Source organism: Stenotrophomonas acidaminiphila (assembly GCF_001431595.1).
GTDB classification, from domain to species: Bacteria; Pseudomonadota; Gammaproteobacteria; order Xanthomonadales; family Xanthomonadaceae; genus Stenotrophomonas; species Stenotrophomonas acidaminiphila.
The window spans coordinates 1-47229 of the sequence record NZ_LDJO01000030.1 but is presented as its reverse complement, the minus strand read 5'-3'; the positions used below and the strand labels follow the sequence as shown (position 1 = coordinate 47229).

Annotated in this window: 50 protein-coding genes and 5 tRNA genes; 20 read left to right on the top strand and 35 right to left on the bottom strand. The window is 68.4% G+C overall.

Features of this window, described 5'->3' with window-relative positions; translation table 11 throughout:
* Positions 1-130: 130 nt before the first annotated feature.
* Complete coding sequence (locus tag ABB33_RS11095) at positions 131-901, top strand: class I SAM-dependent methyltransferase (protein ID WP_056932148.1); 771 nt, start codon at positions 131-133, stop codon at positions 899-901.
* A gap of 122 nt (positions 902-1023) precedes the next feature.
* On the opposite strand, the gene ABB33_RS11090 is transcribed toward ABB33_RS11095, so the two are convergent.
* From ABB33_RS11090 to ABB33_RS11075, 4 genes are all read right to left on the bottom strand, one after another.
* Positions 1024-1752: a cytochrome c biogenesis CcdA family protein gene (locus ABB33_RS11090; RefSeq protein ID WP_056932147.1), complete on the bottom strand. Its 729-nt coding sequence runs from the start codon at positions 1750-1752 to the stop codon at positions 1024-1026.
* Between the two features lie 12 nt (positions 1753-1764).
* Positions 1765-2217, bottom strand: a complete 453-nt coding sequence (locus ABB33_RS11085) for a thioredoxin family protein (protein WP_082595071.1) — start codon at positions 2215-2217, stop codon at positions 1765-1767.
* 253 nt (positions 2218-2470) lie between these two features.
* Complete coding sequence (locus ABB33_RS11080) at positions 2471-3112, bottom strand: DUF1109 domain-containing protein (protein ID WP_056932145.1); 642 nt, start codon at positions 3110-3112, stop codon at positions 2471-2473.
* Entirely contained in the window at positions 3109-3687 is a 579-nt protein-coding gene (locus ABB33_RS11075) for a sigma-70 family RNA polymerase sigma factor (RefSeq protein WP_056932151.1), read from the bottom strand. The genes ABB33_RS11080 and ABB33_RS11075 overlap by 4 nt, the downstream gene beginning before the upstream one ends.
* Before the next feature lie 503 nt (positions 3688-4190).
* Here ABB33_RS11075 and ABB33_RS11070 point away from each other — a divergent pair.
* Positions 4191-5474, top strand: coding sequence for an amidohydrolase (locus tag ABB33_RS11070; protein ID WP_056932144.1), 1284 nt, complete (start codon positions 4191-4193; stop codon positions 5472-5474).
* A 276-nt stretch (positions 5475-5750) separates the two neighbouring features.
* Here the strand turns inward: ABB33_RS11070 and ABB33_RS11065 are convergent, their stop codons facing one another.
* Positions 5751-6806: an NAD(P)-dependent alcohol dehydrogenase gene (locus ABB33_RS11065; RefSeq protein WP_056932143.1), complete on the bottom strand. Its 1056-nt coding sequence runs from the start codon at positions 6804-6806 to the stop codon at positions 5751-5753.
* 121 nt (positions 6807-6927) lie between these two features.
* Between ABB33_RS11065 and ABB33_RS11060 the strand changes: the two genes are divergently transcribed.
* A complete protein-coding gene (locus ABB33_RS11060; protein WP_054665437.1) occupies positions 6928-7821 on the top strand; it encodes a LysR family transcriptional regulator in 894 nt (297 codons plus the stop codon).
* Positions 7822-8076: 255 nt separating this feature from the next.
* Here the strand turns inward: ABB33_RS11060 and ABB33_RS11055 are convergent, their stop codons facing one another.
* Positions 8077-10449, bottom strand: coding sequence for a catalase (locus tag ABB33_RS11055; protein ID WP_056932142.1), 2373 nt, complete (start codon positions 10447-10449; stop codon positions 8077-8079).
* A 97-nt stretch (positions 10450-10546) separates the two neighbouring features.
* A complete protein-coding gene (locus ABB33_RS11050) occupies positions 10547-11206 on the bottom strand; it encodes a DUF6766 family protein (protein ID WP_054665433.1) in 660 nt (219 codons plus the stop codon).
* Between ABB33_RS11050 and ABB33_RS19060 the strand changes: the two genes are divergently transcribed.
* Positions 11181-11579 (top strand): hypothetical protein, encoded by a 399-nt coding sequence (locus ABB33_RS19060; protein WP_225546620.1) that lies wholly within the window; start codon positions 11181-11183, stop codon positions 11577-11579. The genes ABB33_RS11050 and ABB33_RS19060 overlap by 26 nt on opposite strands.
* Positions 11580-11653: 74 nt before the next feature.
* Here the strand turns inward: ABB33_RS19060 and ABB33_RS11040 are convergent, their stop codons facing one another.
* From ABB33_RS11040 to ABB33_RS11030, 3 genes are all read right to left on the bottom strand, one after another.
* Positions 11654-12670: a magnesium transporter CorA family protein gene (locus ABB33_RS11040; RefSeq protein ID WP_056932141.1), complete on the bottom strand. Its 1017-nt coding sequence runs from the start codon at positions 12668-12670 to the stop codon at positions 11654-11656.
* A 2-nt stretch (positions 12671-12672) separates the two neighbouring features.
* Complete coding sequence (locus ABB33_RS11035; protein WP_056932140.1) at positions 12673-13275, bottom strand: hypothetical protein; 603 nt, start codon at positions 13273-13275, stop codon at positions 12673-12675.
* Between the two features lie 149 nt (positions 13276-13424).
* Positions 13425-13676, bottom strand: a complete 252-nt coding sequence (locus ABB33_RS11030; protein WP_152985049.1) for a hypothetical protein — start codon at positions 13674-13676, stop codon at positions 13425-13427.
* 339 nt (positions 13677-14015) lie between these two features.
* Between ABB33_RS11030 and ABB33_RS11025 the strand changes: the two genes are divergently transcribed.
* Positions 14016-14330 carry a BON domain-containing protein gene (locus tag ABB33_RS11025; protein WP_380610396.1) on the top strand — a complete coding sequence of 105 codons (315 nt, stop codon included), beginning with the start codon at positions 14016-14018 and terminating at the stop codon, positions 14328-14330.
* A gap of 248 nt (positions 14331-14578) precedes the next feature.
* Here ABB33_RS11025 and ligD read toward each other — a convergent pair whose 3' ends face one another.
* From ligD to ABB33_RS10985, 8 genes are all read right to left on the bottom strand, one after another.
* Complete coding sequence (gene ligD, locus ABB33_RS11020; protein ID WP_056932138.1) at positions 14579-17089, bottom strand: DNA ligase D; 2511 nt, start codon at positions 17087-17089, stop codon at positions 14579-14581.
* Positions 17086-17751 carry a hypothetical protein gene (locus ABB33_RS11015; protein WP_056932137.1) on the bottom strand — a complete coding sequence of 222 codons (666 nt, stop codon included), beginning with the start codon at positions 17749-17751 and terminating at the stop codon, positions 17086-17088. Before ABB33_RS11015 ends, ligD begins: the two co-directional genes overlap by 4 nt.
* A gap of 2 nt (positions 17752-17753) precedes the next feature.
* Positions 17754-18653 (bottom strand): non-homologous end joining protein Ku, encoded by a 900-nt coding sequence (ku, locus tag ABB33_RS11010; RefSeq protein ID WP_056932136.1) that lies wholly within the window; start codon positions 18651-18653, stop codon positions 17754-17756.
* Between the two features lie 79 nt (positions 18654-18732).
* Complete coding sequence (locus ABB33_RS11005; RefSeq protein WP_056932135.1) at positions 18733-19308, bottom strand: cysteine hydrolase family protein; 576 nt, start codon at positions 19306-19308, stop codon at positions 18733-18735.
* 16 nt (positions 19309-19324) lie between these two features.
* Positions 19325-20368 (bottom strand): SDR family oxidoreductase, encoded by a 1044-nt coding sequence (locus ABB33_RS11000; RefSeq protein ID WP_056932134.1) that lies wholly within the window; start codon positions 20366-20368, stop codon positions 19325-19327.
* 41 nt (positions 20369-20409) lie between these two features.
* Positions 20410-20622: a hypothetical protein gene (locus ABB33_RS18225; protein WP_054668664.1), complete on the bottom strand. Its 213-nt coding sequence runs from the start codon at positions 20620-20622 to the stop codon at positions 20410-20412.
* 96 nt (positions 20623-20718) lie between these two features.
* The gene (locus ABB33_RS10990) at positions 20719-21720 is read right to left on the bottom strand and encodes a DNA topoisomerase IB (protein ID WP_056932132.1); all 1002 of its coding nucleotides are present in this window, start codon (positions 21718-21720) and stop codon (positions 20719-20721) included.
* A gap of 899 nt (positions 21721-22619) precedes the next feature.
* Positions 22620-22994, bottom strand: coding sequence for a hypothetical protein (locus tag ABB33_RS10985; RefSeq protein ID WP_056932131.1), 375 nt, complete (start codon positions 22992-22994; stop codon positions 22620-22622).
* A 207-nt stretch (positions 22995-23201) separates the two neighbouring features.
* Between ABB33_RS10985 and ABB33_RS10980 the strand changes: the two genes are divergently transcribed.
* The 4 genes from ABB33_RS10980 to ABB33_RS10965 all read left to right on the top strand — a co-directional run bounded on the left by ABB33_RS10980 (position 23202) and on the right by ABB33_RS10965 (position 23746).
* A tRNA-Ala gene (locus ABB33_RS10980) sits at positions 23202-23277 on the top strand.
* Between the two features lie 53 nt (positions 23278-23330).
* A tRNA-Glu gene (locus tag ABB33_RS10975) sits at positions 23331-23406 on the top strand.
* A 141-nt stretch (positions 23407-23547) separates the two neighbouring features.
* Positions 23548-23623, top strand: a tRNA-Ala gene (locus tag ABB33_RS10970).
* Between the two features lie 47 nt (positions 23624-23670).
* Positions 23671-23746, top strand: a tRNA-Glu gene (locus tag ABB33_RS10965).
* Between the two features lie 82 nt (positions 23747-23828).
* Here the strand turns inward: ABB33_RS10965 and ABB33_RS10960 are convergent.
* Positions 23829-24197, bottom strand: coding sequence for a response regulator (locus ABB33_RS10960; protein WP_056932149.1), 369 nt, complete (start codon positions 24195-24197; stop codon positions 23829-23831).
* Positions 24198-24317: 120 nt separating this feature from the next.
* Here ABB33_RS10960 and ABB33_RS10955 point away from each other — a divergent pair.
* A tRNA-Leu gene (locus ABB33_RS10955) sits at positions 24318-24404 on the top strand.
* Between the two features lie 132 nt (positions 24405-24536).
* Here ABB33_RS10955 and ABB33_RS10950 read toward each other — a convergent pair.
* The 7 genes from ABB33_RS10950 to ABB33_RS10920 all read right to left on the bottom strand — a co-directional run bounded on the left by ABB33_RS10950 (position 24537) and on the right by ABB33_RS10920 (position 31050).
* Positions 24537-26894, bottom strand: coding sequence for a Tex family protein (locus tag ABB33_RS10950; RefSeq protein WP_056932130.1), 2358 nt, complete (start codon positions 26892-26894; stop codon positions 24537-24539).
* A gap of 135 nt (positions 26895-27029) precedes the next feature.
* A complete protein-coding gene (locus tag ABB33_RS10945; protein ID WP_054665407.1) occupies positions 27030-27245 on the bottom strand; it encodes a hypothetical protein in 216 nt (71 codons plus the stop codon).
* A 129-nt stretch (positions 27246-27374) separates the two neighbouring features.
* Positions 27375-27860 carry a hypothetical protein gene (locus tag ABB33_RS10940; protein WP_056932129.1) on the bottom strand — a complete coding sequence of 162 codons (486 nt, stop codon included), beginning with the start codon at positions 27858-27860 and terminating at the stop codon, positions 27375-27377.
* Between the two features lie 8 nt (positions 27861-27868).
* Positions 27869-28237, bottom strand: coding sequence for a YfeK family protein (locus tag ABB33_RS10935; protein WP_054665403.1), 369 nt, complete (start codon positions 28235-28237; stop codon positions 27869-27871).
* The gene (locus ABB33_RS10930) at positions 28234-29298 is read right to left on the bottom strand and encodes a class III poly(R)-hydroxyalkanoic acid synthase subunit PhaC (protein ID WP_056932128.1); all 1065 of its coding nucleotides are present in this window, start codon (positions 29296-29298) and stop codon (positions 28234-28236) included. The genes ABB33_RS10935 and ABB33_RS10930 overlap by 4 nt, the downstream gene beginning before the upstream one ends.
* Positions 29295-30374, bottom strand: a complete 1080-nt coding sequence (phaE, locus tag ABB33_RS10925) for a class III poly(R)-hydroxyalkanoic acid synthase subunit PhaE (protein ID WP_056932127.1) — start codon at positions 30372-30374, stop codon at positions 29295-29297. The genes ABB33_RS10930 and phaE overlap by 4 nt, the downstream gene beginning before the upstream one ends.
* Before the next feature lie 61 nt (positions 30375-30435).
* On the bottom strand, positions 30436-31050 hold the full coding sequence (locus ABB33_RS10920; RefSeq protein ID WP_056932126.1) for a CDP-alcohol phosphatidyltransferase family protein: 615 nt from the start codon (positions 31048-31050) through the stop codon (positions 30436-30438).
* A 165-nt stretch (positions 31051-31215) separates the two neighbouring features.
* Between ABB33_RS10920 and ABB33_RS10915 the strand changes: the two genes are divergently transcribed.
* Positions 31216-31863: a class I SAM-dependent methyltransferase gene (locus ABB33_RS10915; RefSeq protein WP_056932125.1), complete on the top strand. Its 648-nt coding sequence runs from the start codon at positions 31216-31218 to the stop codon at positions 31861-31863.
* A 3-nt stretch (positions 31864-31866) separates the two neighbouring features.
* Here the strand turns inward: ABB33_RS10915 and ABB33_RS10910 are convergent, their stop codons facing one another.
* From ABB33_RS10910 to ppsR, 3 genes are all read right to left on the bottom strand, one after another.
* Positions 31867-32355, bottom strand: coding sequence for an NUDIX hydrolase (locus ABB33_RS10910; protein WP_054665390.1), 489 nt, complete (start codon positions 32353-32355; stop codon positions 31867-31869).
* A 113-nt stretch (positions 32356-32468) separates the two neighbouring features.
* Positions 32469-32951 carry a DUF1249 domain-containing protein gene (locus ABB33_RS10905; protein ID WP_054665388.1) on the bottom strand — a complete coding sequence of 161 codons (483 nt, stop codon included), beginning with the start codon at positions 32949-32951 and terminating at the stop codon, positions 32469-32471.
* Positions 32952-33000: 49 nt separating this feature from the next.
* Entirely contained in the window at positions 33001-33822 is an 822-nt protein-coding gene (gene ppsR, locus ABB33_RS10900) for a posphoenolpyruvate synthetase regulatory kinase/phosphorylase PpsR (RefSeq protein ID WP_054665384.1), read from the bottom strand.
* A gap of 194 nt (positions 33823-34016) precedes the next feature.
* Between ppsR and ppsA the strand changes: the two genes are divergently transcribed.
* Positions 34017-36395: a phosphoenolpyruvate synthase gene (ppsA, locus tag ABB33_RS10895; RefSeq protein ID WP_056932124.1), complete on the top strand. Its 2379-nt coding sequence runs from the start codon at positions 34017-34019 to the stop codon at positions 36393-36395.
* Positions 36396-36580: 185 nt separating this feature from the next.
* Here ppsA and ABB33_RS10890 read toward each other — a convergent pair whose 3' ends face one another.
* Positions 36581-37405, bottom strand: coding sequence for a glycine zipper 2TM domain-containing protein (locus ABB33_RS10890; protein ID WP_056932123.1), 825 nt, complete (start codon positions 37403-37405; stop codon positions 36581-36583).
* 155 nt (positions 37406-37560) lie between these two features.
* Between ABB33_RS10890 and ABB33_RS10885 the strand changes: the two genes are divergently transcribed.
* Together ABB33_RS10885 and ABB33_RS10880 are read left to right on the top strand one after the other, a co-directional pair.
* Positions 37561-37791, top strand: a complete 231-nt coding sequence (locus ABB33_RS10885; protein WP_054665377.1) for a DUF6116 family protein — start codon at positions 37561-37563, stop codon at positions 37789-37791.
* A 3-nt stretch (positions 37792-37794) separates the two neighbouring features.
* Entirely contained in the window at positions 37795-38565 is a 771-nt protein-coding gene (locus ABB33_RS10880) for a TatD family hydrolase (protein WP_056932122.1), read from the top strand.
* A gap of 42 nt (positions 38566-38607) precedes the next feature.
* Here ABB33_RS10880 and ABB33_RS10875 read toward each other — a convergent pair whose 3' ends face one another.
* The gene (locus ABB33_RS10875; RefSeq protein ID WP_056932121.1) at positions 38608-39402 is read right to left on the bottom strand and encodes a tRNA threonylcarbamoyladenosine dehydratase; all 795 of its coding nucleotides are present in this window, start codon (positions 39400-39402) and stop codon (positions 38608-38610) included.
* A gap of 71 nt (positions 39403-39473) precedes the next feature.
* Between ABB33_RS10875 and ABB33_RS10870 the strand changes: the two genes are divergently transcribed.
* On the top strand, positions 39474-39905 hold the full coding sequence (locus tag ABB33_RS10870; protein ID WP_056932120.1) for a cytochrome c: 432 nt from the start codon (positions 39474-39476) through the stop codon (positions 39903-39905).
* A 109-nt stretch (positions 39906-40014) separates the two neighbouring features.
* On the top strand, positions 40015-40506 hold the full coding sequence (locus ABB33_RS10865; protein ID WP_054665366.1) for a glycine zipper 2TM domain-containing protein: 492 nt from the start codon (positions 40015-40017) through the stop codon (positions 40504-40506).
* Positions 40507-40588: 82 nt separating this feature from the next.
* On the opposite strand, the gene ABB33_RS10860 is transcribed toward ABB33_RS10865, so the two are convergent.
* Positions 40589-40798, bottom strand: a complete 210-nt coding sequence (locus ABB33_RS10860; RefSeq protein ID WP_054665365.1) for a cold-shock protein — start codon at positions 40796-40798, stop codon at positions 40589-40591.
* Positions 40799-41030: 232 nt separating this feature from the next.
* Here ABB33_RS10860 and ABB33_RS10855 point away from each other — a divergent pair, with 232 nt between their 5' ends.
* The 4 genes from ABB33_RS10855 (at position 41031) to ABB33_RS10840 (ending at position 44404) form a co-directional block, all read left to right on the top strand.
* The gene (locus ABB33_RS10855) at positions 41031-41516 is read left to right on the top strand and encodes a DUF456 domain-containing protein (protein WP_056932119.1); all 486 of its coding nucleotides are present in this window, start codon (positions 41031-41033) and stop codon (positions 41514-41516) included.
* Positions 41517-41633: 117 nt separating this feature from the next.
* On the top strand, positions 41634-42773 hold the full coding sequence (locus tag ABB33_RS10850; protein WP_054668662.1) for a phospholipase A: 1140 nt from the start codon (positions 41634-41636) through the stop codon (positions 42771-42773).
* Between the two features lie 5 nt (positions 42774-42778).
* Entirely contained in the window at positions 42779-43126 is a 348-nt protein-coding gene (arsC, locus tag ABB33_RS10845; RefSeq protein ID WP_056932118.1) for an arsenate reductase (glutaredoxin), read from the top strand.
* Positions 43127-43294: 168 nt separating this feature from the next.
* On the top strand, positions 43295-44404 hold the full coding sequence (locus ABB33_RS10840) for a sterol desaturase family protein (protein WP_054665358.1): 1110 nt from the start codon (positions 43295-43297) through the stop codon (positions 44402-44404).
* 67 nt (positions 44405-44471) lie between these two features.
* Here ABB33_RS10840 and ABB33_RS10835 read toward each other — a convergent pair whose 3' ends face one another.
* From ABB33_RS10835 to ABB33_RS10825, 3 genes are all read right to left on the bottom strand, one after another.
* A complete protein-coding gene (locus ABB33_RS10835) occupies positions 44472-45107 on the bottom strand; it encodes a glutathione S-transferase family protein (protein WP_054665355.1) in 636 nt (211 codons plus the stop codon).
* A gap of 94 nt (positions 45108-45201) precedes the next feature.
* Complete coding sequence (locus ABB33_RS10830; protein WP_152985048.1) at positions 45202-45522, bottom strand: hypothetical protein; 321 nt, start codon at positions 45520-45522, stop codon at positions 45202-45204.
* A gap of 76 nt (positions 45523-45598) precedes the next feature.
* The gene (locus ABB33_RS10825; RefSeq protein WP_056932117.1) at positions 45599-47116 is read right to left on the bottom strand and encodes a fumarate hydratase; all 1518 of its coding nucleotides are present in this window, start codon (positions 47114-47116) and stop codon (positions 45599-45601) included.
* Positions 47117-47229 lie beyond the last annotated feature (113 nt).

The following is a 47229-nucleotide window of genomic DNA, read 5'->3' as shown; positions in this document are numbered from 1 at the left end:
GCGGACTGTCACCGGTAGAGTTTGAGAGGCGCTACGCGCAGAGCGGCGACTGAGTGTCTACGGAACTCTGGCCGGTCCAGCTGCGCAGCCAGATGCGGATGGGATCGCAGCTCGGCTGCACGGGAGAGGAATGGAAAATCGTTACGGAAGGCTCGCGTCATGGGTCTACAATCTGGACAAGCCGGTCGGCCGGTCGTTCGGTGATGTGGAGTACTACCGGCAGCTGCTCGGGGAGTGCGCAGGCCCGGTTCTGGAACCTGCGGTTGGCAACGGGCGCATTCTGGTACCGTTGCTCAAGGCTGGATTCGCGGTCGAAGGGTTCGACACCTCCGAGGAAATGCTGGGCTACTGCCGCGAGGCATGCTGGACGCATGACGTAGCCGCGAACCTGACGCGCCGCCGTTTCGAAGACTTCGCCTATGACAGGAAGTTCGCCGCGATCATCATTCCGGCCGGATCCCTGCAGCTGATCACGGACGCTGCGGCGGCCTCCGCCGTGCTCAGGCGGTTCCATCAGCATCTGCTGCCGGGTGGCAAGCTGGTCCTCGACCTCGATGCGATCGACGGTTTCCTGGGCCCGTCCGGCGCATTGCGTAGCTGGACCACCGAGGAAGGTGAACTGTTGACGCTGATGGATCATCGGGTCGAAACAGACTACATCGCGCAGACGACCCTGTCCCACCTGCGCTATGAACACTGGCGAAGCGGCAACCTGGCAGCGACGGAGCTCGACCTGTTCAAGCTGCGCTGGTGGGGAGTTGAGGAGTTCGCTCTCGCCTTGTACGCAGCCGGCTTCACGGACGTGGTCGTTTCAGGCAATTACCAGCGCGGTCGCCGCCCCCGGAAGGGCGACCAGGTCGTCACCTTTGAAGCGACACGCCCGGCGAGCGGAACGGCCTGAGCCCGGCCTCCGTGATGGCCCGCATGCAGGGCATGGCCCCTCCGCCATGACCGCAGCAGCACGGTGCGCAACCGGGATGCGGCCATGCGGGCGGCATCCCGGGCACAGCGCGCCACCGGTCCTCAGAACGCGGTGGACAGGCGCGTCATCCAGTCCGGCAGGTGATCCAGGGCAAAGGCCTCGATCCGGCGGTCCCAGCCGCTGAGGATCAGGCCGCCGACGAGCAGCAGCAGGACGCCCAGCAGCTGTTTGCCGCGGCTGCCGGCGCCCATCAACCGGCCACGCCAGCGGTCCAGGGCGCCGCGTGCGGCGAAGGCGATGACCAGCAGCACGCTGGCGATGCCCAGGCCGAAGGCCAGCATCACCAGCAAGGCCGCGCCCAGGCTCTGCCCTGCCGCCGCCAGTGCGATGGCCGCACCCAGCGTCGGGCCGACGCACGGTGCCCATACCACGCCCAGCAGCATCCCGACCAGGGCCTGGCCCCACAGCCCTCCGCGCGCATCGAATGCAAGCTGGGTGCGGCCCGCCCAGTTCGCCAACGGCGTGGCGGCGCGGGTCAACAGGTGCTGCAGCGATGGCAGCAGCAACACCAGTCCGGCCAGGCACAACACCACCGCGCCCGCGGCGCGTACCGCCAGGGTATCGATCCCCAGCGACTGCCCGAAGGCCGCCACCACGAAGCCGGTGGCGGTGAACGCCAGCACCAGGCCGGCCGACAGCGCCAGCGGTGCCAGGCGGTGCCGCTGCGCCGCCGACGACAGCACGATCGGCACCAGCGGCAACACGCAGGGAGAAAGGATGGTCAAGGCACCGGCCACGTAGGCCAGTGCCGGGTTCACGCCCAGGCTCATGCAGTGGCGGCCTCAGCTGCCGGACAGGGTCGAGCGCAGCACCGGCGCGACCCGGGCCACGTCGCTCTCGTGCGCCACGCGGCCGGTTTCACGCTTGCCATGGAATCCGATCAGCGTGGACTGCATGGTGGCCCCGAACTTCTGCCACAGTGGCTTCTGGGTATCGAAATCGATGCGCAGCACCACCAGGTCGCGGTACGCCGGATCGGCGGTGATCTCTTTGATCGCCTTCTCCTGCTCGCGGCACACCGGGCACCACGGTGCGTGCACCCAGACCAGGATGGGCTTGTTGGCTGCCTGTGCCTGGTCGAAGGCCATCTGGTCGTACGCCCGGATCGCGACGCCGGGCGCCATGGCCATGGTCATCGCCGGGGACGGCGTGGGCGTGGCAGCGGCCATCGCGTCGGTGGCGGGCACGGTGGCGGCCAGCGCAGCGGTGGCAAGCAGGGCATGGATATGACGCATTGGAATCTCCAGTGGGTAGGTGGATATCCATTCGCGCGAGGCGCACCGCCGGTTACACCGACGCGAGCATGCCGGTGGCCACGCTCACCTGAGATGCACCGGAGCTCCCGCCTGGAGGCCACATTCCGGCCTGCCCGCGTCGCTGGCGACGATGACCGCTGCATGGCGCGGCATCCGGCCAGCCCTGGCCCGATGGCGACGCATGGCTTGCATGCAGCCGGCAGTTGCCGTGGATCACCGCGCCGGCTGCGCATCACCACCGCAACAGGCGCGGCCCCGCCATTGCCCCTGCGGCGGTCGGCAGCGACAGTCCCAGCACGTACCACAAGGCCCAGAACGGGGCGTCCATCTCCGGGCAATGCAGGCAGTAGACGAGGGTTGCCGCGGCCCCCGCCAGCAGCCCTGCTGAAGCGCCGGCAAGTCGCAGCCGCGTCGGCGCCAGGCCACGCACCGCCCAGAACGTCGTGCCCATCAGCGGCAGCGAGAGAAGGGCGATGCTGAAGGCGCAGCTGCGCCAACTGCGCCCCATGAGCATCGCCAGGCGTTCGTCGCCCGATGCCAGCCACAGCACCGCCGCCGCCCCGCCCCACAGCAGCAGCAGCGGAATCCCCAGCCCCGACCATGCCGCCGCGACCGCCTGCCCCGGGCGTGACAGCCGCAGCGTCACCCACAGCGCACCGCAGAACATCGCCAGCGCAAATCCCGCCTTGGCCCAGAACATGGGCTGGATGGATGCCTCCGCCAGGTCCGGGCGCAGCCCAAAGCCGGCCAGCAGCAGTCCCAGCGACATCAACAGGCCCAGTGGCAGGGCCAGGCCGAACCGGCGCGCAGCCGCATGCCGTTGCACCGGCATGGGATCACTGGCCAGCAGATCGATCAGCTCATGGGTTTTCATGCTGCACTCCGTATCTTCAATGCCAGCGCCTTCAGGCCGCGGTGGATGCCTACTTTCACCGCCGACTCGGACATGCCGGTCAGGCGTGCGGTTTCGCTGACCGACAGGCCGCCGAGCTTGACGTGCAGGATCGGCAGGCGATGACGGTCCGGCAGCGCCTCCAGCAACTGGCCGATATCGTGCCGGGCCTGGGCCGATTCGGTGTCGGTGGCCGCGAACACGTCCTGCGCCGCTTCCAGCGGCAGGTTCAGCGCTTCGCGCCGGTGATGGCTGCGATGGAAGTCCATGAGCTTGTAGCGGGCGATGGCATAGACCCATGCGGTCAGCGGTTCGCCGCTGCGGTAGGTATGGCGGCTGTTGTGGATGGCCAGCAAGGTCTCCTGCAGGATGTCCTCGACGTCATCCGGCGCCCCGCCCAGCCGACGACGCAGGAACGCTCGCAGGCGTGCGCTCAACGCGTCCAGGAAGCACCGGTAGGCCGCGGGATCGCCGTCCAGCCCGGCCTCGAACAACGCACGCAGCACGGCCTCGACCGGATCAGCGGGCGATGGCGATGTGGGGGCCGGCGCGGACATGGTGCGGCTCACCTGCCCCCCTTCGCTGCGCCTGGATCGGGACGGACGCATGGCCAACCCACCCTGCCCGCACCCCGCCGGGGGCGCGGGCACGGGAAGGGTGGACAGGCACTTGTCTGGCAAGGAATCGGTCATCCAGGGGAGTTCGTTGCAGGGCGCCTTCCGGTTACACCGTCATTGCAATGCCATTGGACGCGATTCATCCACGCATCCCGCGGCATGCACGGACGTCAATCGGCACCTGCGGCACCCGTTGCCCTGTGCCCGTACGGTGTCCTGGCATGGAATCATGCCCCCCCGGTTGCCTGCGACTGCCGTGGGGGCCGCGATTCACCGGAAGGCTGCAGGCGACCGTACCACCGCGGCGGCCGGCGATCATGCCGGCGCAGGCAGCCGGGGGCACTCGGCGCGGGAGAACAACCGCCCCCGGTCCCGCTTTCGCCTTTTTCGCCCCGGTAACGGGTGCAGGCGCAGCGTGGTGCCGGCTTTCCGGAGGATCGACCATGAACCCGCTGACCGCCGCGCTGGAACCGTTGTTCGCGCACCTGCAGCCACGCCTCGTGGATATCTACCAGGACCTGCACCGACATCCGGAGTTGTCGATGCAGGAGCATCGCACCGCCGGCATCGCCGCCGACCACCTCGAACGGCTCGGCTATGCCGTCACCCGCGGCGTGGGCGTCACCGGCGTGGTGGGCGTGCTGCGCAATGGCGACGGCCCGACGGTGATGCTGCGTGCCGACATGGACGCGCTGCCCATGGCCGAGCAGACCGGCCTGCCCTACGCCAGCACCGCCACGGCTACCGATGGCGACGGGCAGACCGTCAGCGTGGCCCATTCCTGCGGCCATGACCTGCATGTGACCTGGTTGATGGGGGCCGCACAGGTGCTTGCCGGGGTGCGTGATGCATGGCGCGGCACGGTGATGGCCGTATTCCAGCCTGGCGAGGAGACCGCACAGGGTGCCAGTGCGATGGTCGGCGACTGGGATCACCTCGGCCTGCCGCATGCCGACGTGGTGCTGGGCCAGCATGTGATGGTGGGCATGGCCGGTACGGTGCGCTATCGGCCCGGGGTGATCCTGTCTGCGGCCGACAGCCTGAAGGTGAAGCTGTTCGGGCGCGGTTCGCATGGCTCGCAGCCGCAGACCGCGGTGGACCCGGTGGTGATGGCCGCGGCCACGGTGATGCGCCTGCAGACCGTCGTCTCGCGCGAGGTGTCGCCACTGGACAGCGCGGTGCTCACCATCGGTTCGCTGCAGGCCGGCACCAAGGAGAACATCATTCCCGACGATGCCACCCTCAAGCTCAACATGCGTACCTATGACGAGGCGGTGCGCACGCACCTGCTGCAGGCGGTCAGGCGCATCTGCTGCGCCGAGTGCGATGCCTCCGGCGCACGACGGCCGCCGGAGTTCACCACGCTCAGCAGCTACCCGATGACCGACAACGACCGCGAGGCCACCGCACGCGTGGCCGCGGCATTCCATGCCCAGTTCGGCGAGGACGCGCGCGAAGGAAAGCCGATGTCCGCCAGCGAGGACTTCAGCGTGTTCGGCCGTACCTGGGGCGTGCCGTATGTGTTCTGGTTCGTTGGCGGCACCGACCCTTCAGCCTATGCCAGGGCGCAGGCCGAAGGCGCCCTCAACACGCTGCCAGGCAACCATTCGCCGCGCTTCGCGCCGGTGCTCGAACCGACCCTGAAGGTCGGGCTGCAGGCCATGCTCAGCGCGGCGGCGGCATGGCTGTGCGTGGCCGCCGACACCCCACGCAATGTGGCCCCCTGACAGACGACAGTACCAGGACCGGCGTCATCGGTGATGACGCCGGGTGAGCGGATGATCGTGCTGGACATCAGGCACCATTGGATGCGGCTGCGCCGGGCGATCCAACACTTAGTGGCGCTGGCACCTGCCGGCCCGGCATGGCGTCGCACCATGCATCCGCGCCGGGTCGAGAGAGACCGCGCGGGCGCGCAACGCGCCCGGCGGCATGCGTATCCGCCCGGCAAGGGGGCACGGCTGTCGTGCCCCGGCCCGTCCCGGCTGACGGGCCAGGCGGTATCAACCGGCCAGGGTGGCGTTGTCGATCACGAAACGGTACTTCACGTCACCGGCGAGCATCCGCTCGTAGGCGGCGTTGATGCCATCGGCGGCGATCAGTTCGATGTCGGCGACAATGTTGTGCTCGGCGCAGAAATCGAGCATCTCCTGGGTCTCGGGGATGCCACCGATCATCGACCCGGCCAGGGTGCGGCGCTGGGTGATCAGGTTGAACACGTTCGGCGAAGGGTGCGGGGTGGCCGGCGCGCCGACCAGCACCATGGCGCCGTCACGACGCAGCAGCGCCAGGAAGGCGTCCAGGTCGTGCGGTGCGGCCACGGTGTTGACGATCAGGTCGAAACTGCCGGCGTGCGCCGCCATCGCATCGCGGTCGCGCGAAACCACCACCTCGTCGGCGCCCAGCGCCAGCGCCGCCTCGCGCTTGGACTCGGACGTGGTGAAGGCGACCACGCGCGCACCCAGCGCATGGGCCAGCTTGATGCCCATGTGGCCGAGGCCGCCGATGCCGACGACGCCGACCTTGCGCCCGGGGCCGGCGTGCCAGTGGCGCAGCGGCGACCAGGTGGTGATGCCGGCGCACAGCAGCGGTGCCACCGCGGCCAGTTTGGCCTCCGGGTGGCGGATGCGCAGCACGTAGCGCTGGTGGACGACGATGCGCTGCGAGTAGCCGCCCAGCGTCCAGCCCGGTGTGTCGGCGGTCTTGCCGTTGTAGGTGCCGACCATGCCGTGGCAGTAGTTCTCCAGGCCGTCGGCACAGTCATCGCAGTGGCGGCAGCTGTCCACGATGCAGCCCACGCCGACCAGGTCGCCCGCTGCGAAGCCGGTTACCTCGGCGCCGACGGCCGATACCCGACCGACGATTTCATGGCCGGGCACGCAGGGGAAATGGGTGCCGTGCCACTCGGCGCGCACCTGGTGCAGGTCGGAGTGGCAGATGCCGCAGTAGGCGATCTCGATCTGGACGTCGTGCGCGCCGGGCGCACGCCGGGTGATGTCCATCGGCTCCAGCGGGCGGTCGCCGGCGTGGGCGCCATAGGCTTTGACGGTCTGGGTCATGTCGGCTGTATCCGGGTGGGAGGTGATGCATTCTGCACCGGCTTCATTGCGGTGATTAGCCGATGGATTCTTTTAGGCTCTATTAGTCATTCTAATCAATCAGGCGTGCCACACTGGGGCCATGGCACGACGCAATCTCAACGACCTGCTGGCTTTCGTCACCGTCGCCCGCGAGGGCAGCTTCACCCGCGCGGGCGCCACCCTGGGCGTGTCCCAGTCCGCGCTCAGCCAGGCCATCAAGGCGCTGGAGGAACGCCTGCGGATCCGCCTCCTGACCCGCACCACGCGCAGTGTCTCCCCCACCCCGGCCGGCGAGCGGCTGCTGGGGGCGATCGGCAACCGCTTCGACGAGATCGAGGCCGAACTGGAGGCACTGAGCGAACTGCGCGACACCCCGGCCGGGCGGGTACGGATCACCTGTGGCGAACATGTGCTGCGCACCGTGCTGTGGCCGCGGCTGCTGCCGCTGATGCAACGCTACCCGGACATCGGCATCGAGTTCGATGTCAGCTATGGCCTGCGCGACATCGTCGCCGACCGGTTCGATGCCGGCGTGCGCCTGGGCGAGAGCATCGATCGCGACATGGTGGCCCTGCCGATCGGCCCGAAGCTGCGCATGGCGGCGGTCGCCTCGCCGGCCTATTTCAGTGGCCACCCGCCACCCCGGGTCCCCGAGGACCTGACCGGGCACAACTGCATCAACATCCGCTTCCCCACCGCCGGCGGCCTGTACGTGTGGGAATTCGAGCGTCGTGGCAGGCAGGTGAACGTGCGCGTGGAGGGACAGGCGATCTTCAACGCGACGCCGCCGATCGTGCAGGCCGCGCTCGATGGCCTGGGCGTGGCGTTCCTGCCGGAGGGTGAGTTCGCCCCGCACATCGAGGACGGTCGGCTTGTACGCGTGCTGCAGGACTGGTGCCCGCCGTTCTCCGGCTACCACCTGTACTACCCGAGCCGGAAGCAGCACTCGCCGGCATTCGCCCTGGTGGTGGAGGCGTTGCGCGCGGGCGGATGAGCACGCGGCACGGCAGCCACCTCCTGGCCAGTACGCGCTGACGCCGTGCATGCACCGCCCGCGGGCGGGTCGTGGATGCGGCGGAAGATGCCGTCGCCCTGGCGGACGTCCGCACTCCCGGGCGACGGCTACGCCACCCCTCCCCCTCCCAACCACGCCCATCGCCGTCCGGGCAGGACTCCGCGGCACAGCCCTGCGCGGGCGCGGGGCGACACCGCCAGCAACCGCCAGGGCCATCGTCTGCCGCGCCCGGTCTCAGAGCATCGCCGGTTCACGCTCCGGATAGCGGTGCCGGGCGATGGCAGCCGCGAAGCGCTCCACGGTATCGTCCGCATCCGCTCCGGCGAACAGCAGCAACGGATCGTTGTCCAGCGGCGTCACCCCGGTCGCATCCCACACCTGGCGCCCCTCGCCGACGAACAGCAGCGGTTTGCCATGGCGGTAGCCGTCGCGGAGGTGCTCCAGTGCCCGTACGTCGGCGGCCAGTACCGCCGCGGCCGCCGCGCCGCCCACGACCGCCAGCGCGTCGAACAACACGCCCGGCTCGTTCTCCAGCGATGCGTCGGCATCGAACGCGGCGCCGTCCGCATCCTGCAGGCGGCCCACGTGCGGCCCGAGCAGGCGCACCACCGCGCCCTGCGCGGTCAACCCCTCATGCAGCGTCGTCACGTCCATCGCGCGGCTGCCATCGGCCACCAGCACCGCGATGCGGCGGGTTCGAATCCCGTCCTCACCGGGTCGCGACAGCAGCGACAGCGCAGGCGACAACGCCACTTCCGGGGTCACCGGGGTGGTGCGCACGCGCGGCATTGCCGGCGGCAGCGCCATGCCCAGTCCGCGCGCGACCTCGGCGGCCAGTTCCCCGGAGACGTTGCGCAGCATCGATACCACGCGCCGGCGCACCGCCGGAACCGTCACCTTGCTCAGCTCGAAACGGAATGCATCGGCGATGTGGCGGCGCTCGGCCGGACTCTGGCTGTCGTAGAACAGCGTCGCCTGCGCATAGTGCTCGGCGAACTTCTCCGGCTTGCCGCGCACCTCGTCGCCCTGCGGCGGCTCGGCGAAGGATACGAAGCCGGCGGCTCCGGCCTGGAACGGGCAGCCACCGGCCAGGGAGTTGGGCTCGTAGGACACCCGGCCGCGATGGACGGCCTGGCGATGCATGCCGTCGCGCTGGTTGTTGTGTGCCGGCGCCACCGGGGCGTTGATCGGCAGTTCGTGGAAGTTGGGGCCACCCAACCGGCTGATCTGCGTGTCCACGTAGGAGTGGATGCGTCCGGCCAGCAGCGGGTCGTTGCTGAAGTCGATACCGGGGATGACGTGCGCCGCGCAGAACGCCACCTGCTCGGTTTCAGCGAAGAAGTTGTCCGGGTTGCGGTCGAGCACCATGCGTCCCACCGGCAGGATCGGCACCAGCTCCTCGGGCACGATCTTCGTGGCGTCGAGCACGTCGAAGCTGAAGCCCTCGGCCTGTTCCTCGCTGAACACCTGGATGCCCAGCTCGTACTCGGGATGGTCGCCGGCCTCGATCGCCTCCCACAGGTCGCGGCGATGGTAGTCCGGGTCCGCGCCGGAGATCTTCACCGCCTCGTCCCACACCAGCGAGTGCGTGCCCAGCCTTGGCGTCCAGTGGAATTTGCAGAACACCGATTCGCCGTGCGCATTGACCAGCCGGAAGGTATGCACGCCGAACCCCTGCATCATCCGGTAGCTGCGCGGAATCGCGCGGTCGGACATCTGCCACATCAGCATGTGGGCGGACTCGGGCATCAGCGACACGAAGTCCCAGAAAGTGTCGTGCGCCGACGCCGCCTGGGGCATGCCATGGTGCGGCTCGGGCTTGACCGCGTGCACCAGGTCCGGGAACTTCATCGCGTCCTGGATGAAGAACACCGGCATGTTGTTGCCCACCAGGTCCCAGTTGCCCTGGTCGGTATAGAACTTCACCGCGAAGCCGCGCACGTCGCGCGCGGTGTCCTTGGAGCCACGCTCACCGGCCACCGTGGAGAAGCGCACGAACACCGGGGTGATCTTGCCCGCCTGCTGGAACGGCGCGGCGCGGGTGAGTGCGGAAAGATCCTCGTAGGCCTCGAAGTAGCCATGCGCGCCGGAACCGCGCGCATGCACCACGCGCTCGGGGATGCGTTCATGGTCGAAATGGGTGAGCTTCTCGCGCAGGATGAAATCCTTCAGCAATGCCGGTCCGCGCAGACCGGCCTTGAGACTGTTCTGGTTGTCCGCGACCGCCACCGCCTGGTTGGTGGTCATGTGCCTGCCCGAGCCGTCGTTGCGCGCCCGCTGCAGCGGCGCGGCATTGGCGTCCTGGCCTGCGGCCGCGGCGGTGCCGACCTTTGCGCCGGCGTTCGCTTCGCTCGTCGTACTGGCACCTGCCGCCGTGGCGGGTTCCGGAAAGTGTTCGCCCTGCGGGGGCATGCCCGCGGCACTGCCGTACTCGGCGGACTTGTCGGCGTTGTGGGTACGCTGGCCAGCCCACCCATCAACCAGGCCCGGCACCTCGTCCTCGGGCCGCAGCGGCCGCCGTGACCCGCTGTCGGCCGGGCCGCTGTCCGAACGCGCCGCGGCCTTGCCGTGTGGAGGATGGGAAGAAATGCCTTTCTTGCTGGCCATGGGAGCACCTGATGTGAAACGGGCCTCCACCCTATTTGCCTGCGGTAAAACATGCGTGACCCGGCGCCGGCATCCCCTCACGGCACCTTGATCGCGCTCATGTCCCGGTCTGCGAATGCGGTGCCTCCACCGGCTTGGATTCGGGCGAGTCCTTCTGCCGCAGGTAGATGCTCAACAGCACGATCGACAGCACCGCCAGGAACTCGCTCTGCCAGTTCTGCATCGATTCGAACCAGAACCGCGCACTGCCAAGGTGGTCGTCGAGCCCGATGCCCGCTTGTCCCTCCAGTGCGCGCTGCTGGTTCTCATGTCGCCAGCTTCCGTAGCAATGCCCGGCGAACGCCAGCGCGAACAGCACCAGGTAGGCCAGCGACAGCGAATTGGCGTACAGGACCTTCCACACCCCGCCCCGGCGCACCGGCCACGGGGGCGTTCCGGGCTCTATCTCGTCCACCTCCGCATCCGGCTCCAGCTTGCGCGACTCGGCCGAACCACGCTGGCGCAGCACCACCGTCAGCAGTACGTACATGCCCATCTGCAGGAATTCACTTTCCCAGTTCTCGAATGTGGCCGAGACGAAATGGCCGCTATGCAGGTACTGGCCCAACGTGAGTGCCGCTGCACCGCTTTGCGCCAACTCCGCGTTGAATGTGCGCAGCCCGGTCCAGATCTGTCCAGCCAGCGAGACGGCAAACAGCGCAAGCAAGGCCAGCGACAGCCCGTTGCGGTGGATGAACGACGCACTGTGCTTGTTCATGGGCTTCCTCCGGTTCGCGGCAGACCTTGACCAGCGTCCACGAAAGCCCGCGTCAAGGACCGTGGCATCCGTCTTCCCGACAGGTCACATCGATGAACGAAGCGCCATCGGCATGCACGGCGCATGCAGTTGCTTCACGCCGGCCACCGCCCGTGCTGCCAACAATCCGGTCTCCCCCAGCGAGGACACCGTCATGAATCGAGACCGCAAAGACCCGCCCGCTACCGATGCCGAACGCGATGTCAGTGAAACCCCGCAGCAGCGCCGCGAGCGCAAGCATCACGAAAGCCGTAACCACGACGAGGCACTGGAGGAAACCTTCCCGGCGAGCGACCCCGTCTCGCCGTTCGTGCCGGCAAAGACGCCGGAATAGGCCACGACCCGAAGCCACGGGCGGCCGCGCGCCGCCCGCACCCCGCAGGCACGCGCCAGGGACCGCGAGAACCGCTAGAACCAGTGCTGGCGGCGGCCCAGCACGAACGCACCCAGCCCCATCGCCACCAGCCCTGCAAGCGCTGCATAGAAGCCGGCATCGCCACTGTCGAAGAGCCCGGCACCGAAGTTCATGCCCAGTGCGCCGACGATGGTCGCCATCAACCCGGTCACCACGGTGACGAAGGTAAGCACCCGCATGGCCTGGTTGGTGCGCAATGCGGTCTGGTTGCTGAACAGCTCGAAGCTGCCCAGAACCTGGTCGCGCGCGTTCTCGACCATGTCCAGCGCACGTTCGAAACGCATGTTCAAGGCGTTGAAGTGACGGTCCGCCTCGCGCCCTTCGTCAGGCCGGAATTCCGGGCGTGACATCGCACCGAACACCACCCGGTGCGGTGCCAGCATGCGCCGCAGGCGCGACGCCCAGCGACGCAGGCGCTGCAGTTCCTTGAGCGCGTCACATGCGCCCTTGCCGAGGATGCTGACCTCCAGCCGTTCGATCGCCAGTTCGTGCTCGTCGATGGCCTTGAAATAGCTGCCCAGCAGGCGGTCGAGCACGGTGGCCACGAAGCTCTCCGCGCCGAGCACGCCCACCCTGCCCGGCTGCTGCGTGCGCATCTCCTCCAGGAACGCAACCGGCTCCCGGCGGAAGGTGACCACGCGGTCGGCACCGGCCACGCAGACCAGTACGACTCCGTTGACCCGGTCCTTGTTGTCGCCGCCGCCGGCAACCACCGCGCGCACCCAGAAGAAGGCCTCGTTCTGCCCGACCTCGGGCACGCTGCCGCCGTCCAGGAACGGGCGGGCGGCCTGCGGCAGCCTCCATGCCGCCCACACCGCATCGATCTGCTCATCCGAGGGATCGCACAGGTCGACCCATGCCAGCGTATCGCGCGCCGGCTGGCAGGCGGCCAGCGAGCACTGGCTGATCGCCTGCGCGTGTCCGCGCGCGTCGAACAGCCTGCAGAAGAAGCCGGCGCGCGCCGCTCCGGCCGCCTCGGCCGCATCACCATTGCCGCCGGCCGCCTGCATGACTACAGGTAATCCTGCCGCGCCTTCTCCGCGCGCGCCGCACCGATGGCGGTCTGCACGTCCTTCTGCTCTTCCGGCGGCGGCAGTACCGCGGGCATGCCCAGGCTGCGGATCCACAGTTCACGTGCCCATCCGCGCGTGTGATAGAGGTGATGGTCCTCCTGCGTCTCCACCGCGGCATGGGCCTGCGCGAGCAGCTCGGCGCGCGGCCCGCCCTGTTCGGCGACCTGGCCGATCAACTCCCAGTTCATGTGATCCTTGGTCTCGGCCAGCACGACGCATTCGGCCGCGACCAGCTCCGCGTCGGCGGGCTTGGCATTGGCCAGCGCCATTTCGATCGCCGCGACCAGCGACGCCCCCTGGTGGGCGACGACGTCGCGTCCCGGACTGGGGGTTTCCGGGTCCAGGCCCATCTCCTCGAACACGCGCATCAGGATCCGTTCGTGGTTGCGGGTTTCCTCGAGGTAGCCCTCCCACTCCTGCTGCAGGTCCTTGTTGCGTGCCGCACGGATGGCCGCGGTGTACACCTCGATGCCACCACGTTCGGTTTCCAGGGCCTGCAGCAGCAGTTCGCGGACCTGCGCCGCATGGATCTTGGAAGTCATGGATGTTCTCCTGGGCTGAGGAACGCCCGGTATAGACAGGCAACTGCAAGGAGGCCGTGATCGGGCGTGAAGCCGGCGTGGCCGCATGCGGACATGCATGCGTTGCAACGGGGGCGGGCCCTCGTCGCGCGACAGGCCCGCCCATTCCTTCACCCGACCACCAGCGACCAGGGAATTTCCGAGCCCTTGAACTTGTAGCGGAATCCCTCGCAGTCGATCTGCCTTGCCAGGTTGCCCTGGTCATCGGCCAGGGTGCTGATCTCGATCAGCGTGTTGGCCGCCACGGGCGCGCTCCTGGCGGGAATGCCCATGGTCTTGATGTCGGCCAGCTCCGTGGCGATGCGCCTGACCGGGCGGCGCTCTTGTCCCGGTCCCACCAGATAGAGTTGAACACCTTTCACAGCAAGATTTCCTCATGGTTGTTCCCGCCCCGGCATGCACCATTTAGCCTGCGCGAAGTGAAGCCATTGCGTGCGTGGCGCGGTCGTGGCGTGAAACCCTGAAACCGGTCACGAACCGGTGCCCCGTGGCTCCGTTGCCCATGATCCGTGCCAACGCATGCGCTGCGTCCGCCATGCAGTTCGCGCCGGGCACGCACGCGGCACCCGCTGCGCGTGCACATGGCCATCACCGATCTGCTGCATGGTCTTAATCGCACGCCAGCCATCATGGCCTCGGAGCACTTCCGCTCCGCGTGGAGAATCGACATGGACACCAGCAAGATGAAGCACTTCCTGCTCATGGGCATCGTCGCGGCCGCCAGCGCGGGTGCCATCACCACGGGCCATGCCGCCCCCCAGGCGCATGGCACGCAGGAACACGAATCGGCGCAACCCGGCAGCGACACCTGGATCACCACCAAGGTCAAGGCCGATCTTCTCGCCACCAAGGACATCCCCGGCATGGCGATCAAGGTCGAGACCGTCAATGGCGTCGTATCGTTGAGCGGCGAGGTGGACAGCAAGGTCGAAGCCGACAAGGCTGTCGCCGTCGCCAAGGGCATCAAGGGCGTCAGCCGCGTGGACAACCGGCTGGTGGTACGCGCCGGCAAGTGACTTAGCCGGGCGGCGCGTGGGCCCTGGCCGACGGCCGCCCGTGCATCTGCATCGGCGCCACGCCGCGCTTCGCATGCTGCGGCGTGGTTGCCACCGCTGGCCGGTCATGCCGGTGCCCGCAGCGCGGGGGCATACGCGACAGGGGCGCGTGCTTGGCACGCCTGCACATCGTCATGCGCGTGGCGGGCGGCCGGCGCGGCTGGCGGACGCGGCGCCGCCGCACGGATGACTGCGCCGGTGCAGCGCACTCATGCATCTGGTCTGCGTGGGTTGCGCCCGGACAGGCGCGCGGCAATGGGCGCCAGGTCCTGCCGGATCCGGTCGATGTCGCCCCAGGGATGCTGCTTCATCCGCTTCATCCGGCGTGGTTCCGAGGCGATGTCGTAGGCGTCTGCGCGCCGGACCCTGCCCAGCTCCTCCCAGCGCAATGGCATGGCCACCGGCGCGCCCGGCCGGGCCCGCAACGAGAACGACGCCACGCTGGTGGCACCCCGGCCGTTACGCAGGTAGTCGATGAAGATGCGCCCCTTGCGCTGGCGCTTGCTGGCCGTGGCCACGTAGGCCAGCCGATCGGCAGTCGCCATGGCTTCGGCGAAAGCACGCGCGAAGGCCTTCACCTGCGACCACTCGCAGGCCGGCCGCAGCGGCACCACCACGTGCAGGCCCTTGCCGCCGGAGATGCGCACGAAGGATTCCAGGCCCAGTTCGCGCAGGTGATCGCGCACCTGCCGGGCCGCTGCCACCACCCGGGCCCAGGCCACCCCCGGGCCAGGATCGAGATCGAACACGATGCGGTCAGCCAGGTCCGGCGCATCGGCCCGCGCGCCCCACGGATGGAACTCCAGCGCATTGAACTGCACCAGCTCGAGCAGCCCGGCCGCATCGCGCACCACGATGTAGTCCGCGCGGGTGCCGCCCTCCTCCTCGATCGGCACCGTGCCGACATGCCCGGTGCCGGGCGGCAGGTGTTTCTGGAAGAAACACGGTCGCTGGGTGCCCTGCGGACAGCGCACCACCGACACCGGCCTGTCGACGATCTCCGGCAGCAGCCACGGCAGCATGTCGCGGTAGTAGGCGAACACTTCCTGCTTGCGGATGCCGGCGTCTGGATACACCACGCGGCTGTGGCTGGTCAGCGCCACATCGGTGGCGGCAGCTGACGACCCGGGCATATGGTCAGGCATGCTGTGTTCCTCCGGTACTGGAACCGGCACCGCGGCGCGCAGCTCGGCCACGTTCCGGTCGGCGCGGATGGTCTTGAACGACGCCTGCCGCAGCAGGCCCTGATTGCCGGTGCCATGATGGAACACTTCCACCACCATGACCGGCTTCACCCATTGGACCCTGCCCGGCCCGACGGCCCCGGCGGTGATGGCCGGTAACGGTGTGTCGCGGGCAAGCGGCGACAGCCGCCGCACCAGTGCGTCGAGCGTGTGCTGGTTGAAGCCGCTTCCCACCCGGCCGGCATAGCGCCAGCCCCTGCGGCCCACGGGCGTGGCCAGCAGCAGCGCCCCCAGCCCACTGCGGCTGCCCTTGGGTGCGGTGAACCCAACCACCACGAACTCGTCGGACATGCGGTGCTTGACCTTGCGCCAGTGGTCGCCGCGACCGCTGCGGTAAGCCGCCGCGGCACGCTTGGAGATGATGCCCTCCAGGCCGCGTTCCACCGCCATGGCCAGGGCGCGCTGGCCATCGGCCACGTGCGAGCTGTACACCAGCGGCTGCGATGCCGATTCCAGCAGCGTGGCCAGCAACGCCTTGCGGTCGTCCTGGCGGCAGCCACGGACATCGACATCGCCCAGTTGCAGGATGTCGAACAGCACATAGGACAGGGGCGCGGCGCGCTCACCCGACAAGCTGGCCTGCAGCAGGCCGAAATCCTGCTGGCGTCCGGCCCCGGCCACCAGCTCGCCGTCCAGCACCGCCACGACATCGAGCGCCTGCAGGGCCTGCACGATCGCGGGCAGCCGCTGCGTCCATTCCAGCGCGTTGCGCGACCACAGCCGCACCCGGTCGCGGGCCAGCTGCGCGATCAGCCGATAGCCATCCCATTTGGCTTCGTGCAGCCAGCCGTCCCCGTCCGGCACCGCCTCCACCAGGGTGGCCAGCTGCGGCGCGTGGAATGCAGGTTCTGCGCGGGTGCGGCGGGCACCGGGCAGTTTGGCCGCGGCTGCCAACAGGCGCCGGCCCCGCGCCGGCACGGGGCGTGGTCGCTTGCCCGCGGCCGGCCCCCGCCCGGGCGGGGCAGCGTCCAGCAGGTCGTCCGCCTCCAGTGGGGCCGCGTATGCGTCGCGCGCCTTGAACAACAACCATTCCGGCTGCCGCCCACGTGCACCCGAACGCACCAGGTGCCATCCGCCCCTGAGCTTGCCGCCGAACAGCTGGAAGCGCAGGTGCCCGCTGGCCAATTGCTCCTCCGCATCGCCGTCGGTAGCCCAGGTGCCGTGGTCGAAGATCGCGACATGGCCGGCGCCATACTGGCCTGCGGGGATATCCCCTTCGAAATCCGCGTAGTCCAGCGGATGGTCTTCCACCTGGGCCGCCAGCCGCTTTACGGACGGGTCCAGGCTCGGCCCCTTCGGTACGGCCCAGCTGCGCAGGGTGCCGCCCACCTGCAGGCGGAAGTCGTAATGGCGATGGCTGGCGTGGTGCAGCTGCACCACGAAAACGGGGTGCATGCCGCGCGCGCGACGGCGGTCCACCGACGGCTCGGGGGTCCGGTCGAACCGGCGCTTGCGTCGATAGTCGTACAGACTCATCGCCGCTCCAGGCCCGGCGTTGGTGACATGGCAGGCAACGGCACCCCGCTGTTGCGCCGATGCCATGCATCCAGCTCAGCCTGGCCCAGGTCATCGGGCATGGTCTCCAGCAGCACGCAGGCGTCCAGTACATCGCGCAGCACGCCCAGCGGCGTGCCAGGCACCGCCGGCGGCCAGTACGCGACCGCGCCGAACCGCTCGACCATTGCCTGCACGTGGTGCTGCAGGTCTGCCCCTGCCTGCAACAGGCGCTGGCGTACCCAGCCGCGCAGCGGGGCGTGCGCCACGAAGCCCTGCGCGACCTGCGCATCGCGCCAGCCGGCCAGTGCCGACAGCGCGCCGCGGGCCCACTCGGTGCGGCCGCCCGCGCGCGCGGGGACCAGCAGCGGCGCCGGCGCGGCATGCGCCCGCAGCTGGCGCTTGAGCGTGGTTTCCCATGTCCGCGCCTCGGCCACGGTGGCGGCCTCCAGCAGCCAGCCGGCATCCAGGTCGAAGAATTCGTAGTAGCGTGAAGAGAACGCCTGCATTCGCACCAGCGGATCACCGGCGATGCTCAGCTTGGCGTGGTCCTCATTCGCGCAGGGCAGCACGTAAAGGAAAGTCGTGCCATAGACCCGCCGGCCGATGCTGCCGACTGGAATCAAGCGACGGCCGCCGCCCATGCTCAGGGCGCCGCCTTCCGGCGCGTGGACGTGCCTGCCTTCTTCGCGGCGGACCTGCGGGGTGCCGCCTTCTTCGCCGGTTTCCGCTTGCCGGCAGGCGTGCGCTTGTTCTCTTCCAGGCTTTTCTGCAGCAGCGCCATGAAATCGACGACGTTGGTGGTGGCATCCTCCGGCTCGGTGTGTTCGTCGATGATCCGGGTGGTGGCGCCCTTGGCCTTCAGGCGCTTGCGGATGATCGCCTCGAGCCGGCCACGGAACTCGTCCTGGTAATCGTCCGCACGCCACGGCACCGACATCGATTCGATCAGGCTCGCAGCCACCTCCGTCTCGCGCCTGGAGATACGGTAGTCGGCAGGCTTGCCCCCGGGCAGCCTGTACTCGGCCGGGTCCACCAGTTCCTGCGGATAACGCAGCATCATCAACAGCAGCGCCTCGCCCTCGGGCACCACCGCGCACAGGTACTCGCGGGTGCGGATGACAACGCGCGCGATGCCGGCCCTGCCGGTGTCGCGCAGCGTCTCGCGCAGCAGCACGTAGCCCTCCTCCGCCTTCTTGCCGGGAACGATCACATACGGCTTTTCATAGAAGCGCACGCTGATCTCGTCGCGCTCGACGAACGCTTCCACGTCGATGGAGTCGTGGGTCTGCGGCGCAGCCGAGGCGATGTCCTCCTTTTCCACCACGACATAGCTGCCCTTGTCGTACTCGAATGCCTTGACGATATCCTTCCATGGCACTTCCTCGCCGGTTTCGGCATTGACCCGTTCGAAGCGGATCGGCTTGCGGTCACGCGAGTCGAGCATGCGGAAGCTGATGTCCACCCGGCGCTCGCCGCTCATCAGCGACACCGGGACGTTCAACAGGCCGAAAGACAGGGTTCCCGTCCAGATCGGACGCGCCATGGCGTGCATACCGTTGTGAACTGGCGACAACGCTGGCCAATACCGGCTAAAGCAGGCGTGAAGAACCGCCCCGGCACGTTCACGCCCGTACCGGGAATATCCCGCGGACTTCACGCGAGCGGGCCACCGGCGCCAGCAGCGAATGCGCCACCACCGCCAGTGCATCGCGCTTGCGCCGTACGCTGATCGCGGCCACGCAGTCGGCCGGCACCCACAGCCCGAATTCATGCATCTTGGCATCCTGCGCGGTCACAAGCACGCACGAATCGGCGGCAATCCCGGTCAGCACCAGCCGGCGGACGCCCAGCTTGCGCAGCAGGATCGCCAGCGGCGTGGCATGGAATGCCGAGTGCTTGGGCTTGAGCACGTGGTAATCACCCGGCCGTGGCGACAGCCGCTCCACCGTGGCTGCGGCATGGCCACCGGCTTTGGCGCAGGCTTCGACCAGGTCGCCGAACTGTCCCTGCCAGCGGGCGAAGTTGTCGTTGACATGGATCACCGGCTGCGATGCCGCATCGAACCGCCGGCGCAGGTCGGCGATCGGCCGGCAGATCGCGACGGCGCGTGCGCCGAGCGCGTCGCCGCCTTCGAAGTCGAACAGGTTGACCATGTCCAGGATGATCAGCGCGGTTGCGTTGGCCTTGCCGGTCGCCATGCTCGCCCTGCCGCACTCAGCCGCGCGGGCCGCCCATGACCGGCAGGACCACGCCGCTTATGTAGCTGGCGGTCACCGGCGAAGCCAGGAACACGTAAGCCGGCGACACCTCCTCGGGCTGCGCCGGCCGCCCCATGTCGCTGTCGCCGCCAAACCGGGCGACATCGCCGGCATCCTTGTCCGCCGGGTTCAGCGGCGTCCACACCGGGCCCGGCGCGACGCAGTTGACGCGGATGCCACGGGGCAGCAGTTGCGCCGCCAGGGACAGGGTAAGGGCATGGATCGCGCCCTTGGTCGCCGAATAGTCGATCAGCGACGGACTGCCGAACAGCGCGGTCTCCGAACCGGTGTTGATGATGCTGCCACCCTGGCCCAGGTAAGGCAGCACCGCGCGCGCCATGTGGATATAGCCGGCGATGTTGGTCTGCAGGGTCTCCTGCAGGTGCAGATCGCCCAGATCCTCGAGCCGGTGGCAATGCAGCTGGAAGGCCGCATTGTTGACCAGGATGTCGATGCCGCCCAGCGCCCGGTCCGCCTGCCGCGCGGCCTGGTCGCAGAATGCAGGGTCACGCACGTCACCGCTGATGGCGATGCAGCGCCGGCCCTCTTTCTCGACCGCGGCGCACGTGGCCCGCGCATCCTCGTGCTCGTCCAGGTACAGGATCGCCACGTCGGCACCTTCGCGCGCGAACAGGACGGCCACTGCCCGGCCGATGCCCGAATCGCCCCCGGTGACCAGTGCGCGCATGCCCTGCAGTTTGCCGCTGCCGCGGTAAGCGGGTGCCTGGTAGCGTGGCGGCAGCTGCAGTTCATGCTCGTTGCCCGGCTTGTCCAGGTGCTGTGCCGGCATCTTCGCCGGTTGCCGGCGGACGCCGGCCTGGACGCCTCCATCGGAGGATGCGGGCTTGCCCGCGCCCTGCCTGCGGGCCTGTGTCTGCAGTGCGCGCTGCCGCGCGGCGGTGGTATCCGCGCCTGCCCCGGCGGTCTTCGCGCGGCCCTTGCCGGGTTGCACCGAGGCCGGGGATTTCCTGCTGCCGGATGTCTTCCTGCCAGTAGCCATGGATCATGCTCCTTGTACGGGTATGGAGGGCTATCAGGCATTCATGCGGCCGCGTGGCGGGCGCAGTGTTCGCAACAATGGACCACGCCGGCGGACTCGATGCCATGGCCGATCACCGCGCATCGGCAATGCGCGCAGCGCGGCGCCATGGCATGGATCGCGCATTCAAACGAATCGAAGGTGCCGGTGACGGCCCCTTGGGTCACCGTGAAACTGTTGGCATATTCATTTCCACAGACGTCGCAGGTCGCCATGGCCATGTCCTCGATGCAGATGGAGTGCTGATTGTCCGCAGCGCCGCCGCTGCCCGGCCGTGAAAGGACGTGGACGCCATGTGCATGAGGGGGCCGTCAGCGGTGGCATGCGCGCAGCAGGCGCAACGCGGCCGTCTCCAGCTGGCGTATGCCACGAAGTGCGCGCAGGGGTTCAAGCCGGCCGGCGCGCCAGGCATCGAATACGCAGGGATCTATGTAGGACGCGCGACACACCGCCGGAGTGTTGCCGAGAGTGGCCGCCACCGATGCGACCACCTGGTTCTGCATCGCGGTGCAGTGCGTCGCACTGGCATCCGCAGGCAGTGGCAACCGCGCCAGTTCCATCAGGGCGGTCAGGGTTGCTCCCCATGTGCGGAAGTCCTTGGCGCTGAACGCAGCGCCGGTCGCCTGCCGCAGGTAAGCGTTGATATCGCCGGAATCGACCGGCCGCACCTGGCCGTCGTCGTCCAGGTACTGGAACAGCATCTTGCCGGGCAGGTCATGGCAACGCCGGATCAATCCCACCAGCCGGGCGTCGTCGATGTGCAGCACGTGCACGCGGCCTGACTTGCCGGCGAACCGTATCTGCGCGACGCGCTTTGCCGGCAGGCGCACGTGGCGGGTGCGCAGCGTGGTCAGGCCGTAGGAGCGATTGCTGCGCGCATAGGCCGCATTGCCGACCCGCGCATACGTCCGGCCCATCACCGATACGACCAGGGCCAGGACCTTCTCGCGTGGAAGCCCGCTCAATGCCAGGTGCCGACGCACCTGCCTGCGCAGCGCCGGCAGTGCCTTCCCGAACGCCAGGATGCGATCGAACTTATCCGTACCACGCCGCCGCACCCAGTCCGGGTGGTAGCGGTACTGCTTGCGCCCGCGCGCGTCGCGACCGGTCGCCTGCAGGTGCCCGTCGGCGCTGGCGCAGATCCAGACGTCCCTATAGGCCGGCGGGATTGCCAGCTGGCGGATCCGCTGCAGGGTCTGGCGGTCGCGCACCGTCGCACCATCGGCGTCAACGTAGCGGAATCCCTTTCCGGCGCGCAGCCTCACGATGCCCGGTTGCCGGTCATGGACGTGGCGCAGGCGGCTCTCACCCATGGCCTGGCCCGATCATGGAAACCCATCGCGCAGGCATGGCCGCATGGCGATCCAGCACGCCGCTCACCAGGGCGGAATGACCATCACGAGTACCAGCAGCAGCACCACGGCGCCTATGAGCACCATCCAATGACCACGTTTCATCCGGACATCACCTCGCAAGCAACAATCGATCCACGGCCGCCGCGCCGCATGCGGTCCCGTGTGGATACCGGGCACACCACCGCTTCCCTTGCGCGCGGCAATACCGATGACCCATGCCCGGAACCGGAATGGAACGCGCGGCAGGACCTACAGGCATCCTCTCCGGCACTCCGTCGCAGGCACCGTGCGCAGACACTCAGTACAGGGCCGACGCGCTGGACCAGAGCGACTGCGCCGTGACCGCCGCAAGCGCCCCCAGCGACATGTAGACAACGGCTGACAGACTCCGGGAGAGCAACCGCCTCATCACCCTTCTCCTGCGATACGGCCGGGCTACAGTCATAACGCCCGCTGCGTGACCGGCGCGGGAAGATCGGTGCAGATGTCGTGAACACGGCGCTTCAATGGCCTGCCGCGATCACGCCGCAGGAATCACCGGCATGCCACCGGTAACACCCTGGCTACTGAGCACCGACTACCTGCATGCGCGCACGGGGCGGTGACTGCTCCTACCGCGTCCCGGCATCGGCCGGGGGCACGTGCCCAGGCAGGAGATCCGCAACGCGCACGAGCGCCCATCCCCCCCACCAGCTGATGATGGGCGGCCAGGTGCGCGTCCGACGGCAGTGGTGGACGCGGCGTCCCGGACTGCCCTTGGCGGGCGTCCCGCTGCAGGGAACAGCCCATGCCGGGGATACCGGCATCCGCATGACGGGTCCGCCTTGCCGGTTGGCAGTTGCCGCTCAAGGCTGCTCTTACCAGCAGGCTTCGTGGACCCGGTTGTCCCAATGGCTGGAAAGCGCGAAGCCCCGCTTCAGCCCTGCTTTGCGGAACGCCGCATCGCGCCCTTTCCGCGCGCTCGCACAGGCATTTTCCGCGGGGCGCGCATTGCGCCGCGCAGGGGCGGTGCGCCGGGACCGCGGTGCGGCGCGCGTGGCCGGCCGAGGCACTGCGGGCGGACCCGCCGTCTGCAGCCGCCGCTGCACGGTCCAGACCTTCACCGGCGGCCCGGCGCATGGCTGGGACTGATAGGCCACCTGGCCGCCATCGAGGCACTTGAACACCTGCAGCGGCACCACGTGCGGCGCGCTGGCCGCCACCAGCAGTAACAGGAATCCAACTTTCGCCATCACCGGTTCCGTTCAGGCTGTCCGGACCCCATCATCGCGTCGGGCATGGGCGGGAAACATCAGCGGCACATCCCTGCCGGGGTCGTCACGCTGCCCTGTTCGAGGTCGGACAACCGGCCATGCGCGCATGGAGTTTTTTTTTCACAAATGGCTTGCTCGGCCCGAAAAGCCGGGCTATCATTTCTTTCTCGGCAACAACGCAACAACGGGGCCATAGCTCAGCTGGGAGAGCGCCTGCATGGCATGCAGGAGGTCAGCGGTTCGATCCCGCTTGGCTCCACCAAATCCGGACATTAGGCCGTCTGGAAAGCCGAAAAAACTTGATGAAGTTTACGCGTCCCCATCGTCTAGAGGCCTAGGACATCACCCTTTCACGGTGGCGACCGGGGTTCGAATCCCCGTGGGGACGCCATTCATCGAAAACAAAGACCCCGGTTTCACAAGGGTCTTTTTTGTTGGAGACATTGCCCTGCCCAACAGGCAATGAGGAAGAGAAAAAGCTTCCACTCCGACAAAGAGTCCGGTAATATTCCGCGCTCGAAAATTTGGATACGGGGCCATAGCTCAGCTGGGAGAGCGCCTGCATGGCATGCAGGAGGTCAGCGGTTCGATCCCGCTTGGCTCCACCAAATCCGGACATTAGGCCGTTCGGATTGATTGACAACGAAGCATACGCGTCCCCATCGTCTAGAGGCCTAGGACATCACCCTTTCACGGTGGCGACCGGGGTTCGAATCCCCGTGGGGACGCCAATTCAAGGAAGCTCTGCCCAGGCAGGGCTTTTTTGTTGCCCGCAAGAAGAGGCGCTCGCCCTGATCCGGCCTGCAGCCCCACTCATTGCGGCCGCAGGGCCTTGGCCAGGGCCCGGCGCAGGTCGCTCCCGGTATAGGGCTTGGCCAGCGTCACGCCGGCATCGAATATCCCGGGCAGCCGCGATGCATCCATCCCGGTCGCGACCAGGAACGGGATCCCGCGCCCGGCGAGTACCTCGGCAACCGGCGTACTGTCTTCGTCGTCGGCCAGGCAAAAATCGAGCAACGCCAGTTGCGGGTGCAGCACATCGATCATGTCCAGCGCGGACCGCACGGTTTCGGCCACGCCCACGACGTGCAATCCCTCGCGCTCGAGCTGCAACTGCAGCAGCGTCGCGTTCAAGTCGTCGTTCTCCACGATCATCACACGCATGGAGTGCAGCGAATCCATCGCCATCCCTTGCTCACGGATGACGGAAGTATAGCCATCCGGGCCCCGGGTTACTTTGCGAAAACCGCCGCCAAGGCCTGCCCAACCCCCAAGCCCTCCGTTATACTTGCGCCCCTGCCAGCCGAAGTGGCGGAATCGGTAGACGCAGCGGACTCAAAATCCGCCGCCCTTAAAAGCGTGTGGGTTCGAGTCCCACCTTCGGCACCAGCACAGCAAAGGCCAGGCAGCGATGCCTGGCCTTTTTGCGTTCGTACGTCATTCCCGCTGGACGAGCGTCGCAGGAAGGCCCCAGGCAACGGGGCCTTCCTCGCCGCGATCTCCACGGAGGTCAGCGCCGGATCAGTTGCGGCGTGCGCGTGCGAACGCCTCGGCCAGCGCATTGTTGGCCGGTGGTGCCGAACTGCCCGGGCGCGTGCCCCGCGACGGTTCGCCACGCCCACTATCACGGCGCCCCGCCGTACCCCGCCCCGCACCCTGCTCCGCGCCCTTGTCGGCGCGCCTGGCCGGTGCCGGGCTGTCGTCCAGGCGCCGGGTCAACGCGATGCGCTTGCGCGCGACATCGACCTCCAGCACCTTCACCTTGACGATATCGCCGGCCTTGACCACGTCGCGCGGATCCTTGACGAAAGTGTCCGACAGCGCGGAGATGTGGATCAGGCCGTCCTGGTGCACGCCGATGTCGACGAACGCGCCGAAGGCGGCCACGTTGCTGACCACCCCTTCCAGCACCATGCCCTCGCGCAGGTCCTTGATGTCTTCCACGCCATCGGCGAAACGCGCCGCCTTGAACTCGGGACGCGGATCGCGGCCGGGCTTTTCCAGTTCCTTCAGGATGTCGCGCACGGTCGGCACGCCGAAGGTCTCGTCGGTGAACTGCTCGGCCTTGAGCCCACGCAGGAAGCTGCCGTCGCCCAGCAGTGTCTTGATCGGCCGCTGCGCCGCGGCGACGATGCGCTCGACCACCGGATAGGCCTCCGGGTGCACGGCCGAGGCATCCAGCGGCTCGTCGCCATCGGCGATGCGCAGGAAGCCGGCGCATTGTTCGAAGGTCTTGTCGCCCAGGCGCGGCACCTTGAGCAGGTCGCGGCGGCGCCGGAACGGGCCGTTCTCGTCGCGATGGCGGACGATGTTCTCGGCCACCGTCGACGACAGGCCCGACACCCGCGACAACAGCGCGGCCGAAGCGGTGTTGACGAACACGCCCACCGCGTTGACGCAATCCTCCACGCGCGCGTCCAGCGCCTTGGCCAGGCGGAACTGGTCCACGTCGTGCTGGTACTGGCCGACACCGATCGCCTTGGGCTCGATCTTGACCAGTTCCGCCAGCGGATCCTGCAGGCGCCGCGCGATCGATACGGCCCCGCGCAGCGACACGTCGAGGCCGGGGAACTCGCGGGCCGCGAGCTCGGACGCCGAGTACACCGAGGCGCCGGCCTCACTGACCACGACCTTCTGCAGCTTCGGATTGTCGCAGGCCTTGATGACCTCACCGGCGAGCTTGTCGGTTTCGCGGCTGGCGGTGCCGTTGCCGATGGCGATCAGCTCGACGTTGTGCCGGGCGCATAGCAGCCTGAGCGTCTGCAGCGATTGTTCCCACTGGCGCCTGGGTTCGTGCGGATAGATCGTCTCGGTCGCCAGCAGCTTGCCGGTGGCATCGACCACGGCGACCTTGCAGCCGGTGCGGATGCCCGGGTCCAGCCCGAGCACGGTCCTGGGACCGGCCGGCGCGGCCAGCAGCAGGTCCTTGAGGTTGTCGCCGAACACCGCGATGGCTTCGGCCTCGGCCTTCTCGCGGGCCTGGTTGAACAGGTCCAGCAGCAGGTGCATGTGCAGCTTCGCGCGCCAGGTCAGGCGACAGGCGTCCAGCAGCCAGCGGTCCGCGGCGCGGCCCTGGTCGGCGACGCCGGCGCTGCGCGCCACCCGGCCTTCGGCGTACTGGTGGCCTGCGTCCGCATCGCTGCCCGGATCCAGTTCGAGGAACAGGATTTCCTCGCGGCGCGCGCGGAACAGTGCCAGCAGCCGGTGCGAGGGAATCTTCGCCAGCGACTCGGCATGCTCGAAGTAATCGCGGTACTTGGCGCCTTCGGTTTCCTTGCCTTCGGCGACGCGGGCACGGATCACCCCGACCTCACCCAGCCACTGGCGCAGCTCGCCGACCAGCGCCGCGTCCTCGCCCCAGCGTTCCATCAGGATCGCGCGCGCGCCTTCCAGCGCGGCCTTGGCATCGGCCACGCCCTTGTCGGCATCGACGAAACCGGCGGCGAAGGCCTGCGGATCCCGGGTCGGGTCTGCGAGCAGGCCGTCGGCCAGCGGTTCCAGCCCGGCTTCGCGGGCGATCTGCGCGCGGGTGCGGCGCTTGGGCTTGTACGGCAGGTAGAGGTCCTCCAGCCGCGACTTGGTGTCGGCAGCCAGGATCTCGTTGCGCAGCTCGTCGCTCAGCTTGCCCTGTTCCTCGATGCTGGCAAGCACCGCGGCACGGCGGTCTTCCAGTTCGCGCAGGTAGGTCAGGCGCACTTCCAGGTTGCGCAGCTGGGTGTCGTCCAGTCCGCCGGTGACTTCCTTGCGGTAGCGGGCGATGAACGGAACGCTGGCGCCTTCATCGAGCAGCGCGATGGCGGCCTTGGCCTGTGCGGGCTGGGCGCCGATCTCGTCGGCGATGGTCTGCGCGATCTGCTGCGCGAGCTTGCTGTCTTGCATGGATTCCAGGGGCTACCGCTACTCGGGAAGCCCGCATTCTGGCAGCGCGTCCCGGGAGGGGAAAGCCATTGACAGCCCGGCCCGGGGTTGCTTCGTGCCGGTGTCGGCAGACGACCGGCGCAGCTGCCGGCGCGCTTAGCCCAGATGCCGGTTCAGGCGCTGGAAGGCAATGTCGTCGCGCAGGCTCTCCAGCACCATCACCCGCACCCTGCCCTTGCCGCTGACGTCCATCATCCGCTCCACGTAGATCTCAGGGCCAGCGTCGGTGTCCCTGCGGGTCTTGCTGAAGCCATAGGGCACCACGCCCTTCTCGCCATCCTTGCTGCCACCGATATAAAGAACGACTGCCATGGTGACCCGTACTCCTGTTGCGTCTGTAACGGCACCACTCTAGGTGGGCGGGCGTTACCAGGATGTACAAAAAAGGTTGAGGCTCCATGACCGGGCGGTTGCGCGCCGAAGACAGGTGCCGGCGACCGCTCAGGAAACGCCCGGCCACCAGCCGCGCCCCTGCAATGCATAGCGGTCGGCCGCGCGCTCGAAGGGATTGCGGACGCTGACCCCACCGCAGGCCAGGTAGACCGGCAGGAACAACGGCCCCAGCACCATGTACTGGAACACGTGCGCGCGCTCATGGTCGCCGAGGCGGACCTGCGGATGGCTGCAGCGGCCGGCACGGTGTTCGTAGGTCGTACACGGCACGTCGAGGGTATCGCCGGTGTGCAGGATCACCATGCCCAGGGTGATTGCGCCGCCCGGCCCCCACGGCCAACGATGGAACACCAGCGCGCAGTCGCGCCGGTTCCAGTGCGGTCTGGCCCCCGCCGGCATGCCCGCCAGCCCCGCGGCCAGGCCGAGCAGGGTGTTGGGCGCCGTCCACAGCGCGCCCAGCAGGCGCGCCAGGCGCAGGCCCCATGCCGCAACGCGGCCACGTGCGCCTGCGGTTGCGGTGGAGGGGCGCTGCATTCGAGCCGTCAACCGCCGCGCAGCCGCAGCAACTGCTGGCGGAACCAGGGCGCGGCATCCTGCTCGGCACGGCCCGGGCACGCCACCCGGTAGGGCTTGCCGCTGATGCTGCTGCGGCTGGCGGCACGTTCGATGAACTGTTCGGCGCTGTCGGCCAGGCCGCGCTTGAGCAGGTAGTCGTACTTGCGCTGCAGGTGGCTGCGCGCTTCGGCCGCATCGTGCCAGCTGCCGTTACGCTGGAAGCGGCAGCCCGAATCCTCCAGTGCCTGCATCAATCCACCAATCTCGGCGCGGGCGGCGGCGCCGGGCGCGGCGTGCAGCGTGGACGGAACCACCGCCACACCCAGGAGCATCGCCAGCAAGATGCCGCGCGTCATGGGCGTTCGCTCAGCCAGCCGTGGATGGCGCTGGGTACCTCGCGCTGCGCACGTGCCGAGACATAGATGCCGATATGGCCGCCGCGGAAACCCAGCTCCGTGTAGTCGTCGCTGCCGGTGCGTCCGCGCAGTGCCCTGGACGCCGCCGGCGGCACCAGGTGGTCCTGCTCGGCGTAGATGTTGAGTACCGGCATCCGCAGGTTTTCCAGGTCCACCACCTCGGCACCGATGCGGATGCCGCCATGCATCAGCCCATTGGCCTGGTAGAACTGCTTGACGAACTCGCGGAACGCCTCGCCGGCCAGGTCGGGCGAGTCGAAGATCCACTTCTCCATGCGCAGGAAATCCTCCAGCGCCTGCCGGTCGTCGAGGATGTCCACCAGTCCCACGTATTTCTGCACATTGAGCCGGAACGGCTTGAGCATCAGGTAACTGGCGTTCATCAGGTCGGCCGGGACATTGCCCAGCGTATCGACGAACAGGTCCACGTCGACGTGCCGCGCCCAGTGCGAGAGCATGTTGTCCGCGGTGTGGAAATCCACCGGCGTGACCATGGTCACCAGGTTGCGCACCTTGTGCGGGCGCAGCGCGGCGTAGCACAGCGAGAACACCCCGCCCTGGCAGATGCCCAGCAGGTTGGGCGCCCCGCCATGCAGCGCATGCAGGTGGTCGACGGCGCCGTCGAGGTAGCGCAGCAGGTAGTCCTCCAGGGTCAGGAAACGCTCGGAGCGATCCGGGTAGCCCCAGTCCAGCACGTACACATCCTGGCCGGCGGCGAGCAGCTTCTGCACCAGCGAGCGGCCGTCCTGCAGGTCCACCATGTACGGCCGGTTGACCAGCGCGTAGACGATCAGCAGCGGCGGCTGCCCGGACGGCGCCCCGGTACCGACGAAGCGGTACAGCGTGACCTTGCCGTCGCTCCACACCGGCTGGCGTTCGGTGACGCCATAGTCGACGTCCTCCATGCCAGGCAGCAGCTTCAGCCCGTCGGCCAGCTTGCGCTGCAGCTGCAGGGTCTCCTGCAGCAGGTCGTCCATGCCGAACCCGAGCGGCCCCTTCATGGCTTGCCTCCGCGCCGCGGCGTGGCCGGGCGGGACGCGGTCCTGGCCGCGCGGACGCTGGCGGGTGCGGCCGGCTTGCCGGCCTTCGTTGCCGCCGCGGGCCGGTTCTTCGGTGCGGCGGCGCCGCCGTGCGCGGACGTCGACTTCACCGTCGACTTCGCCGTCGTCCTCGCCTTGGCCTCCGCTGGCGCCGGGGCGGGCGCGGTGCCGGTCGCGGCCATGCGCCGCATCCATCGCTCCAGTTCGGCGATGCGGCGGTGGGCGGCATCCATCTCGGTGCGCGTCGGCACTCCCATCAGCTCGCAGGCGCGCTCGAGCTCGTGCTGGGTGGCGGCGCGCAGGCGCATCTGGGTATTGGCCAGATCGGCGTAGATGCGCTGGAAATCCTCGGACATGGCCACCGTGGCATAGGCCTCTTCGGCGGCGTCGATCCACAGGTCGAACATCGCGCGGGCACTGGTGAGCTGGCTGCCGGGGGCCTCGTGCTCGGCCAGTTTGGCCTCGAAGCGATGGAAGGCATCATCCAGCATGCCGCGGATGGAGCCGACATAGGCCTCCATGCGCGCCTGGTGCTCCTGCTGCGCACGCAGCAAGCACTGCCAGCGCGCCTGGTGCTCGCGGGCCGGGCCGAAGGTCGGCGCGTTCAGCCAGCCGCCCTCGCCATGGCCGGACTGCAGCGCATGGACGAAATCGCGAATCCAGGGCTGGTCGCCCAGCGCGTTGCCACCGCGGGCCGCGTCGAGCATCCAGCGCACCATGGCGTCGCCCTGCCCCTCCACGGCGTCGCGCCAGGCGCCGGCGACTTCGGCGGCACTGCTGTCGCGGCCGGCGAAACGGGCCGCGACCTGCTGCATCGTGCCCAGCCAGTCACCGGCCTGCTGCTGGAAGCGGGCGCCGAGCTCATGCACCTGCGGCGCGGCGCCGGTGCTGACCAGCCGCGTCCACTGCGCGATGCCCTCCTGCCAGGGAAAGGCGTCCGGCGCACCTGCGGCGCCCTGGCCCACGGCCTGCTGCCATGCCTCCCAGGCGCGCTTCAGGCCGGCGTCGAAACCCGTGCTGTCGTTGTCCTCGGCCACTGCCGCTGCCCTGCTCCGCCGTTGTCGCGACGATGATAGCAACGCGGCCGCGCCGCAGCGGTCAGGGCTTGGGAATATGCAGGGTCTTGCTGATCATCAGCGAACCGGACAACGCGAACAGCAGCACCAGCGGATGCAGCTGCCACGGCCCCAGTTGCCAGACGCCGCCCCACAGGTTGGCGCCGATCGCGCCGAAATGGGCCGCCATCGCCAGCACGACCACCAGCGCCAGGCTGGTGGGGATCGGGGTTCCCTCGAAGTACGGGACCTTGTCCGAGTCGCCGGCGATTTCCTCGGCGGTGACGTTGTAGCGCGCCAGCCGGCTGACGCCGCAGCAGACGAAGTAGCTCAGCACCAGCCAGTCCCAGCCGCCCTGCATGCCGCAGGCGTAGGCCAGCGCGGCGGGGGCGACGCCGAAGGAGATCACGTCGGCCAGCGAATCCAGTTCGCGCCCCAGGGTGGAGGACGACTGCCGCCAGCGGGCGATACGGCCATCGAGCGCATCGAACACGAACGCCAGCGGGATCAGCGCCATGCCGAACAGCAGGAAGCCGCGCTGGCCGTCCTGCAGGAAGCGCATCGCCGCAAACACCGCACCGGTGCCGCAGAAGGCGTTGCCAAGCGTGAACCAGTCCGCGAGACGGAACTCGCGCAGCATCGAGAAGTGACGTTTCATGGGGACTCGCCGGACATGTACCCGGACAGGTTACCGCGAGCGCCCACGACCGCGACAGCACCGCGGGTACCGGACACCCACCTTGCGCCGGCACACCGGGGATCGCCATCATCGGTCATGGACCCGCCGCCGCCACGTCCGCCCACCCCTGAACGGACGACGACGATGCTGGACATTCCCACCCTGGCCGCACAGTTGCGGCACCCCCATGGCGACGCCGCAGTGGCCGTGGCCGAGTCGATGAACCGCAGCAATGGCGCGCTGAACCGCGCCGCGATCGCATTGCTGGCCGTCCAGGCCAACGAGCACATTCTGGAAATCGGCCCCGGCAACGCGGCCTTTGCCCCGCTGCTGCTCGCCGCGCCCGGCAGCCGTTACCTGGGCGTCGAGCTGTCCAGCGAGATGGTCCGCGCCGGCAACGCGCTCCTGCGCGGCAACGGGCTCGCCGGGCGCGCGCAGCTGCAGGCCGGCGATGCGCAGGCGCTTGCCGTGGGCAACGCCCGCTTCGACGCCGCACTGGCCGTGAACACCCTGTACTTCTGGCCGGACCTGCCCGGCGTCCTGGCGCGGCTGGCCACGGCGCTGCGCCCCGGGGGCCGGCTGTGCCTGGCCTTCGGCGATGCCGCGTTCATGCGCAGCCTGCCCTTCACCGCCCATGGCTTCCACCTGTACGAACGGGCCCGGGTCGAGCACGCGCTGCACGCCAGCGGCTTCCCGGCCTGGATCCACCGGACCCATGCCGAAACCGGCACCAGCAACGACGGCCGCCGGGTCGACAAGCAGTTCCACCTGCTGCTGGCCCGGCGCGGCTGACGCTTACAGGCGGCTATAGCTCCAGGACTGCATGCGGCCGTCGCGGTACGGCATCACCCCGTGGAACGGCCGCGGATCGGCATCGAACACCAGTGGCAGGAAATGGCGGTCGCCCTCCCACAGCGGCAGCGACTCGAGCCGGTCCACCGGCACCCATTCCAGCGTGCCCTCGGGGTTGGACTGCAGCGGCGTGCCGGTCCAGTCGTCGATCACGAACACGAAGGCGAACCAGTCTTCGCCGTGCTTGCCGAAGCCCGGCCAGCTCAGGGTGCCGCGCAGGCGGGTGGTGCCGCATTCGATCCCGGCTTCCTCGCGGATCTCGCGGTGCATGCATGCCAGCGCGTCTTCCTCCGGCTCCATCTTGCCGCCCAACCCGTTGTACTTGCCCAGGTGCATGTCGCCGGGACGGGTGTTGCGATGGATCATCAGGGCCTGGGTGCCGTCCCTGGACATCACGTATCCCAGGGTGGCGAGAATCGGGGTATAGGGCATCGGAATCGGGGCGTGCGGCGAAAACACGCAGTATGACCGATCGCCCCGCCACGCGAATGCGGCGCCGGGAACGGCGCGCCCGGCACCGGACATCGCCCGCGCGTGCGCCGGGCTCACATCGGCACGCCGGCCTCGTCGAGCCGGCGCAGGGTGGCCACGCCATGCCCGCGCTCGGCCAGGTATTCCAGCCATTTGCCGAGGAAGGTATTCATGCGCAGGCGATGGCTGACCAGTTCGTCCGCCGGGGGATACATGCCGATCACGTCCTGCCAGCGCCGGCCGACATAGCAGTGGGTGGTCTCCACCTGCTTCGCATCGCGGTACAGGCGCACGTAGGCCGACGGATCGGGCTCGCCGGTCAGCGGGTCGAGGATGCCATAGGTCATGCGCAGTTCGACCGTGTAGCGGTGGCACTCGATCACGTCCAGGTACAGGTCCAGGCCATCGCCGATGGATGAGGCATAGCGCCCCTGGTGCAGGTGGTCCGGTGCGAACAGCCGCATCAGGTGCTGGTAGTTTTCCGCGTACAGCCCCATCAGCCAGCCTAGGCGGCCAAGCCGGGGAATGCGATCGACGCGGGAAAGAGCCTGGTTCATGGGGTGATCGTACACGGCCCCCCTGGCCGCGGCATGCGCTGCGGCGGCCTCAGAACATCTCCCGCTGCAGCCCCAGCGTGCCGAGCACCTTGCTGGAGATCTCCTCGATCGAGGTATGCGTCGTGCTCAGGGTCGGGATGCGCTCCATCCTGAACATGGTTTCGGCCGCGGCCACCTCGCGGCGGCAGACCTCGGCGCTGGCGTAGCGCGAATTGGGCCGCCGCTCCTGGCGGATCTGCTGCAGCCGCTCGGGGTCGATGGTCAGCCCGAACAGCTTGTGCCGGTATGGGCGCAGCCGCGGCGGCAGGCGGTCGCTCTCTAGGTCCTCCTCGGTCAACGGATAGTTGGCCGCGCGGATGCCGTAGTGCAGCGCCAGGTAGATGCAGGTCGGGGTCTTGCCGGCGCGCGACACGGCCACCAGCACCACGTCGGCCTCGTCGTAGTTCACCGCGATGCCGTCGTCGTGGCTCAGGGCGAAGTTCATGGCGTTGATGCGGCGGTGGTAGGTGTCGAAGTCCACCATGCCGTGGGCCTGGCCGATCTTGGAGTGGCGGGTGGCCTCCAGTTCCTGTTCCAGCGGGCCGATGAACGGCACGAACACGTCCAGAACCAGTGCCCCGCTCTCCTCCAGGATCCGCCCCAGCGCCGAGTCGACGCAGGAGCTGACCACGATCGGCCGGACCTGGTAGCGCTCGCCCGCGGCGCGGATGCGGCGTGCGGCGTCGTGCGCCTTGTTGGCATCGTCCACGAACGACATGCGATCGGTCACGAAACTGAAGCCGGAGAACTGGGTCAACAGGCTGTGGCCCACGGTCTCGGCAGTGATGCCGGTACCGTCCGAGACATAGAACACCGGTCGGATCGCCGTCATGCAGGACTCCTTTGGAGGGGGAATGGCGCGGGGGGCGACGGATGACCCGCCGCTGTCCCGGGAAAGACAAGCACAAGACAAAGTAATGTCACAAGCTTGTGCCGCTTAGGTGTGCACTGCATCATATTGGCTTCTTCCTACGGACGTGGCCATACCAGCCCGCCTCGGGCGATGGCCTCAACGGAGCATCGCGCTTGAACGAGAACATCCTGTGGTTGCATGAACTGCGCTTGGCCGACCTGGCCCGCGTGGGGGGCAAGAATTCCTCGCTCGGCGAGATGATCGGCAACCTTGCCGGCCTGGGAGTCTCGGTACCTGGCGGCTATGCCACCACCGCCGAAGCGTTCAAGGACTTCATCGCCCACAACGACCTGTCCAAGCGCATCTTCGACCGCCTGGCCACGCTGGACGTGGAAGACGTCAACGCGCTGACCGCGGCCGGCGGCGAGATCCGCGGCTGGGTGATCGACGCGCCGCTGCAGCCGGCGCTGGACAAGGACATCCGCGACGCCTACGCGCGCCTGTGCGCCGACAACGGCGGCGGCGAAGTGGCCGTGGCGGTGCGTTCCTCGGCCACCGCCGAGGACCTGCCCGATGCCTCCTTCGCCGGCCAGCAGGAGACCTTCCTCAACGTCACCGGCGCCGACGACGTCGTGCGCAAGGTCAAGGAAGTGTTCGCCTCGCTGTACAACGACCGCGCCATTGCCTACCGCGTGCACCATGGCTTCAAGCACGAGGACGTGTTCCTGTCCGCCGGCGTGCAGCTGATGGTGCGCTCGGGCGTGGGCTCGTCGGGCGTGCTGTTCACCCTGGACACCGAATCGGGCTTCCGCGACGTGGTGTTCGTCACCTCCTCGTTCGGCCTGGGCGAGATGGTCGTGCAGGGTGCGGTCAACCCGGACGAGTTCTACGTCTACAAGCCCACCCTGCAGGCCGGCAAGCCGGCGATCCTGCGCCGCGCGCTCGGCAGCAAGGCGATCCGCATGGTGTATTCGGATGTCCCCGGCGAGCGGGTCAAGGTCGAGGACACCCCGGCCGAACTGCGCAACACCTTCTCGATCAGCGACGAAGACGTGCACGAGCTGTCCCGGCAGGCGCTGACGATCGAGAAGCACTACGGCCGCCCGATGGACATCGAGTGGGCCAAGGACGGGGTCAGCGGCAAGCTGTTCATCGTGCAGGCGCGCCCGGAAACGGTGAAGTCGCGCAGCCATGCCACCCAGATCGAGCGCTTCGCGCTGACCGAAAAGGGCGGCAAGGTACTGGCCGAAGGCCGTGCGGTCGGCGCCAAGATCGGTGCCGGCGTGGCCCGCGTGGTCAAGACCCTGGACGACATGAACCGCGTGCAGCCCGGCGACGTGCTGATCGCCGACATGACCGACCCCGACTGGGAGCCGGTGATGAAGCGCGCCTCGGCCATCGTCACCAACCGCGGTGGCCGTACCTGCCACGCGGCGATCATCGCCCGCGAGCTGGGCGTGCCGGCCGTGGTCGGCTCGGGCAACGCGACCCAGGTCATCGAGGACGGCCAGCTGGTCACCGTCAGCTGCGCCGAGGGCGATACCGGCTTCATCTATGAAGGCAAGCTGGGCTTCGAGCGCGCGACCACCGACCTGGGCAACATGCCGCCGGCGCCGCTGAAGATCATGATGAACGTGGCCAACCCCGAGCGCGCCTTCGATTTCGGCCAGCTGCCGAACGCCGGCATCGGCCTGGCCCGCCTGGAAATGATCATCGCCAGCCACATCGGCGTGCACCCGAACGCGCTGCTGCAGTACGACCGCCAGGATGCGGCCACGAAGAAGAAGATCGACGAGAAGATCGCCGGCTACAAGGACCCGGTGAGCTTCTACGTGGACCGCCTGGCCGAAGGCATCGCCACCCTCACCGCCTCGGTCGCGCCGAACCCGGTGATCGTGCGCCTGTCGGACTTCAAGTCCAACGAGTACGCCAACCTGATCGGCGGCAGCAGTTACGAGCCGCATGAAGAGAACCCGATGATCGGCTTCCGCGGCGCCAGCCGTTACGTCGACCCGAGCTTCTCGGCGGCGTTCGCCCTGGAGTGCCAGGCCGTGCTGCGCGTGCGCAACGAGATGGGCCTGGACAACCTGTGGGTGATGATCCCGTTCGTGCGCACCCTGGAGGAAGGCCGCAAGGTGGTCGAGGTGCTGGCGCAGAATGGGCTCAAGCAGGGCGAGAACGGCCTGAAGATCATCATGATGTGCGAGGTGCCGTCCAACGCGCTGCTCGCCGACGAGTTCCTGGAGATCTTCGATGGCTTCTCGATCGGCTCCAACGACCTGACCCAGCTCACGCTCGGCCTGGACCGCGACTCCTCCATCGTCGCCCACCTGTTCGACGAGCGGAATCCGGCGGTCAAGAAGCTGCTGTCGATGGCGATCAAGGCCGCCCGTGCCAAGGGCAAGTACGTCGGCATCTGCGGCCAGGGCCCGTCCGACCATCCGGATCTGGCCGAATGGCTGATGCAGGAAGGCATCGAGTCGGTGTCGCTGAACCCGGATACCGTGGTCGACACCTGGCTGCGACTGGCCAAGAGCAAGGCCGCGTCCTGATCCAGGCACGCGCGATGGCCCGCTGATCCAGACCAGGCCCCGGGAAACCGGGGCCTTGTTTCATGCGCCCCCGGCGGCGCCGGCCGGCACGCCTGTCCGGCCCGGGGAACTCCGGAAAAGACAACGCCCCGCGAGGGGGCGTTGTCTCCTTGCGAACTTCGGGATGGCCGCGCCATCCACCGGGCTCAACGCCGGGTGGACGCCGCATCCACCGCTGCCGTCTGCGTCACCACCTGGCCGTCGATGACCGGCAGGCGATCGCTGGCCGGCTTGTCATCCATGCGGACCTTCTTTTCCTGCCCGTTGAAACGGTAGGTGACGTCGTAGCCGACCGTGCGGCTGGCATTGCCGAGGGCGACGCGGCTGCCCGGCTGCTTGTCCATGCGCATGCTGCCGGTGCTGCCGTCGGCCTTGCGGTAGGTGACGTTGTAGCCGGTGACCCGCGAGGATTCCGACGCGGTCTGCTCGGTATGGCACTGGCGCTCGGTACGCTGCACCACGCGACCGCCGACATGGCGCTTGTCGATCTGGTTGCCGATCACCCCGCCGGCGACCGCACCGGCCGCGGTCGCCGCCTTGCGGCCGTCGCCCTTGCCCACCTGGTTGCCCAGCAGGCCACCGATGACCGCACCGGCAACCGTGCCGCCGACGTTGCCATCGCGCTCGGGCAGGCGCTCCTGCACCACCACGTCCTCGCACACCTCGCGCGGCACCGTGGTGGTGGATGTCTCGCGGACCGGCTCGCTGCCGATCACGGTGGCATAGGCCGGTTCGCTGCGGGTGACCGGCTCGACCTTGAGCACGTCGGCGTACTCCAGCGTGCCCTGGCTCGGGGCGAGGGCATTGCCGGCCGCCGCGTCATCGGCCAGCGGTGTGCTGTCCAGCACCGGCGTTCCACCCTGCGCCAGCGGCGCGGCCTTGTCGCGGCTGCTCATGAACGCGGCGGTGGCGATACCTCCCACCAGCAAGGCACCGGCAGCCACCAGAACAGTAGTCGTGTTGCTCTTCATCGTCTGCTCCCAGCGGGTCGCCCGCCTGTTGACCTGCGCGCAATTCCAGCACGATAAACCTGAACGAAGGCATCCACCGGGCCCGCCCCTGGATGAAAAGCCGGCCGGCTGTCGCAATATTGCACCTGCGCCCCTCCCTCTCCAAGGATTCCGCCATGTCCAGCCCGATGCTGCTGCCCTTCATGGAATGGGCGCGCAAGCTGCGCTACCCGACGCTGTTCAAGATCACCGCCGCACTGTTCATGCTGAGTGCGCTGCTGCCCGATCCGGTTCCCTTCGTCGACGAGATCCTGTTCGGCCTTGGCACCCTGCTGCTGGCCAACTGGAAGCGGCGCAAGGATCCGGTTGCCGCCACCGAGCCACCCGCCCTCCCGCGCAAGCGTTGACCGGTGCGCCTGGTAGACAGCCACTGCCACCTGGACGCGCCGGCGTTCGATGGCGACCGTGGCGCGGTACTGACCCGCGCCCGGGCCGCCGGCGTGGCGGCGATGGTGGTGCCTGCGATCACCGCGGCGGGCTGGCCGGGATTGCGCCAGGCCTGTGCCGCCGACCCCGCACTGCACCCGGCCTATGGCCTGCACCCGATGTTCCTGGCCGAGCATCGTCCGCAGCATCTGGACGCGCTGCGCACCTGGGTGGAGCGCGAGGCGCCCTGCGCCATCGGCGAGTGCGGGCTGGATTTCTTCGTTGAAGGCCTGGACGCCAGCACCCAGCGCCACTACTTCCACGCGCAGCTGCAGCTGGCGCGGGAGGCCGGGCTGCCGGTGATCGTGCATGCCCGCCGCGCCACCGAGGAGGTGATCCAGGCGCTGCGCCGCACCGGCGGCCTGCGCGGGGTGGTCCACAGCTTTTCCGGCAGCCCGGAACAGGCCCGGCAACTATGGGACATGGGTTTCCTGATCGGGCTGGGCGGGCCGCTCACCTACCCGCGCGCCAACCGCCTGCGTACGCTGGCGGCAACGATGCCGCTGGAGTTCCTGCTGCTGGAAACCGACGCGCCCGACCAGCCCGATGCGGCCATCCGCGGCCAGCGCAACGAACCGGCGCGCCTGCCCGGCATCGCCGCGACCATCGCCGGGCTGCGCGGCCAGGCGGTGGAGGAGATCGCCGCGCGCACGACCGACAACGCACGGCGCCTGTTCAACCTGCCGTTGGCGTGAACGACCGCGGCGACGGGCAATCCCCACGCCGCGCCGCCGCGCTCACCGCGCCTTGGGCTTGAGCAGCATCTCCAGGGCCTTGCCGACCGCGGCGAAGGCGAATGCGCCGGTGATGTGGGTGGCCGCGCCGAGGCCGGCACCGCAATCGAGCTTCAGCGCCGCATCGGCGCCCATGTTGGGCCGCAGCCCGCAGACGCTGCCATCGGCCTGCGGGTACTTCACGTTCTCCAGCGAATACACCGCCGGCACGCCGAAGTAGCGTTGCGGGTTCTTGGGAAAATTGAATTCGCCGCGCAGCTTCTTGCGGATCAGCGCCAGCATCGCGTCGTGCTCGGTCCGTGACACGTCGCGCACCCGCACCAGGGTGGGATCGGTGCGCCCTCCCGCCGCGCCGACGGTGATCAGCGGCAGCTTGCGTCGGCGGCACCAGGCGATGGCCTCCACCTTCACCCGGAAGCTGTCACAGGCGTCGATGACCAGGTCGAATCCGCGATCCAGCAGCTCGGCCATGTTGGCTGCGGTCAGGAACGCTTCCACCGCCTCGATGCTGGCATCGGGATTGATCGCGCGGCAGCGCTCGGCCATCGCCACGGCCTTGTTGCGCCCGTACTGGCCCGCCATCGCCGGCAACTGCCGGTTGGTATTGGACACGCAGATGTCGTCGGCATCGATCAGGACCAGGTGGCCCACCGCCGAACGCACCAGCGCCTCGACCACCCAGGACCCGACGCCGCCCATGCCGACCACCGCCACCCGGCAGGCCGACAGCCGCTCGATCGAGCCGGCGCCATACAACCGGTCGATGCCGGCAAAACGTTCGCGCAGTTGTGCTTTCATGCGCGCATTCTAGCCGTGGCCGCAAACGTGCCGTGCGTCGTACCATCGGGGCATTCCCAAGGAGCCCGGCCATGACCGAACCCAGCCGTACCCAGTCCAACGCATCCCGCTACCTGTTCGTGCTGATCGCCGGCCTGCTGGTCGGCATCGTCGCCACCGTGATGGCGATGCGGGCCATCCAGGCCCGGCAGGATCCGTTCCCGAACAGCCTGATGAACGTCATGGCGCGCCAGTCCCAGCTGCTCGGCGACAGCCGCAAGCAGAACCGCTGCAGCATCAACGACTCGACCCCGCGCCTGCAGACGCTGCGCCTGCTGAGCAACGACATGGACCTGGCCTTCCCCGGCCTGCGCGACGACACCCGCTTCCAGCAGCACGCCAGCCGCTTCCGCGCCACCTTGAACGATGCCCTGGCCTCGCCGCCGGCCGACTGCACCGCGCTGGCCGCCGTCACTGAACAGCTTGGAAACGACTGCAAGGCGTGCCACCAGGATTTCCGGTGATTCGACCTGGGTTTCACGCGTGGTTGGCTCGCCATTCACGCGTGGAACGGGAGGATTCACCGTGCCGGGTATGGTCATACCCGCTACCCATTTGGCAAGGAGAATCACCATGAAGATCCAGTTGATCGCTGCGGGCGCCATCGCCAGCCTGGCCCTGGCCGGCTGTGCCACCTCCCCCGGCTACGGCGGCAGCAGTTACGGCGGTGGCTACAACAACGGTGGTTACAACAGCGGCGGCTACAACAACAACCGTTGCGCCGACTGCGGCATCGTCACCCGTATCGACACGGTGGCTTCCGGCCGTACCGCGCCGTCGGCCACCGGCGCCATCCTCGGTGGCATCGTCGGCGCCGTGGCCGGCCATGAAATCTCCAGCCACACCGGCGGCAGCAAGGGCAACCAGAACGTCGCCGCCGCTGCGGGCGCCGCTGCCGGCGCACTGGCCGGCAACAAGATCCAGCAGAACGTCACCGGCGATTCCTACGACATCCAGGTGCGGATGGATGACGGCCGCGTGATCGTGGTCAACCAGAAGGACCTGGGCGGCATCCGCGAGAACACCTACGTGCGCGTGGTCAACGGCCGCGTGGTGCTGCGCTGAGGCAGGACCACCCTGGATGCTGCGCCCATGGAAAAGGCCCGCGTTCGCGGGCCTTTTCCTTTGTGCTGTTCCGCGGGCTGTATCAGACCGGCTGCACGGCGTCAGCCTGCAGGCCCTTCTGCCCCTGGACCACGGTGAAGGTGACCTTCTGGCCTTCCTTCAGGCTCTTGAAGCCCTGGGTCTGGATGGCGCGGAAGTGCACAAACACGTCTTCGCCATTCTCGCGGCTGATGAAGCCGAAGCCCTTGGCGTCATTGAACCACTTGACAATGCCGGTTTCGCGATCGGACATCTCGACTGACTCCCTGTTGCTCTCACGTTTGATGGATACGCCCCGGAAGGCGGCTGACTGCAAGGAGGAAGCGAGGTGTAACGATGCAGCAAATCATGCGATCTACCCATCAGGCCACGATTCACGGTGACCTTGCCAAGCTCAGCGGCTGAAACTTAACCCGACCATAACCAAAAATCAATCGGGGAAAGACAATCTTGTCAACCCCTTTTGGTCCTGCCCCGGAACCCGCATGGACTATTCATTCATACTGTATCTGCTAGCGGCCCTGCTGGTGATCGTCGGCATCGCCGGCGTCATCCTGCCCGCCCTGCCCGGCCTGCCGCTGGTTTTCGCCGGCCTGCTGGTGGCGGCCTGGGCAGATGGGTTCACCCGAGTCGGCTGGCTGCCACTGGTGGTCCTGGGGGTGTTGACCGCGCTGTCCATCGTGGTCGACGTGCTCGCAACCACACTGGGCGCGCAACGGCTCGGCGCCAGCCGGATGGCGCTGGCCGGGTCGGTGCTGGGAACCGTGGTCGGGCTGTTCTTCATGCCCATCGGCCTGTTCGTCGGCCCGTTCCTGGGCGCCCTGCTTGGCGAATACCTGCACGGCCGCCGGCTGGGCCAGGCCACCCGGGTCGGCTTCGGCACCTGGCTGGGCATCGTGCTGGGCGTGGCGCTCAAGCTCGGACTGGCAGTGGCGATGCTCGGCGTGTTCGCCATCGCCTGGTTCGTCTGAACCCGGGCCACATCGGCCATGACTCCCGCTGCACAGGGCAATGACCGACAATCGCTGCCCTGGATCACGCCCTGCGTCGCCGGGCGCCACCCCCTTGTACCGATGGACCGCTTCCGCATGCATACATCCCGCGCCCGCCCTGTCCTGCTGCTGGCCCTGTCAGGCTGTTCCGCCGCCGCCCTGGCACAGGAGTCGATCACCACGCCGGCCTCGCCGCAGGCCTGCTTCGCCCTGGATTCGGACGCCGCCCGCCTGAGCTGCTACGACAGTGCGCTCGGCCGCACCCCGGCCGACACGCGCGCCGCGGACGCGGCGGCCAGCGCCGCGCAGCAGACGCTCAAGGAAGCCAGGGCCGGCGCCAAGGAGCCGGAGCAGCCGTCGTCGCCGCGCAATGAGCTCTTCGCCCACGACGACCTCGCCTCGGCCGTGGCCAACGCCGGCCGCGGCTCGATGCTGGACAGCCGCTGGGAGCTGGCCAAGGATTCCAAGCTCGGCCTGTTCCAGCTGCGCGCCTACAAGCCGGTGTACCTGCTGCCCGCGTTCTGGAGCAGCAAGCCGAACCGGCTGCCGCACTCGCCCAACCCGGCCAACACCGCGACCGAAGCCGAGGACCTGGACGCCACCGAACTGAAGTTCCAGCTCAGCTTCAAGACCAAGGTCGCCGAGAACCTGTTCGGCGACAACGGCGACATCTGGGTCGGCTATACCCAGAGTTCGCGCTGGCAGGCCTACAACAGCGAGATCTCGCGCCCGTTCCGCGAGACCAACTACGAGCCCGAAGCCATGCTGGTGTTCCGCAACGGCTATTCGCTGTTCGGCTGGAACGGGCGCATGACCGGCATCAGCCTCAACCACCAGTCCAATGGCCGCAGCGACCCGCTGTCGCGCAGCTGGAACCGGGTGATCCTGAATGTCGGCCTGGACCGCGACAACTGGGCGATCATGCTGCGGCCGTGGTATCGCATCCCGGAAAACGGCCGCGACGACAACAACCCGGACATCGAGGACTACATCGGCCGCGGCGACGCGACCGTGGTCTACAACCGCAACGGCCACGAGTTCTCGGTGACCGCGCGGCATTCGCTGCGCGGCGGCGACCGCTCGCACGGCTCGGTACAGCTGGACTATGGTTTCCCGCTCAGCCGGCTGCTGCGCGGCCACGTCCAGGTGTTCGACGGTTATGGCGAAAGCATGATCGACTACAACCACCGCGCCACCTATGTCGGCGTCGGCATCTCGCTGCTGGAATGGTTCTGAAGGCAATGAAAGCAACGATCTGGCACAACAACCGCTGTTCGAACTCCCGCGGCGCCCTGGCCCTGCTGCAGCAGGCCGGCGCCGACATCGAGGTCATCGACTACCTGGCCACGCCGCCCGACCCGGCCACCCTGCGCCAGCTGCTCGACGAGATGGGCATCCCCGCGCGCGACCTGCTGCGCAGCAAGGAGCCCGCCTACGTCGAACTGGGGCTGGCCGACCGGCTCGACGACGAGGCGGCCCTGGTCGAGGCGATGGCGATGCACCCGGCGCTGATCAACCGGCCGATCGTGCGCACGCCCAAGGGCACCGCGCTGTGCCGCCCGCCGGAGACGGTGCGCACCCTGCTGTAACCCGCACGGGTAGATGCCGGCAACGGCGCAGGCCCGAGCGGCGGCGGGCAATGCCACCGCCGCGGGCCGCCACCGCCACTGCGCCCCCTGCCCCCCGGCAGGGCCGGACTTGTCGCCCTTCACCGGGTACAGGCAGAATCCGGCGGCCCCTCGACAGGAAGTCCGCGCATGGCCCGACCGCACCGTTCCTTCTTCGCCCATGCCTCCGCGCTGCTGGGGCTGTTGAGCCTGATGGCGGTGGCCTGTTTCCATTTCCCGGAACTGCTGACCAGCCGCGAATTCCGCGCCGTCTACAACGAACAGTTCGCCCGCCACCTGCTGCTGGTCGGCCTGGCCGCCGCATTCGTGCTGGGTACGCTGGCCATCCTGCGCGACCGCAACAAGCGCATCGCCACGATCGGCGTCGGCAGCGCGACCCTCGCGGTGCTGCTGGGCGGCACCAACGTGCAGTTCGACGCGATCGGACAGACGCCCTATTCGCTGGGACTGGACTGGTTCGTGCTGTCGCTGTTCTTCTCGGCGCTGGTGTTCGTGCCGCTGGAGCGCTACCTCGGCAAGCGCACGCTGTCGCCGCTGCGCCCGGGCTGGCGCACCGACGTGGCCTACTTCTTCATGAGCCACGTGCTGGTGCAGTTCATCCTGATCCTGGTCACCGCCTCCACCTCCACCATCGCCGGTCTGGCCGCGTTCCCGTCACTGAAGGCCGCGATCCAGTCGCTTCCGGTCTGGGCGCAGTTCCTGATCGCGGTGTTCGTGGCCGACATGGCGCAGGCGCTGCTGCACCGCGCCTACCACAACATCCCATGGCTGTGGCGCTTCCACGCCGTGCACCATTCCAGCCGGCACATGGACTGGCTGGCCGGCTCGCGCATCCATTTCATCGAGATCGTGATGACCCGCAGCGCGGTGCTGCTGCCGCTGCTGGTGCTGGGCTTCTCGACCCCTGCGGTCAATGCCTACGTGATCCTGGTCGGGCTGCAGGCGGTGCTGGCCCACGCCAACCTCGGGCTCCGCTTCGGCTGGCTGGAGTACCTGGTGGTGCTGCCGCGCTACCACCACTGGCACCACGCCCGGCAGAAGGAATACGTGGACGTGAACTACGCCATCCACCTGCCGCTGGTGGACATGCTGATGGGCACCTTCAAGCTGCCGCGCGACCCGGCGCAGTGGCCGCAGGAGTACGGCGTGATGAAACTGGAGACGGTACCCAAGGGCATCGTGCGCCAGCACCTGATGCCGTTCCAGGGCGGCCGCAGATTCGACGACTACGTGGATTGAGCCATGCCCGGCCGGCCCGTGCCCGGCAGTGCGCCCGCCCACGCAGGCAAGGGCCCGGGGCGCGGGCTCAGGTCCAGTCGCTGATGCCCTCGCGGCGGTAGACCTCGGCCAGCGCGGGGCGGTCCTTCATCCGCCGCGCATGCGCGGCCAGCACCGGCCAGGCGTCGCTCGGGCATGGCATGTTGCGCGACCAGCGCATCAGCATGGTCATCATGAAGTCCACAACCGAAACCTGCGCGCCGAGCATGTACGGCCCTTCGTCCTGCAGGTGATCGGCCACCTGCTGCCAGGCGGCCTCCAGCTGCACCCGTGCACGCCCCTTCACCGCATCGGCATTGGCCTCGCCGGCGGGCTCATGCGGATAGAACCACGCCCGGTAGGCCGGCATCAGGGTGTAGACGCAGAAGCACATCCAGCGGTAGTACGCGCCGCGTGCCGCGGTGCCTGGCGCCGGCGCCAGGCCCGCCTGCGGGTGCAGGTCGGCCAGATGCATGGCAATGGCGGCCGATTCGGTGAGCACCTGGCCGTCGATCAGCAGCGTCGGCACCCGTCCGGCCGGATTGATCGCCAGGTAACCCGGCGACTTCTGCTCGTTCCGCTCGAAATCGAGCTGGTGCAGCTCGTGTTCGATGCCCAGCTCGATCAACAGCCAGTGCACCACCAGCGATGCGGTGCTTTGCGATCCATACAGGACGACGGACATGCGGCTCTCCCTGGCAGTGGTGCGCCATCTTAGCGTCGCCCGCTGTCACGGCGGGACAGCCCCGCCGCAGACAGGCCCGCGGCGGCGGGGCCGCTCAGTTGCAGCCGGCCATGCAGCTGTTCAGGCGCTCGCCGCATACCGCCGCCGCCGAGCGGTTCTGGCAGAACGCCTGCGACGTCTGGCAGGCGCCGCGCAGCTCGGGGTTGGTGATCGTGTCGCACTGGTTGTCGCGGCTGGCCTGGCCGCAATCGCCGTAGCCGCGGGGATTGGCGTTGCAGCGCTGATAGGCGTTCTGGCAATGGTTCACGCAGGCGGCCGGGTCGTCGCGCGGCGGATCGCGCCATCCCCCGTCGCTGGAACAGCCTGCCACCAGCAACGTCATGCCCACCCGCATCGCCCAAAACCCAGCACGCATGCCCGCACCTCCCGATGAGAAACGGCCCGAGCATACGCCCGGGCCGCTTCAAAGACACCGCAGGGGCGGCCGCGCCTTACTCCACGACCACCGGGATCTTGCCGATGCGGGCCTGCCATTCGCGCGGGCCGGTCCTGTGCACCGACTCGCCGGTGGAATCGACCGCCACCGTCACCGGCATGTCCTGCACGGTGAACTCGTAGATCGCCTCCATGCCCAGGTCGGCGAACCCGACCACCTTCGAGGCATTGATCGCCTTGGACACCAGGTAGGCCGAGCCGCCGACCGCCATCAGGTAGGCCGACTTGTTGTCGCGGATCGCCTCGATCGCCGCCGGGCCGCGCTCGGCCTTGCCGACCATGCCCAACAGGCCGGTCTGCTCCAGGATCTGGCGGGTGAACTTGTCCATGCGGGTCGCCGTGGTCGGACCGGCCGGCCCCACCACCTCGTCGCGCACCGGATCGACCGGGCCGACGTAATAGATGAAGCGGCCCTTCAGGTCGACCGGCAGCGGCTCGCCCTTGTTGAGCATGTCGACCATGCGCTTGTGCGCGGCGTCGCGCCCGGTCAGCAGCTTGCCGTTGAGCAGCAGGGTCTGGCCCGGCTTCCAGCTGGCCACTTCCTCCGGGGTGACGGTGTCCAGGTCGACACGGGTGCCCTTGGAAGCGTCGTAGGTGATCTGCGGCCAGTCTTCCAGCGACGGCGGATCCAGCATCACCGGGCCACTGCCGTCCAGGGTGAAGTGCGCATGGCGGGTCGCGGCGCAGTTCGGGATCATCGCCACCGGCAGGTTGGCGGCATGGGTCGGGTAGTCCTTGACCTTGATGTCCAGCACCGTGGTCAGGCCGCCCAGGCCCTGCGCGCCGATGCCCAGCGCATTGACCTTGTCGTACAGCTCCAGGCGCAGTTCCTCGGCGCGGTTGGACGGGCCGCGGGCCTTGAGCTCGTTGATGTCGATCGGCTCCATCAGCGCCTCCTTGGCCAGCAGCATCGCCTTCTCGGCGGTGCCGCCGATGCCGATGCCGAGCATGCCCGGCGGACACCAGCCGGCGCCCATGGTCGGCACGGTCTTGAGCACCCAGTCGACGATGGAGTCGGACGGGTTGAGCATGGCGAACTTGCTCTTGGCCTCCGAACCGCCGCCCTTGGCGGCGACGATCACCTCGACGGTATCGCCCGGCACGACCTTGACGTTGACCACGCCCGGGGTGTTGTCGCGGGTATTGGTGCGCTTGCCGGCCGGGTCGGCCAGCACCGAGGCGCGCAGCTTGTTGTCCGGGTAGGCGTAGGCGCGGCGGATGCCCTCGTTGGCCATGTCCTCCACGCCCATGGTGGCGTCGTCCCAGCGCACGTTCATGCCGATCTCGAGGAACACGGTGACGATGCCGGTGTCCTGGCAGATCGGGCGGTGGCCCTCGGCGCACATGCGCGAGTTGATCAGGATCTGCGCCATCGCCTCCTTGGCCGCCGGCGACTCCTCGCGCTCATAGGCAGCGGCCAGGTTCTTGATGTAGTCGACCGGGTGGTAGTACGAGATGTACTGCAGCGCGTCGGCGATGGACTGGATGAGGTCTTCCTGCTTGATCGATGTCACGGCTTGCTCGAGGCTGGCGGGGGTTGAGCTGCGTATTTTACGCCCTGCCGTCCATGACGGGCGCCCTGCGGGCCAGCGCTGCGCGCTGTTGGGAACCGCTCCCGGCGGTTTCC

Bases quoted from the DNA above. Each gene is read 5' to 3' on its own strand.
- ABB33_RS11095 (WP_056932148.1), top strand. From the start codon at position 131: ATGGAAAATCGTTACGGAAGGCTCGCGTCATGGGTCTACAATCTGGAC.
- ABB33_RS11090 (WP_056932147.1), bottom strand. From the start codon at position 1,752: ATGAGCCTGGGCGTGAACCCGGCACTGGCCTACGTGGCCGGTGCCTTG.
- ABB33_RS11085 (WP_082595071.1), bottom strand. From the start codon at position 2,217: ATGCGTCATATCCATGCCCTGCTTGCCACCGCTGCGCTGGCCGCCACC.
- ABB33_RS11080 (WP_056932145.1), bottom strand. From the start codon at position 3,112: ATGAAAACCCATGAGCTGATCGATCTGCTGGCCAGTGATCCCATGCCG.
- ABB33_RS11075 (WP_056932151.1), bottom strand. From the start codon at position 3,687: ATGTCCGCGCCGGCCCCCACATCGCCATCGCCCGCTGATCCGGTCGAG.
- ABB33_RS11070 (WP_056932144.1), top strand. From the start codon at position 4,191: ATGAACCCGCTGACCGCCGCGCTGGAACCGTTGTTCGCGCACCTGCAG.
- ABB33_RS11065 (WP_056932143.1), bottom strand. From the start codon at position 6,806: ATGACCCAGACCGTCAAAGCCTATGGCGCCCACGCCGGCGACCGCCCG.
- ABB33_RS11060 (WP_054665437.1), top strand. From the start codon at position 6,928: ATGGCACGACGCAATCTCAACGACCTGCTGGCTTTCGTCACCGTCGCC.
- ABB33_RS11055 (WP_056932142.1), bottom strand. From the start codon at position 10,449: ATGGCCAGCAAGAAAGGCATTTCTTCCCATCCTCCACACGGCAAGGCC.
- ABB33_RS19060 (WP_225546620.1), top strand. From the start codon at position 11,181: ATGAACGACGCACTGTGCTTGTTCATGGGCTTCCTCCGGTTCGCGGCA.
- ABB33_RS11050 (WP_054665433.1), bottom strand. From the start codon at position 11,206: ATGAACAAGCACAGTGCGTCGTTCATCCACCGCAACGGGCTGTCGCTG.
- ABB33_RS11040 (WP_056932141.1), bottom strand. From the start codon at position 12,670: ATGCAGGCGGCCGGCGGCAATGGTGATGCGGCCGAGGCGGCCGGAGCG.
- ABB33_RS11035 (WP_056932140.1), bottom strand. From the start codon at position 13,275: ATGACTTCCAAGATCCATGCGGCGCAGGTCCGCGAACTGCTGCTGCAG.
- ABB33_RS11025 (WP_380610396.1), top strand. From the start codon at position 14,016: ATGGGCATCGTCGCGGCCGCCAGCGCGGGTGCCATCACCACGGGCCAT.
- ligD (WP_056932138.1), bottom strand. From the start codon at position 17,089: ATGAGTCTGTACGACTATCGACGCAAGCGCCGGTTCGACCGGACCCCC.
- ABB33_RS11015 (WP_056932137.1), bottom strand. From the start codon at position 17,751: ATGGGCGGCGGCCGTCGCTTGATTCCAGTCGGCAGCATCGGCCGGCGG.
- ku (WP_056932136.1), bottom strand. From the start codon at position 18,653: ATGGCGCGTCCGATCTGGACGGGAACCCTGTCTTTCGGCCTGTTGAAC.
- ABB33_RS11005 (WP_056932135.1), bottom strand. From the start codon at position 19,308: ATGGCGACCGGCAAGGCCAACGCAACCGCGCTGATCATCCTGGACATG.
- ABB33_RS11000 (WP_056932134.1), bottom strand. From the start codon at position 20,368: ATGGCTACTGGCAGGAAGACATCCGGCAGCAGGAAATCCCCGGCCTCG.
- ABB33_RS18225 (WP_054668664.1), bottom strand. From the start codon at position 20,622: ATGGCGACCTGCGACGTCTGTGGAAATGAATATGCCAACAGTTTCACG.
- ABB33_RS10990 (WP_056932132.1), bottom strand. From the start codon at position 21,720: ATGGGTGAGAGCCGCCTGCGCCACGTCCATGACCGGCAACCGGGCATC.
- ABB33_RS10985 (WP_056932131.1), bottom strand. From the start codon at position 22,994: ATGGCGAAAGTTGGATTCCTGTTACTGCTGGTGGCGGCCAGCGCGCCG.
- ABB33_RS10960 (WP_056932149.1), bottom strand. From the start codon at position 24,197: ATGGATTCGCTGCACTCCATGCGTGTGATGATCGTGGAGAACGACGAC.
- ABB33_RS10950 (WP_056932130.1), bottom strand. From the start codon at position 26,894: ATGCAAGACAGCAAGCTCGCGCAGCAGATCGCGCAGACCATCGCCGAC.
- ABB33_RS10945 (WP_054665407.1), bottom strand. From the start codon at position 27,245: ATGGCAGTCGTTCTTTATATCGGTGGCAGCAAGGATGGCGAGAAGGGC.
- ABB33_RS10940 (WP_056932129.1), bottom strand. From the start codon at position 27,860: ATGCAGCGCCCCTCCACCGCAACCGCAGGCGCACGTGGCCGCGTTGCG.
- ABB33_RS10935 (WP_054665403.1), bottom strand. From the start codon at position 28,237: ATGACGCGCGGCATCTTGCTGGCGATGCTCCTGGGTGTGGCGGTGGTT.
- ABB33_RS10930 (WP_056932128.1), bottom strand. From the start codon at position 29,298: ATGAAGGGGCCGCTCGGGTTCGGCATGGACGACCTGCTGCAGGAGACC.
- ABB33_RS10920 (WP_056932126.1), bottom strand. From the start codon at position 31,050: ATGAAACGTCACTTCTCGATGCTGCGCGAGTTCCGTCTCGCGGACTGG.
- ABB33_RS10915 (WP_056932125.1), top strand. From the start codon at position 31,216: ATGCTGGACATTCCCACCCTGGCCGCACAGTTGCGGCACCCCCATGGC.
- ABB33_RS10910 (WP_054665390.1), bottom strand. From the start codon at position 32,355: ATGCCCTATACCCCGATTCTCGCCACCCTGGGATACGTGATGTCCAGG.
- ABB33_RS10905 (WP_054665388.1), bottom strand. From the start codon at position 32,951: ATGAACCAGGCTCTTTCCCGCGTCGATCGCATTCCCCGGCTTGGCCGC.
- ppsR (WP_054665384.1), bottom strand. From the start codon at position 33,822: ATGACGGCGATCCGACCGGTGTTCTATGTCTCGGACGGTACCGGCATC.
- ABB33_RS10890 (WP_056932123.1), bottom strand. From the start codon at position 37,405: ATGAAGAGCAACACGACTACTGTTCTGGTGGCTGCCGGTGCCTTGCTG.
- ABB33_RS10885 (WP_054665377.1), top strand. From the start codon at position 37,561: ATGTCCAGCCCGATGCTGCTGCCCTTCATGGAATGGGCGCGCAAGCTG.
- ABB33_RS10875 (WP_056932121.1), bottom strand. From the start codon at position 39,402: ATGAAAGCACAACTGCGCGAACGTTTTGCCGGCATCGACCGGTTGTAT.
- ABB33_RS10870 (WP_056932120.1), top strand. From the start codon at position 39,474: ATGACCGAACCCAGCCGTACCCAGTCCAACGCATCCCGCTACCTGTTC.
- ABB33_RS10865 (WP_054665366.1), top strand. From the start codon at position 40,015: ATGAAGATCCAGTTGATCGCTGCGGGCGCCATCGCCAGCCTGGCCCTG.
- ABB33_RS10860 (WP_054665365.1), bottom strand. From the start codon at position 40,798: ATGTCCGATCGCGAAACCGGCATTGTCAAGTGGTTCAATGACGCCAAG.
- ABB33_RS10855 (WP_056932119.1), top strand. From the start codon at position 41,031: ATGGACTATTCATTCATACTGTATCTGCTAGCGGCCCTGCTGGTGATC.
- ABB33_RS10850 (WP_054668662.1), top strand. From the start codon at position 41,634: ATGCATACATCCCGCGCCCGCCCTGTCCTGCTGCTGGCCCTGTCAGGC.
- arsC (WP_056932118.1), top strand. From the start codon at position 42,779: ATGAAAGCAACGATCTGGCACAACAACCGCTGTTCGAACTCCCGCGGC.
- ABB33_RS10840 (WP_054665358.1), top strand. From the start codon at position 43,295: ATGGCCCGACCGCACCGTTCCTTCTTCGCCCATGCCTCCGCGCTGCTG.
- ABB33_RS10835 (WP_054665355.1), bottom strand. From the start codon at position 45,107: ATGTCCGTCGTCCTGTATGGATCGCAAAGCACCGCATCGCTGGTGGTG.
- ABB33_RS10830 (WP_152985048.1), bottom strand. From the start codon at position 45,522: ATGCGTGCTGGGTTTTGGGCGATGCGGGTGGGCATGACGTTGCTGGTG.